Consider the following 45286-nt stretch of genomic DNA (forward strand, 5'->3'; position numbering starts at 1 on the left):
ACCTGGGCGGCTCCCGCTTCGCTTCGCTCGCAAGGAGGGCCTCCGCGGAGGCGCGCCTGCGCGCCAGCTCGGTTGCGTACCGCTTCGACGTTACGGATCAACCACTTTCTGTCATGACCGGTTCTGGCGTACTCCACCTGGGCGGCTCCCGCTTCGCTTCGCTCGCAAGGAGGGCCTCCGCGGAGGCGCGCCTGCGCGCCAGCTCGGTTGCGCGCCACTTTGGCGTTACGGATCAACTACTTTCTGTCATGACTGGTTCTGGTGTGCTCCGCCCGGGCGGCGCGTCCTCTTGGTTGCTGGATCCTGAGTTTCCGGGCAGGTGACGCGCCCGCCGGAGCCTGGGCCTCATGAGTCGGGCTGCTCAACCACGCCCGGCCCACCCATGGTCGCGAGCGCGCGCAGCGCGAGCAGGTATCCCTGGATACCGAGTCCCGTGATGGTGCCCGTCGCCACCGGTCCGATGACGCTGACGTGCCGGAACGGCTCTCGCGCGGCCACCTGGGACAGATGTACCTCGATCAGCGGTCCGGCCAGCGCCGCGGCGGCGTCCCGCAGCGCGTACGAGTAGTGCGTCCAGGCACCCGGATTGAGGATCACCGCCGCGCCGGTGTCGGCGGCCTCGTGCAGCCAGCCGATCATCGTTGCCTCGTCGTCGGTCTGCCGGCAGGCGACGGCGACCCCGAGCTCCGCCGCGGTCTTCTCGACCTCGGCGACCAGGTCGGCGTAGGTCGCCCGCCCGTAGACCGCCGGCTCCCGCTTGCCAAGCCTGCCCAGGTTCACCCCGGACAGCACCAGGATCGGTGTCATCGGCGCGCTCCCTCCCTCGCGGTGCCACGAACCCTCACGGAGCCACGATCACCCATCACGCGGCTTTTCCACGCCGAGGGTCCCCCACCAAGCCGTTCTCACGGGGTCACCGCTCCTCACGCCTCGCTGTCCCCCACGGCCACCGCGTCGAACGCGGCCCGCACGAGGGCGGGGTCCGGGTCGGCGAGGATACGGGCCGACCCGAGCCCGTCGAGGACGACGAAGCGCAGCACCCGCCCACGCGACTTCTTGTCCACCCGCATCGCGGCCAGCAGTTCCGGCCAGGCCGCCGCGGGATAGCTGACCGGGAGCCCGACCCGGGTGAGCAGTTCGCGGTGGCGCTCGGCGACGGCGGCGTCGAGGCCCGCGGCGAGCCGGGACAGCTCGGCGGCGAACACCATCCCGACGGAGATCGCCGCGCCGTGCCGCCAGGAGTAGTGCTCGACCTTCTCGATCGCGTGCCCCAGCGTGTGCCCGTAGTTGAGGATCTCGCGCCGGCCGGCCTCCTTCGGGTCCCCGGACACCACGTCCGCCTTCACCCGGATCGCGCGTTCGATCAGCTCGGGCAGGTGGGCCGCGCCGGTCGGGTCGGCGTCGAGCAGGTCGAGGATCGCCGGGTCGGCGATGAAGCCGGCCTTGACCACCTCGGCGAGCCCCGCCCGGGTCTCCACGGCCGGCAGGGTCGCCAGCAGCGCGGTGTCGCAGAGCACCGCCAGCGGCTGGTGGAACGCGCCGACCAGGTTCTTGCCGGCGGCGGTGTCGATGCCGGTCTTGCCGCCCACCGCCGCGTCGACCATCGCCAGGACGGTCGTCGGCACCTGAACGACGTCCACCCCCCGCAGCCAGCAGGCGGCGACGAAGCCCGCGAGGTCGGTGACGGTGCCACCGCCGAGGCCGACGACCACGTCGTCGCGGGTGAAGCCAAGCCGGCCCAGCTCATCCCAGCAGCGCCCGGCGACCGCCAGCTCCTTGGCCGACTCGCCGTCGGGCACCTCGAGCGGGTGCGCCTCGACACCCGCGGCCCGCAGCGCGGCGACCGCGGCGCGGGCGGCCTCGGCCGTCGCCGCCGAGTGGATGACGGCGGCCCTGGTCCGCCCGGCGACGACACCGGGCAGCTCGCCGACCAGCCCGTCTCCGACGAGCACCTCGTAGGCCCGGTCCCCGGCCGGCCGCACCGGTACCCGCACCAGCCCGGACGTGGCGCCCCGCGTTCCCGTCACCTGGCATCCCCCTCTCGTCGTCCGGCCGCGCCGGACCGGTTCTGCTGCCCGCCCTGTGCTCTTGCCATGGCCACGCGCCGCCTTCCGGCCTCCGCCGACGCGACGGCAGGGATCGATATCCCTGGGACGATCAGCCGCCGGCCGACGACCGGTCGCGAAGACCGATGACGGGCGGCAGCGCGGCGAGCACGTCGTCCGCGACCTCCTGTGGGCCACGGCCGGCCGTGTCGACCACCACCGTCGCGACCTCGGCGTAGAGCGGGCGGCGCTCGCGCAGCAGCGCGGCCAGCCGGGCCCGGGGGGCCTCGATGAGCAACGGGCGGTCGCGGGCGAGTCCGACCCGGTGGGCCGCGTCGGAGACGTCGACCTCCAGGTAGACGACGGTGTGCCCGGCGAGCGCGGCCCTGGTCTCGTCGGCGAGCACCGCGCCGCCGCCGAGGGCGAGGATCCCCGGGTGCTCGGCGAGCGCGGCGGCGACCGCCGCCCGCTCGGCGGCCCGGAACGCCTCCTCGCCCTTCTCGATGAAGATGTCGGAGACGCTCATCCCGAACGTCGCCTCGACGTCGGTGTCGGTGTCGCGCAGCGTCACCCCGAGCCGGTCGGCGACCAGCTGGCCGATGGTCGTCTTGCCCGCCCCCGGCGCCCCGACCAGCACCGCCACCGGCCGGACGGCGACGACGGGCGCCGCCGCTGCCGCCGGTGCCGCCGGGTCGTTCGCCGTCACGACCGCACCGCCAGCGACTTCAGGTACGCCTCGTAGTTGCGCCGGGTCTCCTCGACCGAGTCGCCGCCGAACTTCTCCAGCGCGGCGTCGGCGAGCACCAATGCGACCATGGCCTCGGCGACCACCCCGGCCGCCGGCACCGCGCACACGTCGGAGCGCTGCGCGATCGCCACCGCGGTCTCGCCGGTCGCGACGTCGACGGTCGACAGCGGCCGCGACAGCGTCGAGATCGGCTTCATCGCGGCCCGGACCCGCAGGACCTCACCGTTGGTCATGCCGCCCTCGACGCCCCCGGCCCGGTCGGTCGCCCGCCGGACCCGCTGGACGCCGCCGTCCGGCGCGAGGACCTCGATCTCGTCGTGCGCCGCGGAGCCGCGGCGTCGAGCCGTTTCGAACCCGTCGCCGAACTCGACCCCCTTGACCGCCTGGATCCCCATCAGCTCGCCCGCCAGGCGGGCGTCGAGCCGACGGTCGCCGTGCACGTAGCTGCCGAGCCCCGGCGGGCAGCCGAAGACGAGCACCTCCACGACGCCACCGAGGGTGTCGGCGTCCTTGTGCGCCGCGTCGATCTCGGCGACCATCCGGGCGCTCGTGGCCGGGTCCGCGCAGCGGCACGGGTCCGCGTCGATCCCGGCCAGCGCGCCCGGCCCGGGCAGCGGCGTGTCCGCCGGGACCGCGACCGCGCCGATCGACAGCACGTGGGAGATGACCTCGATCCCATATGCCTGCCGCAGGAACGCCCTGGCGACCGTGCCGAGGGCGACCCGGGCGGCCGTCTCCCGGGCACTCGCCCGCTCCAGCACCGGCCGGGCATCGTCGAAGCCGTACTTCTGCATTCCGGACAGGTCGGCGTGCCCTGGCCGCGGCCGGGTCAGCGGCGCGTTCCTGCTCAGCCCCGCCAGCTCCTCCGGATCCACCGGGTCCGGCGACATCACCTTCCGCCACTTCGGCCACTCGGTGTTGCGCACCACGATGCTCACCGGCCCGCCGAGGCTGGAGCCATGCCGCAGCCCGCCGAGCAGCTCGACCTCGTCGCGCTCGAACTTCATCCGGGCACCCCGGCCGTAGCCGAGCCGCCGACGCGCCAGATCGTCCCCGATGTCCGAGCTGGTCACCCGGATCCCCGCCGGCAGGCCCTCCACGGTCGCCACCAGCGCGGGCCCGTGCGACTCCCCTGCCGTCAACCAACGCACCATGCCGCCCAGTCTTTCACGCGCGGAGCAGTGCACGTCGAGGCATGATCAATACCTCGACCTGCCAGCCGGACAGTCGAACCGGTCCCTAATCCCGCGGCACCCCACGACACACCGAAATCGACCGCCCGCCTCGTTCAACCAGACCTGACGTCGATCCGCGAGAGTCGTTGGCCGATGGCCGTCATCGCCGACGGCCGTGGGAGGCGGCCGGTGCGGAAAGTACGGATGGGTGGTGCCACCAGCGCGCGGATGGGCGTCGCCGTCAGCGCCCTGGCGCTGGCGGCTGGGCCCTGCCAGGCGATGGCACCGGGTGCCGAGGCTCCCGCCGGTGCCGGCAGCATGGCGGCGCGGGCACCGGCGCTGACGGTCCTGGATGCCCTGCCAGTGCGGGGCGAGACGGCACCGGGGTACCACCGAGACCTGTTCGAGGACCCGCGCGACCGCTGGCCGGACGTCGACCGCAACGGCTGCGACACCCGCAACGACGTTCTGTTCCGTGATCTGCGCTCCGTCACGCGCCACGACGACGGTTGCCGCGTCACCGCCGGCGAGTTGTCCGACCCCTACACCGGCAACACCAAGCGGTTCGCCAGCGGCCGGGACACCTCGGGCGAGGTCGAGATCGACCATGTCGTGTCGCTCGCGAACGCCTGGCGGACCGGCGCGTTCGCGTGGCCCCACGAGCGCCGGGTCGGCTTCGCGAACGACCCGGCGAACCTGCTCGCCGTCGAGCGCGCGACGAACCGTGAGAAGAGCGATCAGGACGCGGCCTCGTGGCTGCCGCCGGCCCCCGGGCTTCGCTGCCCGTTCGTCGCTCGCCAGGTCGGCGTCAAGGAGCGTTACGGGCTGTGGGTGACGCCGACGGAGGCCTCCTCGATGCGCGCGGTGCTGGCGACCTGTCCTGGGCAGCCCGCCCTTGGCCGCCCGCCGGCCGAGGGCGGATAGTCGATCAGGCCGTCGACCCGTTCCTCGCCGGACCGCCCCCGGCGGGGTTCGGGCACGGTCGGCCGGCACGCTGGCTCATGGGTCGGCGCGGTGGGACCCGGGCCGGGCTGGTGCCGGTGCTGGAGCAGGACGTAGAGCGAGTCGTCCCAGCTGAGCCGGCCGCCGCCGCGGGTGTGGATCGCGTCGGCCGTCACGTGGCCGGCGGCCCGGGCGAGGCTCTCGGCGGGCCGTTCGCCGGCGTCGATGCCGGGTGCCGCGCCCAGGACGGATCCGTCAGCCAGGACCGCCTCGATTCCACGGCCATCGCCACGGCGCAGCGTGATGCCCTCGTCATGGATCAGACCGTGGTGGCGGCTGCACACCAACGCCAGATTCTCCAGGTCAGTCTCGCCCTCACCAGCGAGCCACTCGCGCAGATGGTGAACCTGCAGCCAGCGGGTGCGGGCGCAACCCGGGTACTGACAGGCCCCCTGGTCACGGGAGTAGACCGCCTCCCGCAACCGCCGCGTCGGGACCCGCCGGCGCCGCCCCAGCGCAAGTGGGTTGCCCGCCTCGTCGGACAGCAACGCGCGGACCAGCGCGTCGCAGCCCAACCGCCTCAGCACCGCCCGCGGCAGCCCGATCCCCGGCTCCGCGTCGCACCGCGCCGACCCATGAGCCAGCCTGCTGACCGGGTCGGTCCCGACCGCCGCCGCGCGGGCCCCCGCCACGTCCTCGGGCTCCACGCCCGTCGCGGAGGTCCCCGCCGACGGCACCCCGGTGTCCCGGCCGTCGTCGTCACGGTCGCTGGCCGTGCCGCCCCTGGCCGCTTCGCGCGTCGAGTCCGCGTCGCCACGCGGCCCGGCCGGCCGGGTTCGGCCCAGCAGGGTCTCGGCGTCGATGTGCACGGTCAGCGTGTGCGCGGACGGCGACAACCCAGGTGCCGGCCGGCTCAGGAACCCCTCCGCCAGGGTGACCAGCGCGTCCGCGTCCGCCCGCCGGTCCCGCGGCGCGGCCGCGATCTCCCCGTCGGCCGGCGCCGCGCCTGGCTCCTCGGCCGTCGGCGGCGGGCTCGAGTCGTCCAGGCTGGCCCGGGCGGCGTCGATCGCCGCCGCCAGTCGCGCGCCCTCCTCGGCCGTCAGCACCGCGGACAGCCGGAACAGGCCGTCCGAGCGGGTACTCCAGGACACTCTCCGTGCCGCGCGCTGCTGGCTCGGGTCGGCGGTCAGCTGGTGGTAACGCGACGCCAGCCGCTCCAACTGTCCTGCCGTGCAGTGCAACGCGTGCTTCAGCCAGGTCTGTTCGGTCTCGGGGCCGGCCACCCGCGCGACGGCCCGGACCTTGGAGTACGACAGCCGCCCCGCCGCGAACGCCGCGCGCACGCCGGACAGTTCCTCCAACGCGCGCGCCACCGCCATGTGCTCCTGGGCGGTACGGACCGACAGACCGCAGCGCCACGACAGCCAGTGCGCGCAGGTTGCCATCCCCAGCCCCGACCAGCCCTTCCGGCGGTCGAACGCCGCCAGCGCCAGCAGCATCCGGCAGGTCGCGGCGGCGATGCGACCCGCCCAACCGCAGATCTCGCGCTCCAGATCCGCCAACTCGGCGGTCTCCAGGTCCAGCGCGGAACCGGTCATCCCGTCAGGCATCACGATCTCCCAGGTCAGGGGACAGATCGACAACGCCACAATGCTCCCACCCTCCTCCGACAATTTTCGCGCCCGGGCTCCTGGTCGGCCGCCCACCCGCTCGCCCCGCTCGGCCATGGGACCCGACCTGGGCCCTGGAACCCGACCTGGCGAGGTCACCGCGCCGACGGACCGCCTGCCTACTGGGCTCCTCCCGCCAAGGCCCGCTCCGGCTCCGCGCCACCAGTGCGCGGCGGAGACGATCTCCGCGTTCCGCTGGACGCACGGGTCAGCTCTCCGCCTCCGGGCTGACGACGAGGCGACCGGAGCCCCGTCCATCCCGCCCTGGGAGCGCGGGCCGGTTCGGTCGGCGCGGGCGCCGTTCCGGCAGCCGCCGGTGAGTTGCCAGTGAGTGAGCACCGGCATCGGCCGGCCCTCGCCGGGCCCTCGCACCGTCAGGCCATGCCCCTGCCGGCGACCGGGAGGCCTGACCCGACGAGGGGAAGGGCAGGACTCGTCGCGAGCGACGGCGGGCGGTTCCGTTCCGTTCCGCGGCCGGCGTGGAACGCGCGTCGGCTGGAAGGCGGGCGGCGGGGCAAACACGCTTGTCAGCGACACACGGTGGCCACGCGCCCGGTCGGACCTGGCCCGCCGTGGGAGATGGCGAGCCGATCTCCGCGTTCCGCGGCGCGCCGGGCCAGGCCGGACGCGCGGTGCAGGCAGGCCGCCGTCAACCGGCCAGCGAACCAACGCCGACCGGCCAATGCGCTGGCGTCGACCGGCCAGCGAACCAGCGTTCATCGGTCAACGAATCCGCGGAGCGCCTGGGGTCCTTCCCGGGACGGATCCTGCCGGGGCGGCTCGACCGCCGAACAGCGCACACATCCGAGGATCACTAGCCGGTGGGGAGCCCACCGGCCTCCTCGATCGCCAGATGTGTGCGTCATTCGGCGCTTTCTGTCCGTTTTATCCCTTAATCGCGCACAGATCTGGTGATCTACCAAGGAGACCGGGCCGGGACGGGGTGACGATCGCTGCTTGCGTACGCGGATCGGCGGTCCGGGACCGCCGGCCAACATCCACGGGAAGCGCCCTGGAGGGCCGGCGGAGTGTTCTCCGGAACGGCGACGCCGAGAGGCGCGTCAGACGCCGACAGCGCCGACGAGGATCGCGAGGAAGGCGCCCAAGAGGAGATGGGGGCCGTACGCGATGGGATCGCTTCGACCAGCCCGCCGCGTGGCGAGTAGGAAGCCGGCGTAGGCGCCGGCGGACAGCAGACCGGCGAGCAGGCCGAGCAGAACGAGTTCCAGCGAGCCGAGCCAGCCAAGAGAGGCGCCGAGCAGGCCGACCAGCTTCACGTCGCCCAGGCCCAGGCCGCCACCAGGAATCAGGTACAGCAGGCCAAAGGCGGCCAGGAGAAGGCCGGCGCCCATGGCGGCGCCGGCCGCGTGCCCACCGTCCCAGGTGTCGGCGGTGAGGCCGTCGAGGACGGCCGCCAGGCCGAACAACGCGGCGAGGATCGGATAGGACGGGAGCACGAGCGCGTCCGGTAGGCGGTGGACCCGCAGGTCGACGGCGGCCAGCACCACGCCGACCACGGTCAGGTACAGGTAGGCGGGCAGCCAGCTAGGACGGTGGTGCAGGGCCAGCGCGACCGCGCCGACGGCGAGGACCGTCACCGCCGCGAACGTCCTCGTGGACGGGACGGGCCGGCGCGCCGCCTCGCCCTCGAAGGGGGCGAACGCCCCGACGAGCCGTGGCATCACCCGCACCGACGCGAGGGCGGCCACCGCGAGGACCATGCTGGCCGTCAGCGCCAGCGGGCTCACCTGGACGTCGACGGCCATCCGCTTCCCCGCTTCCGTCCGAAGGCCCGGCGAACCATGACATCACGCCAGGGACGGGCACGACATCACGCCAGGAACGGACGCCGGCGGCACGCCAGGAACGGGTGTCCGCCGCCGTGGGTGGGGATGGTCAGCGGGCGTGGGTGGGGATGGTCAGGGAGGCCGCGGTGGCGCGGCGGGTGAGGGTCTGGGTACCGGCGGTGAGCAGGGTGGCGACGTCAACGGTTCGACCGGTGAAAAGCCGGACCTGCTCGACCGCCTGGGCCGCGAGGACCACCAATCCGCCGGACACCCGGGCACCGGAGCGGTAGGCCGTCACGGCGAGCGCGGTCGGCCAGGGGTGGTAGAGCAGCTCGACCAGGGGGCAGCCCGCGGGCCAGGTCCACTCGGCGATCTGGTCGGTGACGCCCTCGGGGGTCGTCGCGATCACCAGGTCCGGGCCGGAGCGCAGGCCGCCGGCGACGATCTCCCAGGGCAGCGCGGTGACGGCGAGGCCGACGCGCTCGCCGATCTGGGCGAGCGGGGCGACGGCCGCCGCGCGGCGGGCGACCACACCGACGCGGCGGACCCCGACGCTGGCGAGCGCGGCGACGGCGGCGCGGGCCGTTCCCCCGGCGCCGAGCACCAGCGCGCGCACCGGCGGCGAGGCCAGCGCCGGCCACGTCGACGACCCGTCCCAATGGCTCGGCTGCCAGCCGGCCCCCGACGAGCCGGCCGCCGACAAGCCGGCCGCCGACGACGAACCGGGGGCGAGCGGCGCCGCCTCGGGGTGGGCGAGCGCCGGGATGGCGCCGAGGGCCTGGAGGACGGCGTACCGGATGCCGGCGATGTCCGTGTTGTGGCCGGCGAGCGTCCCATCCGGCTCGACGACGACCGTGTTGACCGCCCCGACCAGCGCGGCGGTGTCGTCAAGGCGGTCGACGAGACCGACGGCGGCCGTCTTCAACGGCATCGTCAGCGAGAGGCCGGCCCAGCTCGGCTCCGACCGGAGCCAGGTCAGCAGGCTCGGCAGGGCCGCCTCGTCGGTGTTGATGGCCGTGTACGTCCAGTCGCTCAGGCCGAGCGCCTGATACGCGGCGCGGTGCAGGACGGGCGAGAGCGAGTGCCCGATCGGCGAGCCGAGCACGGCTGCCTGCCGGGGACCATTCATCTCAGCCACCGGTGCTCCCTCCCTCGGCCAGGTACCGGGCATACAGCGTGTCCCACTCCGCCTGGGTGGTGGCGAACTCCGTCCGCTTCGACTGCGGGAGGTAGGCGAAGTAGAACCAGGTTCCGTCCGCGCCCTGGTAGGGGTTCAGCGCCGACTCCAAAGCCCATCGCCCGGGGTTCGCGATCGCGCCCGGCGGCAGTCCCCTCACCTTACGGGTGTTGTAGGGATGGGACGTATTGATGACGTCGTCGATGGCCCCCGTGGGCCGGTCGAAGGCGTACCTCGTCGTCGAGTCCATGTCGAGCCTCGTGAACGCGCCAGTCTGGTCGCTCAGCCGGTTGTAGATCACCCGGGCGACCTTCGCGCCCTCGTCATGGCCGTTGACTTCCATCTCGATGATCGACGCGATGGTCACGATCTCGCTCGGGGTCTTGCCGAGCTGCGCCGCCTTGCTCTCCAACTGGAGCTCGGTGGTCTGGCGGTTGAACTCGTCGATCATCATCTGCAGCGTCTGCTCGGGCGTCGCCTTCGGGTCCAGGTTGTAGGTCGTCGGGAAGAGGTACCCCTCGACCTGGTTCTTCGCGCTGTCGCCAGGGTTGGTCGCAAAGCTCGGCAGGGTCAGCTTGCCGGCCGGGTTCTTCACGATCGCCTCGTATGCCTCCTTTGGCACACCGAGGCGCTTGGACAGCTCGGTGATGATCCAGTCGACGGTCCTGCCCTCAGGAATCGTGAGCCGGTACTTCGACGCCGCCGGGTCGAGCAGCGCGCCGAGCGCGCCCGAGGCGCTCATCTCCTTCTGCAGGACATAGGTCCCGGGCTGGATCTTCACCGAGTTCGGATCGTTGGCCGCGGCCGTGATGAACGCCTTCTGGCTCTTGACCACCCCGGCGTCGAAGAGCACCTTCGCGATGTCGGTCGCGGTCGCGCCACCGGCCACCGTGACCGTTACCTCGCCGCTGCCGGGTCCTGGGAAGTCCGGGATCTCGTCGTCACCGGTGATCTTGCCCAGCATCTTGCCGCCCACGAGGATGACACCGCCGAGCAGCACCGCGACCACCACCAGCATGGCGACGAGCTTCGGCAGCGCCCGGCGGCGGCGGCCGGCATCCGTGCCGTGTACGCGGCTCATCGTGCCCAACGGATGGGCGCCGTCACGCGCGCGACCACGGATGGGTGGCTCATCGTCGAGGTCCTCGTCCACGTCGTCATGCTCGTACTCATCGTCAGGCTCGAAGTCGTCCTCGTGGTCCGGATAGCCGCCCGCGCCGGCCCGGTCACGCCGCTCGTCCGGGTAGCCCTGGTCGCCGGAGCCGTACAGGTCCTCGGGCGGGGCGATCCGGAAGCGCAGCGCCTCGGTACGCCGCTCCGTCCCGCCGTGGCCGCCGCCCGTCCGGCGCGCGCCACCGCGCGTCCCGCCTTCCCCTGGCGGAGGCGGCGGCGGTGGCGGTGGCGGCGGGGGCGGGGGCGGGGCGGGGAGCGCCCCGGTGCCGGGCTGGGACGGGCCGCCCGGGTAGTCGAAGGGCTCGCCGTGCTCGGGGCCGGTCGGCGGGCCCCCGTAGCCGCCGTGACCACCGGCGGGCGGGTAGCCGACGCCCGCCTCCTGGTACCCGCCGGGCCCGGTACCGCCGAGAGGTCCGGGATCGCCGGGATAGCCGGGGGCGCTGGGATAGCCGGGGTCACCGGAACGTCCGGGGTCGCCGGAACGCCGGGGCTGGTCGCCGGTCCTGGGGTACGGATCGGCGAGGAACGGGGCCTGCTCGTGGCCGGTCACGGACGGACCGGTTCCCCCCGCGAGGCCCCCGTAGCCATATCCGTCGGCCGGCGCGGCCTGCTGGTAACCGGAATCTTCCTGATAACCGGCGGCCGGCGGATAGCCCGTGTCGCCGTAGGCGCCCGCGCCGGCGGGGTAGCCGGCGGCCTGGTAGGCCGCCCGCTGGTAGGCGGCGTCGGCCTGACCCGTGTCGACCTGGGAGGCGTCCTGGTAACCGGCCGGGTACCCCGACGGCTGCTGGCCACCGGTAGACGCGCCGGCGGCCGGGTAGCCGCCGCTCTGGTAGCCGAACGCCTCGTGGACGGACGCCGCGATGCCGTAACCGGGTTCGCCGTACGCGGGTTCGGCGTACGCGGGTTCGGCGTACCCGGGTTCGGCGTAGCCGGGATCGCCGTGGCCCGGCGCGCCGGAGCCGCCGGCCGAGCCGGCGACGGTGCCCGAGACCAGCGGTCCTGGGGTAAGCGGGCCCGGGACGAGCGGGCCGGTGACTGTCGGCCCGGCCGCGTAGGGGTCGGGGACGCCAGGGCCGGCGACCTCCGGCGGCCCGTAGACCGAGGCGGCCGACGGCCCGGCGACCGCCTGGCCCGACACCGTCGGCGTCTGGTAGTTGGTGTCGTAGCCCGCCGAGCGAGCAGGCTCGTGACCGACAGTGAATCCGTCGGCGCCATAGCCGGAATCGGAATACCCAGGAGCATCGCCCCCGGACGTGCCGTAATTAGAATTACCGTAGCCGGACGCACCGTAATCAGGTGAACCGTAATTGGACGCGTCGTAAGTGGATGCGCCGTAACTGGGTGCGCCGTAGTCAGACGTGCCGTAATCAGAGCCGTGGTAATCCGGCGAGGCGGCCGGATATCCGCCGGTGGGGCCAGCCGCGGGTCCGCCGCCGATGATGATGTCAGCCGCGTCGTCGCGGGGGCCACCCACCGCGAATGGGTCTACTGGCCGGGTGCTGTCCGATGGCGGGTTCGACCAGGGATCCTGTCCGTACCCGCCCCCGACGCCGTTGTCGAGGTCCCAGCGCTCGTTCACCGATCTTCCGGCGAGCAGCCAGCGGGGGGCGCGCCCTGCGCGCCGCCGCGGGCGTCCAGGGCGTGTTGCAGAATCTGCACGGCTGCCTCCTGGTCGACGAGATCGCGGCGGGCGCGCTCACTGAGCCCACTCTCGGCCATTCTGCGGTGCGCCACCGCCGTAGTCAGCCGCTCGTCGACGAGCCGGACGGGCACGGGCGCGACGCGAGCGGCCAGCTGCCGCGCGTACTGCCGCGCCTGCTGAGCCGCTGGACCCTCCTCACCGGAGAGGGTCCTTGGCAGACCGACCACCACCGCCACAGCATGCCGTTCCGTGACAAGCTCGGCTAGCTGGGCGAGATCTCTGTTGTCAGACACGTCGCGACGAAGAGTACCGACCGGTAGCGCGAGCACCCCATCCGGGTCGCTCGCGGCCACCCCCACCCGCACCGTGCCGACGTCGACGCCGAGCCACACGCCGCGCGGAAGCGGCCGGCGGGCGGCCCGGTGACGCGGCTTGCGCATCGCTACGAGGAGGCGGTCGCCGCGACGAGCTCGCGGACCTTGCCAAGCGCGCGCCCGACGCCGCTCGCGTCGCCGCCGCCGCCCTGGGCGACGTCCGGCTTGCCGCCGCCGCGGCCACCGAGCTCGGCGGTGGCCACCTTGACCAGGTCGCCCGCCTTCAGGCCGCGGCCGCGCGCGCCCTCGGTGGTGACGACGACGAGGAACGCCCGGTCGCCGGCCGCGGCCGCGGCCGCCACCACCGCGGGACGGTCCATGAGCCGGCCGCGCACGTCGAGCGCCAGCTTGCGCAGGTCGTCCGCGGAGGTGCCGTTCGGCGCCTCGGCGGCGACGAGCGCGATCCCGTTCACGTCGACCGCGCCGCCCGCGAGCCCCGCCGCCCCCGCGAGCACGGCCTCGCCGCGCAGCCGCTCCAGCTCCTTCTCCGCGTCACGGAGCCGGCTGACCACGTCGGACACCCGGTCGGGCAGCTCGTCGGCGCGGACCTTGAGAAGCCCGGACAGCCGCGAGACCAGCAGGTGCTCGCGGGCCAGGTAACGGAACGCGTCCAGCCCGACCAGGCCCTCGACCCGGCGGGTGCCGGCGGAGATCGACGACTCGGAGAGCAGCTTGACCGCGCCGAGCTGGGCGGAGCGGGCCACGTGCGTGCCGCCGCACAGCTCGCGCGCGTAGTCGCCGACGTCGACGACGCGCACCCGCTCGCCGTACTTCTCGCCGAACAGCGCCATCGCGCCGAGCCGGCGGGCCTCGTCCTGGGTGGTCACGAACGCGGTCACCTCGAGGTCGCGCAGCGCGACCTCGTTGACCTCGTCCTCGACGTCGGCGAGCACCGACGCCGGCACGGCGCCCATCGCGTGGAAGTCGAACCGCAGGCGGCCGGGCGAGTTCAGCGAGCCGGCCTGGGTGGCGGACTCGCCGAGCGCGCGGCGGAACGCCGTGTGCACCAGGTGGGTGGCGGTGTGCGAGCGCGAGACCGCCCGGCGCCGGTCGGCGTCGACCGTCACCTCGACCTCGGCGCCGAGCCGCAGCTCGCCGCGCAGCACCCTGCCGCGGTGCAGCACCAGGTCCGGGATCGGCTTCTGCACGTCGAGGATCTCCACCTCGCCGCCGTCGAAGACGAACCTGCCGAGGTCGGCCTCCTGGCCGCCGGACTCCGCGTAGAACGGCGTGGTGTCGATGACGATGCCGACGTCCTCGCCCTCGCCGGCCGCCGGCACGCCCTGCCCGGTGGCCGCCGAGATGAGGCCGACGACGGACGCCGTGCGGGCCAGCTCGGCGTAGCCGGTGAAGGTCGTCGGCCCGGAGCGGGACAGGATCGGCCGGAACACCGACAGGTCGACGTTGCCGATCCGCCGCGCCGCGCGGTCGGCCTTGGCCAGCTCCCGCTGGCGGTCCATGAGCCGGCGGAAACCCGTCTCGTCGACCGTCAGGCCCGCCTCGGCCGCCATCTCCAGCGTCAGGTCGATCGGGAAGCCGTAGGTGTCGTGCAGCTGGAACGCCTCGTCGCCGCCGAGCTCGGTGGCGCCGGCGGCGCGCGCCCTGCCGACCGCGGTGTCGAAGATCGTGGTACCGGTGCGCAGGGTCTCCAGGAACGCCTGCTCCTCGGCGACGGCGACGCTGGTGATCGCCGCGCCCCGGTCGACCAGGTCCGGGTAGATCGAGCCCATCGCGGCGCGGACGACACCGAACAGGTCCTCCATCACCGGCGCGCGCCCGCCGAGCAGGCGCACGTTGCGCACCGCGCGGCGCAGCATCCGGCGCAGCACGTAGCCGCGGCCCTCGTTGGAGGGGACGACGCCGTCGGCGATCAGCATGGCGGCGGTGCGGGTGTGGTCCGCGATGACCCGCAGCCGGACGTCGTCGGCCGCCTCGGCGCCGTAGCGGTGGCCGGTCAGCTCGCCGGCGCGGTCGAGCACCGGGCGGGAGATGTCGATCTCGTAGAGGTTCTCGACGCCCTGCAGCAGGGTCGCCATCCGCTCGAGGCCCATGCCGGTGTCGATGCTCTTCGCCGGCAGGTCGCCCAGGATCGGGTAGTCGTAGCCGGCGCCCTCGCCCCGCTCGTACTGCATGAAGACGAGGTTCCAGACCTCGAGGTAGCGGTTCTCGTCGGCGACGGGGCCGCCGTCGCGGCCGTAGGCCGGGCCGCGGTCGAAGTAGATCTCACTGCACGGGCCGCACGGGCCCGGGACGCCCATCGACCAGTAGTTGTCCTCCTTGCCCCGGCGCTGGATGCGCTCCGCGGGAAGGAGTCCCTTCCAGATCTCCTCGGCCTCGTCGTCGTCGAGGTAGACCGTCGCCCACAGGTCGTCGGGCTTGAAGCCGAAACCCTCCGTGAGCAGCTCGAAGGCCCACGGGATCACTTCGGCCTTGAAGTAGTCGCCGAACGAGAAGTTCCCGCACATCTGGAAGAACGACGCGTGCCGGGCGGTCTGGCCGACGTTGTCGATGTCGACCGTGCGGACGCATTTCTGCACGCTGGTCGCCCGGGGAGCGGGCGGGGTGAGGTCACCGAGGAAGTACGGCTTGAACGGCACCATGCCGGCGTTGACCAGCAGCAGCGTCGGGTCCTCAGCGATCAGCGACGCGCTGGGGACAACAAGGTGGCCGCGCTGCTCGAAGTGGGAGAGAAAGCGTCGGCGGATCTCGGCCGTTTCCATCGGATTCACGTCGTCCAGAGTCGAGGCGGTAGCGGGTCGGTCCAGGTCCAGGGTGGGGCTGGGACTGGGTACGTTGTCCGGCTTGGGCTGTTGGGCCGAGCGCCGTCGTTCACTTCCGTATGGCCGACGCCGCGTGCCCAGGCCACCGTACCGCTGGCCGTCCCGGCGTCTCCACGACGTTTCGGATCGAGTGGGCGCGTCGAGGTCTACGGGCGGCGCACCCGCGGCAGGTGGACGGTGGCGTCGGGGTCGGCCGGGGGCAGTTCGTCCTCGTCCGGGTCGTCGTAGAGACCGAGCGCGTCGCGCAGCTCGTCCTCGCGCTCGGCCATGAACTCGCGGACGTCGGCCATGAAGTCCGACAACGACGCCACCAGCGAGCCCGCCACGCTTCCCGGCGAAAGCGCCGCCGCGGCCTTGGCCGCCTGACGGACCACCAGCACCCCGGCGACCGCGCCGAAGGTGACATAGAACAACCGGCGCGGCATCTAACGGCCCCGCACCGGCTCGTCGAAATCGGCCGCCGTGGGCTGGGCCGGCGCGGCGCGCCGCCCCGGCCGTTCGGCCTTCTTCTCCGCCTTTATCTCGGCGGCGACCCGGGAACTGACCTCGGCGCGGGCCCGCTTGGCCGCGGCCTGGCGCACCCCGTAGGAGAACGCGGCGACCCGCACGATCGGGCCACCGACGGTCGCCGCGAACAGCGAGGTCATCGATGACACGTTGGTGCTGATCGTCTGCACGTTGGCCGTGATCGCGTCGATCCGGTCCAGCTCCTTGTTCACATGCGCGAGCGCGACGTTCACCTCGTCGACGGTCGCGCCCGCCTGGCGGACCCGCGCCGTGCCCTCGTCGATCGCGATACCGGTCTGGCGCACCCGCGCCGCGGTCTCGTCGAAGATCTTCCCGAGCTTGTACAGCGCGTAGCAGCCGAAGAGGACGAGCACGGCGAAGGCGCCCGAGGCGATCAGGCCCGCCATCGCGCCACCGGACATCTTCGCGCCTCCAATGCGGTCGGCCGGCACCCCGTCACCGGCCCGAGCTGGCCGGAACGCAACACCGGTCGTGAGAGGACCTTACCGACCGGATGGGGCGATCGTCCGGAAGGGCGCTAGCGCGCCCGCCGGACGCACCGCCGCCGGGCGCCGGCGCGCCCGGCCACACCCGACACGAGGTCGATGTGAAATCCCTGGCCAGCACCGGCCACGGGTCAGTCTGCTGGCCGCGCTCCGTCCGACAGACGCTCGGGCGCCTCGCGCCGCTGGTCGCGCAGGGCCGCGCGCAGCTCGTCGACCCGCGCAGCCGCGCGCCGCTCGAACCCGGCGTCGCCGGGGCGGTAGTAGTCGACGCCGGCCAGTTCGTCCGGCGCGTACTGCTGGCGGACGACCCCGCCCGGGTGGTCGTGCGGGTAGCGGTAGCCGTCGCCGTGCCCGAGCCGGCGCGCGCCCTGGTAATGCGCGTCACGCAGGTGAGCCGGCACCGGGCCGCCCCTGCCCGCCCGCACGTCGGCGGTCGCCGCGTCGATCGCGCGGATCACCGCGTTCGACTTGGGGGCGAGCGCCAGGTGGATGACCGCCTGCGCGAGCGCGAGCCGGGCCTCGGGCAGCCCGACCAGGTCCAGGGCCTGCGCGGCGGACACCGCGACACCGAGCGCGCCCGGGTCGGCCATCCCGACGTCCTCGCTGGCCAGGATGATGATCCGGCGGGCGATGAAGCGCGGGTCCTCGCCGGCCTCGATCATCCGGGCCAGGTAGTGCAGCGCCGCGTCGGCGTCGCCGCCGCGCATCGACTTGATGAACGCGCTGACCACGTCGTAGTGCTGGTCGCCGTCCCGGTCATAGCGCACCGCCGCGCGGTCGACGGCCCGCTCCAGCAGCTCCAGGTCCACGGCGGCCGCCGGCGCCGCCTCCTCGGCGGGCTCCCCGGCCGTCGCCCCGGCCGTCGTCCCGGCCGCGGCCCCGGACGAGGCGCCGCCCGCCGGCCGGTCGCCGGAACCGCCCGCGGCGGTGGCGTCGGCGCGGGCCGCCTCGGCGCCCGGGGCCGCCGGCACGCCGGGGGCCGCCGGCGGGGGTTCGGCCCTCGTCGCGGCCAGGGCCGCCTCGGCGCTGGCCTCGAGCGCGGTGAGCGCCCGGCGGGCGTCGCCGCCGGCGAGCCGGACGAGGTGCTCGAGCGCGTCGTCCGCGATGCGCACCCGGCCGCCGTAGCCGCGCGGGTCGACCAGCGCCCGGCGCACCAGGAAACGGATGTCGTCGTCGGTCAGCGGGGTGAGCGTGAACAGCAGCGAGCGGGACAGCAGCGGCGCCACGACCGAGAACGACGGGTTCTCGGTCGTCGCGGCGACCAGGGTGATCCAGCCGCGTTCCACCGCGGGCAGCAGGGCGTCCTGCTGGGTCTTGGTGAAGCGGTGCACCTCGTCGATGAACAGCACCGTGCGCAGGTCGGCGGCGAGCGCGCCACCCGGCGCGCGTTCACCCTCGGCCGGCCCGAACAGGCCGGCCTCACGCACCAGCCGCCGGGACTGGCTGGACCGGCTGCTCGACAGCGCCTCGCGCGCCTCGTCGATCACCGCCCGGACGTCCTTCACCCCCGCCGTGACGGCGGACAGCTCGCGAAAGCGCCGGCCGGTCGCGCGCGACACGATGTGCGCGAGCGTCGTCTTGCCGGTGCCGGGAGGGCCCCACAGGACGACGGACGTCGTCCCACCGCCCTCGACGAGACGGCGCAGCGGGCTGCCCGGCCCGAGCAGGTGGCGCTGCCCGACGAGCTCGTCGAGGCCGCGGGGACGCAGCCGCTCCGCCAGCGGCCCCGTCGGCGCGCCGGGCCCGCCGGCGGGAGACGGGGCGTCGGCGGTGGGAGCGGCGTCAGCGGTGGGAGCAACCGTGTCGAACAGGCTCACCCACCAACCGTACGGCGATCGTCACCGCGGGGCGGGACCGGCCGTCGTTCCGGAGGAGCCGTCGGCGCGCTGGTAGCTGGCCAGCGGGGCGAGGTCGGGGGCGGTCTGGGCGAGGCGTGCCCGGAAGTGCTCGGCGGCGGGCGGGCCGAGGCTGCCGTAGGTCTCGGCGAACAGCTCGCGGGCCCCCCGGCGCGGCCAGCGCTCGGGCAGCAGCTCCAGCGGCAGGTCGGGGTCCGAGCTCGGGAAACGCCACCAGGCGTTGAGCAGGCCGACCCGGGCGACCATCGCCTCGGCGCCGCTGATCTCACCGGCCAGGGCCCGGTCACGCAGCCCGGCGTTGGTGGCGATGAACTCCTCGTAGTCGGCGCGCAGCTCGGTGAGGTCCCAGGCGGCCATCGGCGGGCGCGGGTCGCTGCGGCGGGCGTCGACGGTCGTGGTCAGCACGGTGGAGGCGAGCACGCCGAGCTCGGCGAACACCCGCCGGGCCGGCTCGGCGACCGGGCGCGGGCTCACCCACATGCCGTCGTAGAGGGGGGCGAAGCCCAGCCAGCGCAGCCGGCTGCGCACGCTGTGCCGCACGTCGCGCTGGTCCTCGGGCAGCGAGAACGCGGCGACGGTCCAGCGGCCGTCCCACGGGTCGTGCCGCGCGCCGAACGCGCGCAGCCGGTGCACGTTCTCCAGCACGACGACGGCGGCCTGCGCGGTCAGCCCGTAGTAGGTGTTGCGCCCGACCCGGCTGGACTCCAGCACCCCGCGCCGGGACAGCCGGGACAGCGCGGCCCGCGCCCCGACCGTCGTCACGTCGAAGTCGGCGAGCAGCGCGACCAGGGCCGCCGACGGCAGGTGCTCGCGCCGGCCGTGCCAGAAGTCACCGAGCAGGACGGTCAGCAGCCGCTGCGGCTGCTGCCCCTCCTGGGACCGTGGCAGGTCGACCTCGGGATTGCCGGGCACGGCGCGCAGGACCGGCCGCCCCATGGAGGGGTGCGCGGGCAGCTGGTCCGACCCGGTCGTCCGGCGCGGCGACGTCACAACCGGGCATTTTACGAGCGACCGGGGCGACCCGGATCGATCATGCGGTCATCTCGCCTTCGACGATCATCGGTAGGCTGCTGTCGACAGCGACAGTGGAGGTACCCGCCATGCTCGACCGGGACGAGATCGACGCCCTGTTCCCGTCCGATCTGCCGGAGCCGGCGTCCTGGGAGGGGCAGTACCCGCCCCGGGACCTGCCCGCCGGCGCGATGGTGACCCGCCTCGGCCCGAGCCCGACCGGCTTCGCCCACCTCGGCGGGGTGTACGTCGCGATGCTGGACAAGGACCTCGCCCGGCAGACCGGAGGCGTCTACTTCGTCCGGGTCGAGGACACCGACACCGCCAGGACCGTCGAGGGCGCCACCGCCCAGTTCGACGCGGCCTTCAGCTATTTCGGGGTGACGGCGGACGAGACCGAGCAGAACGGGGCCTACGGCCCGTACACCCAGTCGGCGCGGGAGCGGATCTACCTGAGCTACGCCCGGGAGTTCCTCCGTGACGGCCGGGCCTACCTGTGCTTCGCGACGAAGGAGGAGCTCGCGGCCGCCGCCGACGAGCAGCGCGCGGCGAAGGTGCCCACCGGCTACCACGGCCGGTGGGCGCTGTGGCGCGACGCGCCGGCCGAGCGGGTCCGCGCGGCGCTGGCGGCGGGCCGGCCGTACGTGGTCCGGTTCCGCTCCCCCGGTGAGGAGGCCGGCCGGGTCACCTTCACCGACCTGGTGCGCGGCGAGCTGTCAGCGGACGCGAACCGCAACGACGTCGTCATCCTGAAGAGCTCCGACAACCCGACGCGGCTGCCGACCTACCACTTCGCGCACGTGGTGGACGACCACCTGATGCGGGTCACCCACGTGATCCGCGGCGACGAGTGGCTGTCCTCGGTCCCGGTGCATCTGCAGCTGTTCGCCGCGGCGGGCTTCGAGCCCGTGGCGTACGCGCACATCGCGCCGCTGCTCAAGCAGGACGGCTCGGCGAAGCGGAAGCTGTCCAAGCGCAAGGATCCCGAGGCGTCGGTCGAGTTCTTCATCGCGGCGGGCTACCCGGCGCCGGCGATGCTGTACTACCTACGCGGGCTGATCAACGGGCGGCTCGCGGAGCTGCCGCTCGAGCAGGCGCTGCGCGAGCCGCTGCGGCTGTCCGAGGCGGGCGTGTCCGGCGCGCTGGTCGACCTGGTCAAGCTGGAGGACATCTCCGCCGACCACATCGCGACCATGGCGAGCCCCGCCGTGCTCGACGAGGTGCTGGCCTGGGCCGACACGCACGACACGGAGCTGGCGGCCGCGGCGCGCGCCGAGCCGGAGCTGGCCGTGCGGGCGCTCGACATCGAGCGGGCCGGAGTGGACAACCCGCGCAAGGACCTGCGCAAGTGGTCGGACTTCCGCCCGGTCTACGGCTACTTCTTCACGGCGCTGTTCGAGGCCGTCACCGACCCCGCGGACGGCCGGCTCGGCGGGCTCGCGCCGGAGGTGACGCGCGCGCTGTGCGCCGACTTCCTGGCCGGCTACCAGGATCTGACCGACGGCGACGCCTGGTTCGGCCAGATCCGCGCGGCGGCGGCCGCGAACGGCTTCGCGTCGAGCCCGAAGGAGTACAAGGCCAACAAGGACGCGTACCCCGGCTCGATCCGCGAGGCGTCCCAGGTCATCCGGGTACTGCTCACCGGATCCACCCGCAGCCCGGGCCTGCATCTCGTCGCGAACGCGCTCGGCGAGGCCGAGACGCGCCGCCGGGTCGGGGCCGTCCTCGACGGCGCCTGACCGGCGGCGCGCGCCCGGCCTCGCTACCCGGCCCCGCTACCCGCCGGCGATCGACGGGATCACCTGGATCTCGGCGCCGTCGCGCAGCGGGGTGTCGGCTCCCGCGAGGCGGCGGCACTCCTCGCCGTCGACGAACAGGTTGACGTAGCGGCGCAGCGCGCCGCGCTCGTCGCGCAGCCGCCGTTCCAGCCCGGGATGGCGGCCGGCGACGACGTCGAGGGCGGCGGCGAGCGTCGCCGCCTGGCCCGGCAGGTCCAGCTCCAGTTGGCCGGCGCCGGCGGCGTGCTCGCGCAGCACGCCCGGCAGCAGCATCGTGACCCGCATCGCCGCCCGCCTCAGACCACGGCCGCGCGCACGCAGGTCACGTCCGGCAGGTGCGCGGCGACGAGGGCCCAGCTGTCCCCCTCGTCGCGGCTGGCGTAGACCTCCCCGGTGCGGGAGCCGAAGTAGACCCCGGCCGGGTCGGCGTCGTCGGCGCACATCGAGTCGCGCAGCACCGCGGTCCAGAAGCCCTCCGTGGGCAGGCCGGCGGCGCACGCCTCCCAGGAGGCGCCGGCGTCCTCGCTGCGGTACACGCGGCAGGCGCCGTCCGGCGGGAACCGCTCGGCGTCGGCCTTCAGCGGGAAGTTGTAGATGACGTCCGGCCGGCGGGGGTGGGCGACCATCGCGAAGCCGAAGTCACTGGGCAGGCCGTCCGCGATCGAGACCCAGCTGTCGGCGCCGTCGTCGCTGCGGTAGACGCCGCCGTGGTTCTGCGCGTACAGCCGCCCGGGCCGCGCCGGGCAGGGGGCGACCTTGTGCACGCACTGGCCGAACTCCGGGTACGGGTCGGGCAGGTAGCCCGCCTTGATCCCCCTGTTCGCCGCGGCCCAGCTCTCGCCGCCGTCAAGGGTGCGGTAGACGCCGCCGGACGACATCGCGACGGTGATCCGCTTGTGGTCGACCCGGTCGGGCAGCACGGTGTGGATCGCCTGCCCGCCGTAGCCGGGGGCCCAGTCCGGCCGGTGCGGATGGTCCCACAGCGCGCGGACCAGCTCGAAGCTCTGCCCGCCGTCGGTCGACCGGAACAGCGCGGACGGCTCCACGCCCGCGTACACGACGTCGGGCTCGTCGGCGGGCCCCGGGGTGATCTGCCAGACGCGCCGCAGCGCCGCGTCGGTGCCCTCGGGGAACGCGATGGGCGCCGTCGCCGGCTCCCGCCAGCTCGCCCCCAGGTCGTCGCTGGTCACGACGGTGGGCCCGAACCACTCGCTCGACAGCCCCACGAACACCCGCGGCACCGGGCCGCGGGTGTCGATCGCCGCCGAGTACACCTCGACCATCGGGTGGTGCGGGCCGGTGACCTCCCAGGTCGCCCGCCCATCCCGGCTGCGTGCCAGCCACAGCCCCTTGCGCGTGCCGATCACCAGCAGCACCGTCGCCGCCATCAGACCTCCCGGAGCTCCACGATCAGACCGAGCCCCGGCACCCCGTGCCGGCGCCCCGACAATGCAGACCGCCGCGCGGCGGCGAACTCATCGCAGAAATTGAATGTCGGATTCGCCCGTGACTACCGTCGTGCCGACCCAGCGCCGTCGGCCCGCGAGGAGACGCCCGTGTCCGAATCCGTGTTGCTGTCACGTCGGGACCTGGACTTCCTGCTGTACAAGTGGCTGGACGTGGTGGCGCTGACGGCGCGCGAGCGGTTCGCCGAGCACGGCCGGGAGACGTTCGACGCGGTGCTCGACCTCGCCGAGCAGGTCGCGACCGAGCATTTCTACCCGCACCTGCGGGCGACGGACACGCATGAGCCCACGTTCGACGGCGAGCGGGTCCACCTGATCCCGCAGGTCGGCGCGGCGCTGGAGGTGCTCGCGAAGACCGGGCTGACCGCGGCCGCGTTCGACACGGACCTCGGCGGGGCGCAGCTGCCCGAGGTGGTCGCGGGCGCCTGCTTCGCCTGGTTCCAGGCGGCGAACATCTCCGCGTTCGCCTACCCGTTCCTGTCGATGGGCAACGCGAACCTGCTGGTTCAGCACGGCACGCCCGAGCAGATCGACCGCTACGTCCGCCCCGAGCTCGCGGGGCGCTTCTTCGGCACGATGTGCCTGTCCGAGCCGCAGGCCGGCTCGTCGCTGTCGGACATCACCACCCGGGCCGAGCCGCGGGCCGACGGCACCTACCGGCTGTTCGGCAACAAGATGTGGATCTCGGGCGGCGAGCACGAGCTGTCCGAGAACATCGTCCACCTGGTGCTGGCGAGGATTCCCGGCGGCCCGGCCGGGGTGAAGGGCATCAGCCTGTTCATCGTCCCGAAGTTCCTGGTGAACGACGACGGCTCGCTCGGCGAGCGCAACGACGTCACGCTCGCCGGGCTCAACCACAAGATGGGCTACCGCGGCACCACGAACACCCTGCTGAACTTCGGCGAGGGCCGTCACCTTCCGGGAGGCGAGCCGGGCGCCATCGGCTTTCTCGTCGGCGAGGCCCACAAAGGCCTTTCCTACATGTTCACGATGATGAACTCGGCCCGGGTCCATGTCGGCGCGGGCGCGATGGCGCTCGGCTACACCGGTTACCTGAAGTCGCTGAAATACGCGAAGGAGCGCCCGCAGGGCCGCCCGCCGGCCGGCAAGGACCCGCGCGCCCCGCAGGTCCCGATCATCGAGCACTCGGACGTCCGGCGGATGCTGCTCGCGCAGAAGTCCTACGTCGAGGGCGCCCTCGCGCTGGTCCTCTACGCCGGCAGGCTGCTCGACGAGGAGCGCACCGCGCCGACGCCGGCGGAGCGCGAGCGCGCGCACCTGCTGCTCGACACGCTCACCCCGATCGTGAAGAGCTGGCCGTCGCAGTGGTGCCTGGAGGCGAACGACCTCGCCATCCAGGTCCACGGCGGCTACGGCTACACCCGCGAGTACGACGTCGAGCTGCATTTCCGCGACAACCGGCTGAACCCGATCCACGAGGGCACGCACGGGATCCAGGCCATGGACCTGCTCGGCCGCAAGGTCGCGATCCACGGGGGCGCGGGTCTCGCCGCGCTCGGCGAGGTCATGCGGGCGACGGTCGCGGCGGCCACGGCGGCGGGCGGCGAGCTGGCGGCGCTCGGCGGCCAGCTCGCGGCCACCGTCGACCGGATCATCGAGGTCACCGCCGTCCTGCACGGCGCCGGCGACCCGGACGTCACGCTCGCGAACGCCACCGTCTACCTGGAGGCCGTCGGGCACGCGGTGGTCGCCTGGCTGTGGCTGGAGCAGGCGCTGGCCGCCGCTGGCGGGCAGGGCGCCTTCTACGAGGGCAAGCGGGCAGCCACGCGATACTTCTACCGCTTCGAGCTCCCGAAGACCGGCCCAGCGCTCGACCTGCTGGCCAGCCTCGACCGCACCACTCTCGACACCGACCCGGCCTGGCTGTGAACCCGTCGCGGCGGTGACGCGGGACAATCAGCGCACGATCTACCGATTGGCGCACATTCTCGACGAACAACGTCCTTCATTCCTGGCCGCGCGCGGCCCGGATTAGGTTGGCGCCATGGGGTGGCTGGCCGGGCCGCGCGCGCGGGCGCGCGGGGGCGTGGGCTCGCCGAGGCGCGCCGTGGGCGAGGAACCCGACTACCGGTTCAGCCTGGCGAACGAGCGCACCTTCCTGGCCTGGATCAGGACCGCGCTCGCGCTGCTCGCGGGTGGCATCGCGGTGGTGCAGTTCGTCCCGAGCTTCGGCATCGGCTGGGCCCGCCACCTGCTCGGGATATCCCTGGTCGCGGTGGCGACCATGATCTCGGCGACCAGCTACAGCCGCTGGCAGCGCCGGGAACGCGCGATCCGGCTCGGCGCGCCGCTGCCCGCCTCGCTGTTCCCCCGGCTCCTCACCGTCGGGATCGCCGTCATCATGGTCTTCGCGCTGGCGTTCATCCTGATCGACGTGGCGACCGGCCGGGCATGACGGACGACCGCCGTGCGCGGGCCCCCGAGCCCTGCGCCGACGCCGTCGACCCTGGCCTGCAGAGCGAGCGCACCTACCTGTCCTGGCAGCGCACCGGCCTCAGCCTCGCCGGCATCGGCGCGCTCCTCGCGCATGACGCGCTCGGCCGTCACCGGCCGCTGCTCGCCGGCGGCCTGCTGACCGCGCTCGCCGGCCTCCTGCTGACGGCCCGGGCCCAGCGGCGCTACCGCGCGACGGTGGCCGCCGTCCGCGCGGGCCGCTCCCCGACCGACCAGCGCGCCGTCGCCGTCACGGCCGCCCTGACGACCGTTCTCTGCCTCGTCGGCCTCGCCGCGATCCTGTTCTCCTGACGCCTTCGTCGCCTCTCCTGACGCCTTCGTCGCTGGCACCCGCGCCGGGCCCGGCATGGACGGCTCGTGCCGGCTCCATGACTTCTGCCGAAATTCGCGGTCTTGGTCGAACAGCGCGCTAGCTAGCTATACGCTAGCTAGCGACATACGCCGGCGGTGGGCAGGTCGCTCAGCGCCATGCAGAGGAGGCCCGATGACACCCTCCGAGCCGACCAGGGCGGTCTACGTCCGGATGCCAGACAAGATCGCGCAGAAGCTCGACCGCGCCGCCGAACGCCTCGGCGTGAGCAAGCGCGACCTGATCGCCACCCTCGTCTCCGATCATCTCGACATCGAGGGCGACGAGTTCGTCATCCGCCCGCAAGGCCGTGCCGCGGGCGGGCACAGGCGCGGCGAGCACGGCGCGGGCGAGCGCCCGGCCGACTTCTGGCGCAAGCGCCCCACCACCGACACCCCGGGCACGGGAACACGCCAGGCCAAGGCCGACGCCCCGGTCAGCGAGGTCCTGACGCTGGCCGAGGCCGCCGAGCTGCTGCGCGTTCCCGAGGACGACGTCCGCGCCCTCGTCGAGTCCGGCGAGATCCCCGCCCGCAGGATCGGCGAGACCTGGCGCCTCACCCGCGCCGCGGTCCTGGCCTGGCTGGGCGGCGAGAGCCCGGCCGCCGGCCAGCCCGCGTAGCGCGCACGACCGACGTTCCGCGGAACGCGCCCGGCGCCGTGACGCCGACCGGGACGGCCGCGACCACTCCACAGATCCGGAGGAGCAATGGACACGGCAACCCCCGCGCCGGCGCCCCGCGCCGGGCGGTCCCGCAACCCGCTGGGCCGGCTGCTGCGCCGGGCCGAGGTCGTCGGGGTCGAGCAGCTGGCCGCCCGCACCCGGCGGGTCACGCTCGCCGGTGAGGCCCTCGCCGGGCTGGCCTGGACACCGGGCCAGCACGTCAGCGTCGTGCTCGCGGACCCGTCCGCTCCCGGCACGTGGCTGCGTGACCCGCGGGATCTCAAACGCACCTACTCCGTGTGGGACTACCAGCCCGACGGCCGGCTCGACCTGGCCGTCTACGACCACGGCGGCGACGCGCCCGGCGCCCGCTGGGCGCGCGCCGCCGCGGCGGGGCGCGGCGTGCTGGTCAAGGGGCCAGAGGGCCACCTCGTGGCCCAGCCGGACGCCCCCTACCACGTGTTCGCCGGCGACGACACCGCCGCGGTCGCGTTCGGCGCGATCCTGCGCTCCCTGCCGGCGACGGCGCCGGTGTTCGGCGCGATCGAGCACGACCGTCCCGACGACGCGCTCCCGCTCGCCCGCCGCGACGAGCTGACCCTCGTCTACCGCCAGGGCGCGCCGGCCGCCGACTCGCCCCGGCTGCCCGCCACCCTCGCCGCGCTCACGCTGCCCGCCGAGCCCGGGGTCGCCTACGTCGCCGGCGAGGCGCGGGCCATCCAGGCCATCCGCCGTCACCTCGTCGACGACCGTGGCTGGCCGCGTCGCGCCGTCGTCACCCACCCGTTCTGGACCCCGGGCCGCCGCGGCATGGACTGACGGGCCGCGCTCGCCGCCCGGCGCCGCCCACGAGACCGGCGGCGCCCACGAGACCGGCGGCGCCTACGAGACCAGCAGCACGGTCTTGCCCGGGCGACGGGGCAGGCGTCCGCTCTCGAAGGCCGCCCGGCCCTCGGCGAGCGGGAACGCGCGGGCCACCACGGGGCGCAGCCCGCCCTCGTCGACGAGCCGCGCCAGGTAGGCGAGCTGGTCGCGGTCGGGGCGGGCGACGAAGAAGATGGCGACGATGCCGTACCGGTCGGTGACCTCGGCCGGCGGCTGGGCGGACAGCGTCACCAGCCGGCCGCCGGGGCGGACGAGCGGGTAGGCCCGCTCGAGGGCCGCGCCGCCGACCGTGTCGAGCACGACGTCGAACGCGGCGCCGGAGCGCTCCAGGTCGGCGGTGGTGTGGTCGAAGAAGTCCTCGGCGCCCAGGGAGCGCACGAGCGCGGCGTGCCCCGCCGCGTCCGTCGCGGTCACGCGCGCCCCGAGGCAGGCGGCGATCTGCACGCCGTACACGCCGACGCCGCCCGCGCCGCCGAGCACGAGCACCCGCTCCCCCGGCGCGAGCACCGCGTGCTCGACGAGCGCCTGGAACGCGGTCAGCGCGGCGAGCGGCAGGGCGGCGGCCCGCGCGTCGTCGACGGTGCGCGGCCTGGGCGCGAGGTCGCCCGCCCAGACGGTCGCGTACTCGGCGGCGGCGCCGTCCCGGTCGAAGTCGATCAGCCCGTAGACCTGGTCACCGGCCGCGAGGCCGCGCACCCCCGGGCCCAGCTCGGCGACGACACCGGACACCTCGCGCGCGGGGATGACCGGGGTGCGGTCGGAGCCGTCGAGCCGCGTCCAGGACAGGTCCCAGCCCAGCTCGGCGAACGTGATCGCGGCGGCGCGCACCTCGACGAGCACCTCCCCCGCCGCCGGGACGGGCCGCGGCGCCCGCTCGTAGACCAGCTTCTCCGGCCCGCCGCGGCTGTGCGCGCGCAGGGCCATCATCGTCCCGGTATCCCGGGCCAACGGGGCGGCCGACGCCGACGGGAGTGCCGCCCGGGCGACCTTGGCCGCCGGCGCCCTGGCCGCCTTCGCCGGCGGCGCCGGCCGCGCGGGTGCCGCCGGGGTCGCCGCGGCCGGTTCCGTCGCCCTCGTCGGCGTCGTGTCCATCGGTCCTGCCGCCCTTCTCCCGCCCAGGCGACCCGCCCGCCACCCGGCGGCCCATCGGCCGGCGCCACCGCGTCGAACCGCTCTCGCTCATCCCCAGACCTGACATAACTCACCTATCAGCCTGGGCGGAACAAACGGTTGGACCTACCGTCCTCGGACGTGAAGACCGCGCCAAAACTCGTGGATGCCTCCATGAGCGCGCCGGTCCAGGAGCCCGCCGGGCTCGTGGCGAGCCCGGGCGCGCCGAGGGCCGGCCCGGCCGGACGAGCCAGACGGGCCAGACGAGCCGGGTGGGCCAGACGAGCCGGGTGGGCCGGGGGCCGGGGGCCGGACGAGCCAGACGGGCCGGGCGGACGCCGGCTCAGCGGAGCAGGCGGCGCAGGATCTTGCCGCTGGGAGATCTGGGGATCTCGTCGGTGAACTCGACGGCGCGGATCTTCTTGTAGGGCGCGACCCGCTCACGGACCCAGGCCGCCACGGCATCGGCCGTGGGCGCCGCGGCGGCGTCCTCGGGGACGACGAAGGCCTTGGGCGCCTCGCCGCCCTCGGGGTCGGGAACGCCGACGACGGCGGCGTCCCGGACCTGGGGGTGGGTGAGCAGCAGCGCCTCCAGCTCCGCGGGTGCCACCTGGTAGCCCTTGTACTTGATCATCTCCTTGAGCCGGTCGACGACCCAGAAGCAGCCGGACTCGTCGACACGGACGAGGTCGCCGGTGCGCAGCCAGCCGTCGTCGAGCAGGACCGCGGCGGTCGCCGCCGGGTCGCCGAGATAGCCGGCCATGATCTGCGGCCCGCGCACCCACAGCTCGCCTCGTTCGCCCGCCGGCACGTCCTGGAGGGTCTCCGGGTCGACGACCCGGGCCTGCGTGTTCGCCAGGAGGCGGCCGACGGAGCCGGCCGGGGTCGTCGCGAACTCGGCGTCCGGCGTCTGGTGGGTGCCAGGACCGGCCTCGGTCAGGCCGAAGCCCTGCCGGATCGAGCACCCGAGCCGGGCCTCGGCGCGGCGGACCACGTCGAGGTCGAGCGGGGCGGCGCCGCAGATCCCGACGCGCAGCGCGGAGAGGTCGTGGCGCTCGACCGCGCCGGGCGGGGCGGTGGCGATCGCGAGCACCATCGGCGGGGCGAAGAAGGCGCGGGTGATCCTGTGGTCGGCCGCCATCCGCAGGAAGCCGTCGAAGGTGTACGGGGCGAGCGTGACGATCGTGGCCCCCGCGCGCAGCCCGGCGTTGAGCACCAGCGTGAACGCGTAGCAGTGCGTGAACGGCAGCGTGGCCGGCAGCACGTCGTCCTCGCCGAGCGGCCAGCCGACGGCGTTCTGCTCGACGTTCGCCACCTGGTTTCGGTGGGTGAGCATGACGCCCTTGGCGGCACCGGTCGTCCCGCTGGAGTACGGCAGCATCGACACCGCCGCGCGGGGGTCGACGTCCGGCCGCGGCACGCCCGCGCCCGCGGCGGCGGCGCCGCGGGCCACCAGCTCGGCGAAGGGACGAAATCCCGGCGCCTCGCCGAGCACGAACCGCAGGGACGGTTCCAGGCCCGCCGCGTCCGCCGCCTCGGCGACCTTCGCCGCGGCGGCCTCGGAGGCGACGACCACCGTCGCGCGGGAGGCGACCAGCTGCCCGGTCAGCTCCCCCGCCGTCAGCAGCGCGCCCGCCGGGGTGACCGCGGCGCCGGCGGCGATCGCGCCGTGCAGCGCGAGCGCGAACCGCGGCTGGTTGTGGCTCACCAGCGCGACCACCCCGCCGGGCCCCACCCCCAGCTCGGTGAGGGCCGCCGCGACGGCCGCGACGCCGTCGGCGAGCTCGGCATAGGTGAGCACCTCGCCCGAGGTCGCGTCGACGAGGGCCGGCTTCGCGCCCCGCGCGCGGGCGCCCGCGAACAGGTGCTCGGTGAGCGTGACGTCCGGGATCTCGACGTCCGCCGCCGGGCTACGGTAGATCATGACGCCGTCTCCAGCGACTCCAGGTCACGGCCGGACGGCGGCGCGGCCCGGGACGGCGTCACGTCGGGCACGAGCGGCTCCTCCCCGGGTGTGCGCTGCGCCACAGCGACGTTGACGCTACGAAGGGCCACAACGCCCGTCAATGGCGCATTTCACGGGACGGGCGGCGTGACCCGTGCGCCGCCGGCGAGCCGTGTGGCCGCGTGTCACGCCGAAACGCCCTGTGGGCCGGGAGGATCGCTCCCGGGCCCGCAGGGCGCCCATGTCACGGAAAAGCGGGTCAGGAGGTCATCAGCTGGCGGGGTCAGACGCCGGGGAGGCGGCGGGGGGACGGACGCAGGTAGACGGCCCAGGTGACGACGAAGCAGAGCGCGTAGAAGGCCAGGAAGGCGACATAAGCGCCGTTGCCGGTGTGGTAGGTCAGGAACGACTGACGGAAGGCCAGGTTGACCAGCACACCACCGAAGGCGCCGATGGCGCCGGCCAAGCCGATGAGCGCGCCCGACAGGCGGCGCGCCTCCCGGTCCGCGGCCGCGGTGTCCGAGTCCGCGGCCAGGACGGCCTTCGCCCGGAAGATCGCCGGGATCATCTTGTAGGTGGAGCCGTTGCCGATGCCGGCGAAGGTGAACAGCAGCAGGAACCCGGTGATGAACAGGGGCAGCGACTTCTCCAGCGACGCCACCAGCACCAGCGTCGCGCTGAGGGCCATCGCCACGAAGTTGACGAAGGTGATCTTCGCGCCGCCGTATCGGTCCGCGAGCATGCCACCGACCGGACGGATCAGCGACCCGATCAGCGGGCCGAGGAACGTCAGGTAGGCGGCCTTGATCGGGGTGGAGAAGTCGGCCTTGAACTGCACCTGCAGCACCTGGCCGAAGGCGAAGCCGAAGCCGATGAACGAGCCGAAGGTGCCGATGTAGAGCAGCGACATCACCCACGTGTGGCCGTCGCGGGCAACGTCGCGCATCGCGTGGGTGTCGTTGCGGGCCGAGGTGATGTTGTCCATGAACAGCGCCGCGCCGAGCGCCGAGACCACGATCAGCGGCAGGTAGATCGCCAGGATCAGTCGCGGGTGCTCCTTGCCGGCGGTCGCGAGCACCAGCAGCCCGATGAGCTGCACCGCGGCGACGCCGAGGTTGCCGCCGCCGGCGTTCAGGCCGAGGGCGCGGCCCTTGAGCCGGTCCGGGTAGAACGTGTTGATGTTGGCCATGGACGAGGCGAAGTTGCCACCGCCGACGCCAGCCAGCGTGGCCGTGACCAGCAGGGTCGTGTAGCTCACGCCCGGTTCGAGGATGACGGCGGTGACCACCAGCGGCACCAGCAGCATCACCGCGGAGAAGATCGTCCAGTTCCGGCCGCCGAACTTCGCGACGGCGAACGTGTACGGCAGCCGCAGCACCGCGCCGACCAGGGTCGGGACGGTGGTGAGCAGGAACTTCCCGGCCGCGTCGATCCCGTACTGGGGGCCGAGGAACAGCACCATGACCGACCACAGGCTCCAGATCGAGAAGCCGATGTGCTCGGAGAAAATCGAGAAAACCAGGTTGCGGCGGGCGACGCGCGCCCCGCCGTTCTCCCAAAACACCGGGTCCTCGGGTCGCCAGTCGTCGATCCACCGGCCGCCGCTGGCCGGCGCGCCGACCCGGCCGACCGGCCGTACGCCTTCCGCCGTCGTACTCATGTCATTCCCTCCACTGCGCCTGGGGCCGCGAGGGTACGCGGGAAGAGATTTTCCACGCCGCCGCCAGCCCGACGTCGGTACCGGGTCTCGACACGAACATAGGAAGCCGCCGTTACGGCAGCAGCCTCCGGCGGTGACGATTCTTGATCCTTTCGCTCACGACGTCCGCGCGGCCGACGTGAGGAACCAGCCGATGCGAAATCAGGCATGGGTGAGCAAATACGTGAGCAGAGTCACTCTTTGTTTGTGTATCCTGCTCGACCTGGGAGCGTGAGGTCCGAATGCGCCGCACAGGACGATCTTGATGCTTGCAACGGGGAGTCCGGCCACTTCGGCGATCTCGGGGACGGTGTGTCCTCCGGCTGCCCGTAGTTCTCGGATGGCGTCGTCTCGCTCGCGGCGCGCGGCGCCCGGGTCAAGAGGCGGCGGGTCGCGGCCAGGTCCCGATGCTCGCGGGCAAGCACGTCGATGACCTGGCGGAACTGGTCGACCGCTCCGTAGCGACAGGCCCACCGGCCAGCGACCTTGAGGTACGTCTCATCGGCGAACCCTCGATCCAGGCAGGTGGCGACACGGCCGGGCGGCGTTCGTCAGGAGCGGGATGAACCGCCGCACCCATCGGAACAGCGTTACTACATGGCCGACGATGACGCCGCGTTCGGCGAGCAGTTCCTCACCGCCCGGTAGGACAGTGGACAGCGCAAGTACCAGCGCACCGCCAGCACGATCACTTCGGCGGGAACGGAACTCCCGCGGGCTCGGAGGCCGCAGCCGCGGGACGGACACGACGACACCCCACTCGATCATGCCTGACCGGGCCGGCACCGTACCCAGCCAACGCAACTGCGCCCACCGCCATCCCCCGCCGCTCGACCGGGAGCCTCGACCACACCCGCTGGGGCTTCCCGCGTTCGTCGAACACACGGCACCACGTCCGGCGCGCCTGTCACCGACCGCAACCAGTCAACCAAAGCCGCCAGCCACGGCAACGCATACCCGCTGATGATCGGTCCGCCCGCCGCAGAGCGGCCACTTTCAGATGCACTGCGCGTGGTCGACTTCGACGGTCAGCGCTGACCGGCGACACGGGCCAGCGCCCGCCGGGGACGGGGCCGGGAGCGAGGGTGCGGTAGAGCGAGGGTGCGGTAGAGCGAGGGTGCGGTAGAAGGCGTACTCGCCGGTGGCCTGGTTGCGGCGGACGAGCAGCCAGCGCCGGCCGGGCAGGTCGCCGTCGATGATGTCGATCAGGGCACAGTCGTGGTAGCGGTGGCCCGCGGAGCCGACCCGGCGGGCAGGGACTGCCAGCTGCTGGCGGGCAGGCGGACAGCGAGTTCGACGGCCCGGCGGGCCCCGACGCCGGTGACAATCCGGTGGTCCTTGGCGTCATGCCCCCGTCCCGGCTGGCCAACGGCGCCCGCGTTAACGGAGTATGACGACGTTTCCAATATATGTCGGGAGGGTCACGGTGCACCAGGCGAGGCAAGTTAGCGCGACGTGACTGAAGTTTGACGGGCATGAAACTCCTCGATCCTCCCGTCGCGGGACGCTTCCAGGGTGGACAGACGAACCTTCTTCAAATCGGCCGGCGTAGCCGCCCTCGGTGCCACCGCCCTGGCGGCCTGCGGCTCGGACAGCAGTTCATCCTCGACGTCGGGAACGAGCGGCAACCGGAAGGTTCGCCTCGGGTTTATCGCGCTGACGGACTGTGCGCCCATCCTGATGGCGAGCGAGCTCGGCTACTTCGCTGAGCGAGGCCTCGACGTGTCGGTCGTTAAGCAGGCCTCGTGGCCGGCTACCCGGGACGCGCTGCTCAACAACCAGATCGACGGCGCGCACTGCCTCTACAGCATGCCGCTCTCGGTCGCCACGAAAATCGGCGGCAGCGGGTCGACCGCGCTGAAAGTCGCGATGATATTGAACAACAACGGCCAGGCGATCACGCTGGCCAAGGAGTTCTCCAGTGTCGGCTATGCCGACCTGGACAAGGCGAAGGCCGCGCTCGAGTCCAAGCAGCCGACGTTGGCGATGACCTTCCCCGGCGGTACGCATGACCTCTGGATACGGTACTGGCTGCGCGCCGCCAAGGTGGACATGTCGGCGGTCAAGGTAATCCCGATCCCGCCGCCCCAGATGGTTGCGAACATGAAGGTCGGCACGATGACGGGCTACTGTGTGGGTGAGCCCTGGAACGCCGTCGCCGTGAGCCAGAACGTCGGTTTCACCCACCTCACCACACAGGATCTCTGGACCGGGCACCCGGAGAAGGCGCTGGTGGTGGGAGAGAAGTTCGCCACCGAGCAGGAGGACGCCCTGCGCGACACCATGGGCGCGATCCTGAAGGCCGCCCGGTGGCTTGACGATCCGGCCAACCGAGCGAAGGCCGTGGACGTGCTCGCCCAACAGAAGTACCTGAACACACCCGCCGCCGGGATCAGAGGTCGGCTGCTGGGCGAGTACGACTTCGGCGCTGGCATCCCGGGACGTACCTATCCCGCCGCGGAGAACATGCGCTTCTTCGGTGATGGCTTCGTCAGCGCACCGCGTCGGGGGCACGCGCTGTGGGCGCTGGCCCAGTACCAGCGCCTCGGCCTCGTCGACAGCGTCGCCGACCCGGAGGGCCTCGTCAACAAGATCGTGCTCAGGGGCCTCTATGAAGAGGTCGCCGCCGCGGAGAAGATCGACGTCCCCGATGACGACCTTGCCTCGTTCACGGTGAAGCTCGACGGTGCCAGCTTCGACCCGAAGGAGTTCGCTAAGGAGGTGGCCAGGGTATGAGCGTCACCGGCCACGTGACGAAGGTGGAGAATACCGCCGTCGCCATGCCGCCCCAGCCAGCGCCCGAGTCGCCGGTCGCACCCGAATCGGAAGCCGCCGTGGAATCGGCCGCCGCCCCGGAGCCGGGGGCGGCGGCCGCGCCGAGTCCCGACGCGGCGAGGCCGACGTGGCTGGCTCCGGTCCAGCGGACCGCCGCCGCCGTCGGTTGGGGCCTCCTTGGCGGCTTGCTGTTCGTCGGGCTGTGGGCTGTCGTGGCGTACCGCTCAGGTGATCTGCCGTCTCCGTCAAGCGCGTTTTCTACCCTTATCGACCTGCTGGCCGATCCGTTCCGCGACGGTGGCGAGACCGACAAGGGCATCGGCCTGCAGCTCGCGATCTCGCTGGGGCGGGTGTTCAGCGGGTTTGCCCTGGCCGCTTTGGTCGGGGTGCCGCTGGGACTGCTCATCGGCGGCAGCCGGCGGGCCTGGCAGGCGGTGAACCCCGTCGTCCAAATTCTGCGTCCGGTCTCCCCGCTCGCCTGGTTCCCGCTCGGCCTCGTAGTGTTTAAGGACGCCCCCAACGCGGCTGTCTTTGTCATCTTCGTCACCGCGCTCTGGCCGACCGTACTGAACACGGCAGCCGGGGCGGCCTCGGTGCCGGAGGACCAGCACAACGTGGCCCGAGTATTCCGTTTCTCCCGGTTCTCCTACGTCCGGAACATCGTGATCCCGCACGCGCTGCCATCGGTCGTCACCGGCCTGCGGCTGTCCATGGGTATCGCCTGGATGGTTATCGTCGCGGTTGAGATGCTCTCTGGCGGCACCGGGATCGGATTCTTTGTATGGGATTCGTACAATGCGTCCAACCTGTCCGCGGTCATCAGTGCGATCTTGCTGATCGGTTGTATCGGTGTCGTCCTGGACTGCCTTTTCCTGTGGCTTTCCCGGCTGGTTGGCGCGAAGGAGTCGGGACAGTGAGCCAGCTGGAGATCGACGGACTGCACATGTCCTTCCCTGGTCGCCGTGGCATCGCCCCGCAGCACGTCCTGCGAGGCGTCGATCTGCAGGTCGGTCAGGGTGAGTTCGTCTCGCTCATCGGACATTCGGGTTGTGGCAAGTCAACGCTGCTGAACGTCGTGGCGGGTCTGCTTCGGCCGAACTCCGGGCGGGTGCTCGTGGGGGGTCAGCCGGTCACCGCGCCGGGGCCCGACCGGGCGATGGTGTTCCAGAACTACTCCCTGCTGCCTCGGCTGAGCCTGCTGGCAAACGTGCGGGAGGCGGCTCGTTCGGCGAACCCGCAGGCACCCCGGGAGCGGATCGACGAGACGGTCGAGCGCTACCTCTCGGCGGTTGGGTTGTGGGAGCACCGCAACAAGCGGCCCCGTCAGGTGTCCGGTGGCATGCAGCAACGGACCGCGGTGGCTCGCGCGTTCGCGGTCGGACCCCGGATCCTTCTGTTGGACGAGCCGTTCGGCGCCCTTGACGCGCTTACCCGGGCGCGGCTGCAGGAGCAGTTGCTCGAGCTGTGGGCGAACGAGTCCACGACTGAGACCGTTCTGATGGTCACCCACGGCATCGACGAGGCGATTCTGCTCGCGGACCGGATCGTGGTGATGGGCAATCCGCCTCAGCCGTCCATCGTCGACATCATCCCGGTCGAACTTCCCCGCCCGCGGGACCGGGTAACGGTCATCGACGACCCTGCCTACCGGCAGGTCCAACAGCGCCTCCTCGACCTGCTCCATGCTGACCAGCAAGCGGTGGCCTAGGGCCGAATGCTTCCCGCGGATCGCTACGACGATGATCTGTTCGTCAAGCGCAAACCCCACCCGGGCACCCCATCGCCCGGTGCGCGGGTAGCGATCCGCGGGGACCTGAAGCGGGCCGCCACCGTAGCCAACGGGCGAGACGTCCGGCGGCGGGCAGCGTCAGCTGGCGGCCAGGCGGTAGCCGCGCTTGAGGACGGTCTCGATCGCGCGGCCGGCGGGGCCGAGCGCGGTGCGCAGGCGGGCGACCGTCATCTCCATCGCGTGCTCGTCGGCGCCCGCGCCCGCGCCGGTGCGGGTCAGCAGCTCGGCGCGGGAGAGCACCCGGCCGGGCCGCTCGGCGAGCGCGACCAGCACCGCCGCCGCCTTCGGCGCGAGCATCACCGTGCGCCCGCCGTCCACGACGACCGCGCAGCCCTGCACCCGCAGCCGGTGCCCGCCGGCGTCGACCTCGCGGGCGCGCCGCGCGGGCAGCTCGTCGCAGATCGTGCGGACCAGCGCGCCCAGCCGGAACCGCTCCGGGTTCACGATCGGGATGTCGAGCCGCCGCAGCGGCGCGGCGCACACCGGGCCGACGCAGGCGGCCAGCACGGGGCCGCGCAGCGCCTCGACCAGCGCCTCGCGCTGGCCCAGGTCGGCCGCGGTGGACAGCAGGCTCAGCACCGCCGGGGCGCTGGTGAACGCGAGCGCGTCGACGCCGCCGGCAACCGTCTGCTCGACGAGCCGGCGCACCGGCCGGACGTCCTCCGGCTGCTCCCAGCGGTAGACCGGGACCTCCACGACGTCGGCGCCGGCCGCGCGCAGCCCGTCGACCATCCCGGGCAGCGGCTCGCCGTGCAGCTGCACCGCGATCCGCTTCCCGCGCAGGTCCTGGCCGAGCAGGTGGTCGAGAAGCTCCGCGCCGGACTCGGAGACCGGCGACCAGCACTCGGACAGGCCTGCGGCCCGCACCGCGCCGGTGACCTTCGGGCCGCGGGTGAACAGCCGGGCGGCGGCCAGCGCGTCGGCCAGGTCGTCGCCCAGCCCCCAGCCGTGCGCGGCCTCCATCCAGCCGCGAAAGCCGATCCCGGTGGTGGCGACGACGGCGTCCAGCGGCGCCGCGAGGCAGGCCTTCGTCGCGTCGAGCAGCCGGCCGTCGTCCTCCAGCGGCACGATCCGCAGCGCCGGAGCCTGCACGACCCGGGCGCCGCGCCGCTCCAGCAGGCTCGCCAGCTCGTCGCGCCGGCGCGCGGCGGTCAGACCGATGGTGAACCCGAGCAGCGGGGGCACCGGGCCGACGTCCGCTTCCGGCATGCCGCCTCCCTCGCTGGCTAGGTCGCCGATGGCTCGGCCGGTCGAGGATCCGACCGGGGTCTGTCGTCGTGATCTGTCAGCGCGCCCCGCGGGGCCTGCCCGCGTGCTCTGGTGGACGGTCGATTCCGGGCTGGTGCCGCCTGGAGACGACGTCATGGAGCCGATGTCTTCGTGGAGCTGGTGCGGTGGAGCTGATGTCGTCGTGATACTGGCCGGCCAGGCGCGCCGCCTGCCCGACCTTACTCGGCCAGCATGGCCGAACGCCGTGTCCTGTCAATTTCGTCACGACGTCGCGTGCGTAACAACACTCACCGCCGAAAACGATCTCAGAAGCGCCTCACATCACGTTGGGATGCCGTGTGAACTGGCCGACCCGGGGCCGTTCCAGGAGGCAACAATGCCGAAATACAAGCAGGCCGGAGGACGGCGCGATCATTGTTCGGCGCGATATCGCCACGGCCGCGGAAATGGGCCGGGCGCCCGGCCGCCGGTGCCTGGCCGCCGGCGCGGGGCTACTGGTGGCCGGGCGGCTCGGGGTCGTGCAGCCGGTCGGTGAGCTCGGTGACGGCCGGGAGCGTCGGCCACTGCTGGGCGACCCGGTTGTGCAGCCTGCGCACCTGCCCCATCACCCGGCGTGAGCCGGTCGCCTGGGCGATCGCGGCCGCGGTCAACGTGTCCGCGCAGGCCGCCTCCGGCTCGGCGGTGTGGATGTGGGCGACCGCCAGGTGGTAGACGTACTCGGCCGCCCACTCGGCGCGGCGCATCGGTTCGGGCAGGCCGGCGAGCCCCGCCGAGAGGTCCTCCGCCGCCCTGCGAGCCCGGCGCGCGTTCTGGCGAGCCAGGTAGCGGTGGGCGAGCCCCTCCTGGAGCTGGGCGAACGCGGGTGAGAAGTAGTAGCTCCACGGCGGCGGCCCGTCGGGATGGTCACGGGCCAGCTGCCACAGCTCGCGCGCCCGGGCGAGCCCGCGGTCGGTCGCCTCGGCGTCGCCGGTCATCGCGTGGCCGCGGGCCTCCTGACCGGCGTCGTAGGCCCGCTGCCCCGGGTAGACGCCCGCGACCCGCTGCGCCGCCTGGGACAGTCCGATCAGCGGCCCGACGGCGCCCGACTCCCAGGCGAGGTGGCCCTTGTAGCTCAGGATGTTCGCCGTGAGGCTCGGGTTGCCGGACTCGGCGGCCCACTCGGCCCCCCGGTCGAGCCACACCCGGGCCTGGGCGGTCGAGCCGGTGTTGGCGTACAGCCAGCCGGCGAACTGGGCCCACTGGGCCGCGACGTCGACCATCGCGCGCCGCGCCGCGCCGCGCGCCTCGAACACCAGCGGCATCAGCGCGGCCAACTGCGCGGTGACCGGGCCGAGCAGCGGCGCCGAGCCGACCGTGTCCTCGACGTCCCGCTGCGCGGCGAGGATCACCGCCAGCGCCTCGGCGAGCGGGACGTCCGCCGTCCGCGCGGACCGGCTGGCCGCGGCCCGCAGCCGGTCGGAGGCCAGTGCCCGCGCCGCCGCCTCCTGGGCGCCCATCGGCCGGCCCGCGTCGGCATCGACGTCCGCGGCCGCCTCCGCCGCCGCCAGCGCGCCGTACGGGTCGGACCAGTCGTCCGCGCCAGGCCGGTCGCGCTCCTGGTCCGGGGCGTGCCCGTGCGGCGCCGGGCGGAGCACCGCCGGCCTCGCCATGCGGGCCGTCACCGTCAGGTCGGCGCCGCCGCGCGCCGTCTGGTCCGAGACCGCCTGGGCCGAGATGACCTGGGTGGAGACGGCCTGGGTGGAGACGGCCCGCGCGAACGCGGCCCGCCCGCGCGCGGCCGCCTCTAGCCGCGCGAGCCCGGCCGGGTCCGTCGCGGGGTCGATCGTGGCCAGCTCGGCCAGGCCCGCCAGCTCCGCGAGCTCGGCCGGGTCCGAGAGCCCTCCCGGCCGGCGCGGCCGCTGGCCGGGGGCGCCGGAGCGGCCGGCCCGCGTGGCGGCCACCTCCGCGGGCAGCGGAGCGCGAAAGCCCAGCTCGACGTCGGAGACGCCGAACAGTTCGCGGTAGGCGCGCTGGTAACGCGGTCCGGGATACGACTCCCCGCGTTCATGCCGGCCAACTGTCTGAAACGTCGCGTTTGGCGGAGTGAAACCATCCAGGGCCAGATTGCGCACCGCGTCGGCCACCTGGTCCAGGGTCAGGCCGTGCCGTTCCCGGTGCCGACGGAGCCGATCCGGATCCCAGCCTTGTCGCACGCTCGATGGCATCGGCTCCAGCACTCCTTCCATCCCCGACCAGAGCATAACGGCACCCATGGACGGGACGATTGGCACGGACACCTATGGGCCAGAAGTCGGCTAGCAAAACGACTAATTCGAGGTCCGCCTTGGCGCTATCCCCTAGTTAGGTCGACTGCTTCCGCCGCCCCAGGTGATTAGCTCAACGTGCTGGAGATACTGCCCTGCGGAGTCGAAGCTAGGTGCGCCGGCCCCGCTCGGTCCCGGCCCCGGGACCGAGCGGGGCACGGTGGCGGCGCGCCGACGAGGTCGTCGGGCGCCGCGGGGCACGGACCGTGCTTCGCCAGGTCCTCGCGCCGCATCCACCCTGATCCCGGCGGCCTTCCCCCAAGGAGGCCGGGGTGCCGGTCGCCCCTCCCGGCCGGCCCGCGGGTCCGGCGGGGCCCACGTGGCCCCGCCGGCTCCGGGCCGGTCGGCGACCGCGCCGACGGGTGACGACACGCGCGCCAGCGCGCGAGCGGGCGACCAACGCGGAGAACAGCCCGCGCCGCTCGCGACGCTCAACCGTGAGGGGGCACCTCCTGTGGACGTTCCGGCGCGTTGCGCGGACCGGGATGGCCGTGGCAATCCGGCCAGAATCGGATCGCCGGCTTCTTGGCGCGGCCCATGGGCCGCGCCCACAAACATGTTCGACTGCTTGTCGAAACTCCGGCCGACCGGATTTCGAAACACGGCCCGGGTGGCTCGGCCGAGACCGGGGCCTTTCTGGATCGAGCCCTCGAGACCCGCTTCATCGCGTCTGGTGGCGACGCGCCTCGCCTCGTCCCGGCTGAGCCGGCCATGGTCGTGACCGACGGCCTGCCCGGCCTGCATGCCCAGCTGAGGACACGGAGCGGCTGGGCGGACTTCGCTCTGCTGCCCGAGGGCTTCGACGTCCCGGACGAGGACGGCCTGATCGTGCTGCGGGCGCGCAGCCGGCCGGCGCGGCTCGGCGGCGCCCAGCTGCTCTGGGGCGACGGCGAGTTCATCGGGGTGTACGAGCGGGCCCTGGTACGGGTGGCCCTCCGCTTCGCGGAGGCGAACGACGTCGCGGTGGTGCTGCACTGGCGCGACGTACCAGCCCGCGCCACGGCGCTCGCGGTGGCGGTCGCCGGCTGGCTGCGCGACACCCGGGCCGGGACCGGCCAGCGCCGCGCCGTCGTGACCAGCGCCGTCCGCCCACGGCCAGAGGGCGGCTTCGTCGCGTTCCCGCACGCGGTCCGCCTCGTCGGCGAGCCCTCGGCGAACGTGTGGGAGCTGCGCCACGGCCACGCGCCGGACCCGGATCCGGACCGCGGTGCCCCGCCCCGGCCCAGCCCGGCCCCGGCCACCGGCCCGCGACCGGTCCACTCCGCCGACTCGGCCCGGGCCTCCGCCTGGCTCGCCCGTTCCCATCCGAGCCCGGGCACCGCCCGCGTCGTCCGCCCCGGCCGGCCGCCGCGGTGACCCAGACGGATCCCCGTCAGGTCACGGCGGGTGGCTGGCCGTCCGTGTGGCCCAGGCCGCGGCCGGGGGCGACGAGGTCACGGACGGCGCGCTTCACGGCGGTGGGCTCGGGGAACCCCTGGGCGCGCCGGTCCCAGACGACGGCGTCGTCGACCCGCACGGTGAAGACCCCGCCGGTGCCGGGGACGAGGGCCACGGCGCCGACGTCGGACTCGAAGGTGACGAGCAGCTCCTGGGCCAGCCAGGCCGCGCGCGGCAGCCAGCGGCAGCGGGTGCAGTACTCGATCTCCAGGCGTGGCTTGTCCCCGGCGGCGGCCGGGGCGGCGCCCGCGCCGGGCTCCGGCCGGGCCGTCGGGGTGTCGTCACTCGCGGCGGGCACGCTCGCACGCTACCCGGCGACAGCCCGCCGGTTTGGCCGACGCGACAAAGGCGTCCCCCCGGTGGGCGCGATCTCACCGGAGCCGGGACGCCGGCCAGTTGTCTGACTAAAGTCAGCTACTTCTGACTAAAGTCAGCGGCTATGGACGAGATCACCGCCACCACCGTCGTGCGGCGCTTCAACCGGGCCTACACCCAGCGGATCGGCGCGCTGGAGGACTCGTTCCTCGGCGTGGGCCTGCCTCTGGGCACGGCGCGGCTGCTGTTCGAGATCGGCGCCGAACCGGCGACCGTCCAGGCGTTGCGGGCGCGGCTCGGCCTGGACTCCGGCTATCTCAGCCGGCTGTTGCGGCGGCTGGAGGACGACGGCCTGGTGGCGCTCGAGCCGGACGCGGACGACCGGCGTCGCCGGCGGGTCGACCTGACCGGCGCGGGCCGCGGGCGGTGGGCCGAGCTGGAGGAACGGGCGGGCGCGCGGGCGCGCCAGCTGCTCGAGCCCCTCTCCGAACGGCACCGGGAGCGGCTCGTCGCGGCCCTGGCCGAGGCCGACCTCCTCGTGCGGGCCGCGACCGTGACGTTCGAGCCGGTGGACCCGGGCTCGCCGCCCGCCCGCGAGGCCGTCGACCGCTACTTCGCCGACATCGCCCGGAGGTTCGACTTCGACCCCGCGGGCGAACCGGAGAAGGACGCCGTCCTGCTGGCCCCGCCGCGCGGCGTCTTCCTGGTCGCGGTCAGCGACGGCGAGCCGGTCGCCGGTGGCGGGGTGCGGACCATCGACGACGGCGTCGGCGAGGTGAAACGCATGTGGGTCCACGAGGCCTGGCGGGGAGCCGGCCTCGGCTCCCGCCTGCTGCGGCTCCTCGAGGACGCCGCCCGCGCCCTCGGGCACCACACCGCGCGCCTGGACACCAACGAGACCCTCACCGAGGCGATCGCGCTGTACGAACGCTTCGGCTACCGGCCCATCGCCCGCTACGGTGACAACCCGTTCGCCACCCACTTCTTCGAGAAGCCGCTGACGGCGCCGGCCTGACGTCAGCAGGACGGCGCGGTGCCGGGCGTCGCGGCGCCGGCCTCGGCCGCGGCCGGATAGGACCGTTTCCTGATCTCGTCGAGGCCGGTGAGGATGGTGCCCAGCGCCGCGGGGTTGGCGACGAACTCCAGGACCGCCCGGTAGAAGGCGGTGCGCATCGGCGCGGGCATGGTGTCGGAGGCGTCGAAGACCACGCCCGCGCAGTCCGCCTCCTGGACGGAACGGACGAGCTGCCGGGTGGCCTCGTCCGGGTAGTCCGTCACGGCGCTGTTCGGCGCGATCGTGCCGCCCGCCCGCGCCCAGGCCGTCTGGGCCTCGGCGCCGGTCAGGTACTCCGCGAGCTCCGCCGCGGCGGACGTGTGGTCGAACATCGCCAGGATGTCCCCCGCGATGATGATCCGCCGCTCGCCGCCGGCCGACGGGAACTCGACGTGGGCGGCCGTCGCGGGCGACCCGGCCGAGTCCTGGTAGGAGGCGAAGGAGCCGGACAGGTTCAGGTAGCAGCCGGGCCGCTCGTCGAACATGGGCGTGGCGGCGTCCCCGAAACGGGTGAGCAGGGCGCCGGTCGCGTCGCCGCGCACCATGCCCGGGGCGAGCAGCCGGCCCCAGGTCGTCCACGCGGTCCGGACGGTGTCGCTGGTCCAGGGCAGCCGGCCCTGCGCCCACGCCCGGTAGGCCTCGGCGCCCGACTGGTGGAGCAGGATGTCCTCGACCCAGTCGGTGCCGGGCCAGCCCGAGTCGGAGCTGGACCGCAGCCCCAGGCACCAGGGCGGGGTGCCGGTCGCGGCGATGGTCTCGCCGGTGGCGACCAGCTCGTCCAGGGTGGCCGGCAGCGGCCAGGAGAACGCGTCGGCCGAGTACCAGAGCAGGCTCTTGCGGGCGCCCTTCACGAGGAGGCCGTACTGCCGCGCGCGGCCGTCCGGGCCGGCCGTCACGCCGGCCTGCAGCCACGTCGGCTGGTACTCGCGCCGGACGCGGCCGAGGTCGACGGACGGGGAAGGGCCGTCGAGGGCGACCAGCTCGCCGTCGCGCGCGTACTGCTCCAGGTCGCCGAGGCTCGGCATCAGCGCCAGGTCCGGCGGGTCGCCGCCGTCGATCCGGCCGGCGAGCACCGCCTCGAAGTCCCGGGTGCCCTCGTACTCGACGCGCGTTCCGGTGCGTTCCTCGAACGCCGCCAGGACGTTCTCGAAACGTTCCTGCTCCTCGCCGGTCCAGGTGCCGAGCACGGTGACGGTCGCGCGCGGCGTGACCGCGCCGCACCCGCAGAGCCCGACGCCGGCGGCGAGCACGGTGAGAGCCGCCAGGAACGCGGCCAGCCGGGGGCCCCCACGCATCGTCATGTCCGCTACCCGCCCACTTCCGGTGCTCGGCCGCCCGTCCGTCTCCGGTACTCGCTACTTCCGGTACTCGACCAGGCGCGGTGAGACGCCGCTGGCGGTGAGGGCGAGGAGCGCGACGGTTCCCACCGCCAGCACCCCGAACCACCCGGCCGCGGGAACCGTCGCGGCGCGGGCGTCCTCCAGCCTCGCCGCCTGGTCGTCGAGGAGCCGGTCGAGCTCCGGCACCGACGCGGCGGACGCGGCAGCCGGCGCGGGGCAGTCGGCCCTGGTTCCGCCGTCCTGGGCGCCTGTCCCGCCGCGCTGGGCGCCGTCCGCCGGCGGGCGCGCGGTGTCCTGGCCGGCGCCGGCGTACTCACCCACGACCCGTTCCCGCTCGAGGGTCACCGCGGTGGCGCGCGCCTGCCACAGGCACTCGGTCACGGTGGTCTCCCGCCCGGTCGTGTCGACGTCGTGGGAGGTCCGCGCGGCCAGCAGCGTCGTCCCGGCGGCCAGGAGGACCAGCAGCACGGCCGCGCCCAGCGGCCCGAGGCTGAGCCGGCGGCGGAACCGGCGGCGCAGGTACACCTGGGCGACGACGAGCAGGCCCAGCAGGACGAGGGCGAGGCCCAGGTGCAGGCCGAGCGGGAGCCAGGGCCAGGACCCGCGGTCCGGCAGCGCCGCGCTGTTGGCCGCCTCGAACGCGGCCACCGTCGGCAGGATGTTGGTCCCCTCGCGCATCAGGTCCGCGGCGTAGATGAGGTAGACCAGCTCGAGGTCGGCGACCGGGCCCGCGGGGGGCACACCCGCGGCGCCGGTGCCGGTCGCGCCGGTGTCGGTCGCGCCGTACCGGTATGCCTGGGCGACGTTGTCCTGGTAGGCGACGAGCAGGCTGGTGACGGCCAGGAGCTGGGCCCGCGCGGCCGTGCCCGTGGTGCCGTTCTCGGCCGCGCTCTCCAGCGCCTGGATCGCCGTCTTGATGTCCTTCAGGTACTGGTCGCCGGGCCCGCCCCAGGAGTTCGGCGGGAGCAGGCTGCGCGCGGCGACCAGGTCGGCGTCGGCCAGCAGCGCCCCGGCCCTGGCCGCGTCGACCACGGCGGGCGAGGTCCGCTCGGCCACGGTGCGCGCCGTGTCCCGCGTCGAGACGAGCGTCGCGGCGGCGGTCGCCGCCACGGCGAGGGTGAGCGTGGTCACCAGCGCGGCGAGCACCCACAGCCGCCCCGGGGTGGTCGCCGTGGCCACGGCGGCCCGGCGGCGCAGCGCGCCGTGCGGCGGGGGGAGCCCCGCGAGCGTCGGGGTCACGAGCAGGTCGTGGTCGGCGAAGAAGCGGCCGACGGCCT

Annotated in this window: 36 protein-coding genes and 1 pseudogene; 12 read left to right on the plus strand and 25 right to left on the minus strand. The window is 73.7% G+C overall.

Going from position 1 to position 45286, the window contains the following annotated elements; genetic code table 11:
• Positions 1-345 precede the first annotated feature (345 nt).
• The 4 genes from aroQ to aroC form a co-directional block, all read right to left on the minus strand.
• Entirely contained in the window at positions 346-807 is a 462-nt protein-coding gene (gene aroQ, locus I6A81_RS39410) for a type II 3-dehydroquinate dehydratase (protein WP_203005140.1), read from the minus strand.
• A gap of 116 nt (positions 808-923) precedes the next feature.
• Positions 924-2027: a 3-dehydroquinate synthase gene (aroB, locus tag I6A81_RS39415; protein WP_203005141.1), complete on the minus strand. Its 1104-nt coding sequence runs from the start codon at positions 2025-2027 to the stop codon at positions 924-926.
• Between the two features lie 130 nt (positions 2028-2157).
• Entirely contained in the window at positions 2158-2751 is a 594-nt protein-coding gene (locus I6A81_RS39420) for a shikimate kinase (RefSeq protein WP_203005142.1), read from the minus strand.
• Entirely contained in the window at positions 2748-3947 is a 1200-nt protein-coding gene (gene aroC, locus I6A81_RS39425) for a chorismate synthase (protein ID WP_203005143.1), read from the minus strand. The genes I6A81_RS39420 and aroC overlap by 4 nt, the downstream gene beginning before the upstream one ends.
• 210 nt (positions 3948-4157) lie before the next feature.
• Between aroC and I6A81_RS39430 the strand changes: the two genes are divergently transcribed.
• Complete coding sequence (locus I6A81_RS39430) at positions 4158-4892, plus strand: HNH endonuclease family protein (protein WP_307875214.1); 735 nt, start codon at positions 4158-4160, stop codon at positions 4890-4892.
• Here the strand turns inward: I6A81_RS39430 and I6A81_RS39435 are convergent.
• The 10 genes from I6A81_RS39435 to I6A81_RS39480 form a co-directional block, all read right to left on the minus strand.
• Positions 4787-6520 carry an HNH endonuclease signature motif containing protein gene (locus tag I6A81_RS39435; protein ID WP_203005157.1) on the minus strand — a complete coding sequence of 578 codons (1734 nt, stop codon included), beginning with the start codon at positions 6518-6520 and terminating at the stop codon, positions 4787-4789. The two genes, I6A81_RS39430 and I6A81_RS39435, sit on opposite strands and share 106 nt — an antisense overlap.
• Before the next feature lie 1121 nt (positions 6521-7641).
• The gene (locus tag I6A81_RS39440) at positions 7642-8346 is read right to left on the minus strand and encodes a prepilin peptidase (RefSeq protein WP_203005144.1); all 705 of its coding nucleotides are present in this window, start codon (positions 8344-8346) and stop codon (positions 7642-7644) included.
• A 130-nt stretch (positions 8347-8476) separates the two neighbouring features.
• Positions 8477-9496 (minus strand): shikimate dehydrogenase family protein, encoded by a 1020-nt coding sequence (locus I6A81_RS39445; protein WP_203005158.1) that lies wholly within the window; start codon positions 9494-9496, stop codon positions 8477-8479.
• A gap of 1 nt (position 9497) precedes the next feature.
• Positions 9498-11858 (minus strand): endolytic transglycosylase MltG, encoded by a 2361-nt coding sequence (gene mltG / locus I6A81_RS45940; protein ID WP_203005145.1) that lies wholly within the window; start codon positions 11856-11858, stop codon positions 9498-9500.
• A 437-nt stretch (positions 11859-12295) separates the two neighbouring features.
• Positions 12296-12802: a Holliday junction resolvase RuvX gene (ruvX, locus tag I6A81_RS39455; RefSeq protein ID WP_203005147.1), complete on the minus strand. Its 507-nt coding sequence runs from the start codon at positions 12800-12802 to the stop codon at positions 12296-12298.
• 2 nt (positions 12803-12804) lie between these two features.
• Positions 12805-15456 (minus strand): alanine--tRNA ligase, encoded by a 2652-nt coding sequence (alaS, locus tag I6A81_RS39460; RefSeq protein ID WP_203005159.1) that lies wholly within the window; start codon positions 15454-15456, stop codon positions 12805-12807.
• A 206-nt stretch (positions 15457-15662) separates the two neighbouring features.
• Positions 15663-15929, minus strand: coding sequence for a hypothetical protein (locus tag I6A81_RS39465; protein WP_307875215.1), 267 nt, complete (start codon positions 15927-15929; stop codon positions 15663-15665).
• Between the two features lie 12 nt (positions 15930-15941).
• Positions 15942-16445 carry a DUF948 domain-containing protein gene (locus I6A81_RS39470; protein WP_203005149.1) on the minus strand — a complete coding sequence of 168 codons (504 nt, stop codon included), beginning with the start codon at positions 16443-16445 and terminating at the stop codon, positions 15942-15944.
• 215 nt (positions 16446-16660) lie between these two features.
• Complete coding sequence (locus tag I6A81_RS39475; protein ID WP_203010474.1) at positions 16661-18346, minus strand: replication-associated recombination protein A; 1686 nt, start codon at positions 18344-18346, stop codon at positions 16661-16663.
• Between the two features lie 21 nt (positions 18347-18367).
• Complete coding sequence (locus tag I6A81_RS39480; RefSeq protein WP_203004727.1) at positions 18368-19375, minus strand: PaaX family transcriptional regulator; 1008 nt, start codon at positions 19373-19375, stop codon at positions 18368-18370.
• Positions 19376-19485: 110 nt separating this feature from the next.
• Between I6A81_RS39480 and I6A81_RS39485 the strand changes: the two genes are divergently transcribed.
• Positions 19486-21135, plus strand: coding sequence for a glutamate--tRNA ligase (locus I6A81_RS39485; RefSeq protein ID WP_203004726.1), 1650 nt, complete (start codon positions 19486-19488; stop codon positions 21133-21135).
• Positions 21136-21171: 36 nt separating this feature from the next.
• On the opposite strand, the gene I6A81_RS39490 is transcribed toward I6A81_RS39485, so the two are convergent.
• A complete protein-coding gene (locus I6A81_RS39490) occupies positions 21172-21459 on the minus strand; it encodes a MoaD/ThiS family protein (RefSeq protein WP_203004725.1) in 288 nt (95 codons plus the stop codon).
• An 11-nt stretch (positions 21460-21470) separates the two neighbouring features.
• Positions 21471-22562, minus strand: coding sequence for a WD40/YVTN/BNR-like repeat-containing protein (locus I6A81_RS39495; protein ID WP_203004724.1), 1092 nt, complete (start codon positions 22560-22562; stop codon positions 21471-21473).
• 168 nt (positions 22563-22730) lie between these two features.
• Here I6A81_RS39495 and I6A81_RS39500 point away from each other — a divergent pair, with 168 nt between their 5' ends.
• From I6A81_RS39500 to I6A81_RS39520, 5 genes are all read left to right on the plus strand, one after another.
• Positions 22731-24530 carry an acyl-CoA dehydrogenase gene (locus I6A81_RS39500; RefSeq protein ID WP_203004723.1) on the plus strand — a complete coding sequence of 600 codons (1800 nt, stop codon included), beginning with the start codon at positions 22731-22733 and terminating at the stop codon, positions 24528-24530.
• 178 nt (positions 24531-24708) lie between these two features.
• Entirely contained in the window at positions 24709-25056 is a 348-nt protein-coding gene (locus tag I6A81_RS39505) for a YidH family protein (protein WP_307875216.1), read from the plus strand.
• Positions 25053-25406, plus strand: coding sequence for a DUF202 domain-containing protein (locus I6A81_RS39510; protein WP_203004721.1), 354 nt, complete (start codon positions 25053-25055; stop codon positions 25404-25406). Before I6A81_RS39505 ends, I6A81_RS39510 begins: the two co-directional genes overlap by 4 nt.
• A 193-nt stretch (positions 25407-25599) precedes the next feature.
• Positions 25600-26085 carry a helix-turn-helix domain-containing protein gene (locus tag I6A81_RS39515; RefSeq protein ID WP_203004720.1) on the plus strand — a complete coding sequence of 162 codons (486 nt, stop codon included), beginning with the start codon at positions 25600-25602 and terminating at the stop codon, positions 26083-26085.
• A gap of 87 nt (positions 26086-26172) precedes the next feature.
• On the plus strand, positions 26173-26946 hold the full coding sequence (locus I6A81_RS39520) for a siderophore-interacting protein (RefSeq protein ID WP_203004719.1): 774 nt from the start codon (positions 26173-26175) through the stop codon (positions 26944-26946).
• A gap of 63 nt (positions 26947-27009) precedes the next feature.
• Here I6A81_RS39520 and I6A81_RS39525 read toward each other — a convergent pair whose 3' ends face one another.
• The 4 genes and pseudogenes from I6A81_RS39525 to I6A81_RS39540 form a co-directional block, all read right to left on the minus strand.
• Positions 27010-27939 carry an NADP-dependent oxidoreductase gene (locus I6A81_RS39525; protein WP_407661452.1) on the minus strand — a complete coding sequence of 310 codons (930 nt, stop codon included), beginning with the start codon at positions 27937-27939 and terminating at the stop codon, positions 27010-27012.
• Positions 27940-28465: 526 nt separating this feature from the next.
• The gene (locus I6A81_RS39530) at positions 28466-30046 is read right to left on the minus strand and encodes an AMP-binding protein (RefSeq protein WP_203004717.1); all 1581 of its coding nucleotides are present in this window, start codon (positions 30044-30046) and stop codon (positions 28466-28468) included.
• Between the two features lie 304 nt (positions 30047-30350).
• Positions 30351-31727 (minus strand): nitrate/nitrite transporter, encoded by a 1377-nt coding sequence (locus I6A81_RS39535; RefSeq protein ID WP_203004716.1) that lies wholly within the window; start codon positions 31725-31727, stop codon positions 30351-30353.
• A gap of 407 nt (positions 31728-32134) precedes the next feature.
• Positions 32135-32521: pseudogene (locus tag I6A81_RS39540) on the minus strand (DDE-type integrase/transposase/recombinase); the annotation flags it as partial.
• Between the two features lie 760 nt (positions 32522-33281).
• Here I6A81_RS39540 and I6A81_RS39545 point away from each other — a divergent pair.
• Genes I6A81_RS39545 through I6A81_RS39555 form a run of 3 tightly spaced genes read left to right on the plus strand, consistent with a single transcriptional unit; the run spans position 33282 to position 36249 of the window.
• The gene (locus I6A81_RS39545) at positions 33282-34502 is read left to right on the plus strand and encodes a CmpA/NrtA family ABC transporter substrate-binding protein (protein WP_203004715.1); all 1221 of its coding nucleotides are present in this window, start codon (positions 33282-33284) and stop codon (positions 34500-34502) included.
• Positions 34499-35458 carry a nitrate ABC transporter permease gene (ntrB, locus tag I6A81_RS39550; protein ID WP_203004714.1) on the plus strand — a complete coding sequence of 320 codons (960 nt, stop codon included), beginning with the start codon at positions 34499-34501 and terminating at the stop codon, positions 35456-35458. The genes I6A81_RS39545 and ntrB overlap by 4 nt, the downstream gene beginning before the upstream one ends.
• Before the next feature lie 26 nt (positions 35459-35484).
• Positions 35485-36249, plus strand: a complete 765-nt coding sequence (locus I6A81_RS39555) for an ABC transporter ATP-binding protein (protein WP_407661453.1) — start codon at positions 35485-35487, stop codon at positions 36247-36249.
• Between the two features lie 159 nt (positions 36250-36408).
• Here the strand turns inward: I6A81_RS39555 and I6A81_RS39560 are convergent, their stop codons facing one another.
• On the minus strand, positions 36409-37539 hold the full coding sequence (locus tag I6A81_RS39560) for a uroporphyrinogen-III synthase (protein WP_203004712.1): 1131 nt from the start codon (positions 37537-37539) through the stop codon (positions 36409-36411).
• A 512-nt stretch (positions 37540-38051) separates the two neighbouring features.
• Entirely contained in the window at positions 38052-39764 is a 1713-nt protein-coding gene (locus I6A81_RS39565; RefSeq protein ID WP_203004711.1) for a helix-turn-helix domain-containing protein, read from the minus strand.
• Between the two features lie 810 nt (positions 39765-40574).
• On the opposite strand from I6A81_RS39565, the gene I6A81_RS39570 reads away from it, so the two are divergent.
• On the plus strand, positions 40575-41219 hold the full coding sequence (locus tag I6A81_RS39570) for a hypothetical protein (RefSeq protein ID WP_203004710.1): 645 nt from the start codon (positions 40575-40577) through the stop codon (positions 41217-41219).
• Positions 41220-41235: 16 nt separating this feature from the next.
• On the opposite strand, the gene I6A81_RS39575 is transcribed toward I6A81_RS39570, so the two are convergent.
• Positions 41236-41598: a SelT/SelW/SelH family protein gene (locus I6A81_RS39575; RefSeq protein WP_407661451.1), complete on the minus strand. Its 363-nt coding sequence runs from the start codon at positions 41596-41598 to the stop codon at positions 41236-41238.
• A 141-nt stretch (positions 41599-41739) separates the two neighbouring features.
• On the opposite strand from I6A81_RS39575, the gene I6A81_RS39580 reads away from it, so the two are divergent.
• Complete coding sequence (locus I6A81_RS39580) at positions 41740-42630, plus strand: bifunctional helix-turn-helix transcriptional regulator/GNAT family N-acetyltransferase (protein ID WP_203004709.1); 891 nt, start codon at positions 41740-41742, stop codon at positions 42628-42630.
• Positions 42631-42632: 2 nt separating this feature from the next.
• Here the strand turns inward: I6A81_RS39580 and I6A81_RS39585 are convergent, their stop codons facing one another.
• Both I6A81_RS39585 and I6A81_RS39590 read right to left on the minus strand, forming a co-directional pair.
• Positions 42633-43970, minus strand: a complete 1338-nt coding sequence (locus I6A81_RS39585; RefSeq protein ID WP_203004708.1) for an ABC transporter substrate-binding protein — start codon at positions 43968-43970, stop codon at positions 42633-42635.
• 54 nt (positions 43971-44024) lie between these two features.
• Positions 44025-45286, minus strand: a 1262-nt coding sequence (locus tag I6A81_RS39590) for a hypothetical protein (RefSeq protein ID WP_203010475.1), incomplete at its 5' end; no start/stop codon positions are given.

Source organism: Frankia nepalensis, from assembly GCF_016786325.1.
In the GTDB taxonomy this organism is placed as follows: domain Bacteria; phylum Actinomycetota; class Actinomycetes; order Frankiales; family Frankiaceae; genus Pseudofrankia; species Pseudofrankia nepalensis.

Bases quoted from the DNA above. Each gene is read 5' to 3' on its own strand.
- aroQ (WP_203005140.1), bottom strand. From the start codon at position 807: ATGACACCGATCCTGGTGCTGTCCGGGGTGAACCTGGGCAGGCTTGGC.
- aroC (WP_203005143.1), bottom strand. From the start codon at position 3,947: ATGGTGCGTTGGTTGACGGCAGGGGAGTCGCACGGGCCCGCGCTGGTG.
- I6A81_RS39435 (WP_203005157.1), bottom strand. From the start codon at position 6,520: ATGCCTGACGGGATGACCGGTTCCGCGCTGGACCTGGAGACCGCCGAG.
- I6A81_RS39440 (WP_203005144.1), bottom strand. From the start codon at position 8,346: ATGGCCGTCGACGTCCAGGTGAGCCCGCTGGCGCTGACGGCCAGCATG.
- I6A81_RS39445 (WP_203005158.1), bottom strand. From the start codon at position 9,496: ATGAATGGTCCCCGGCAGGCAGCCGTGCTCGGCTCGCCGATCGGGCAC.
- ruvX (WP_203005147.1), bottom strand. From the start codon at position 12,802: ATGCGCAAGCCGCGTCACCGGGCCGCCCGCCGGCCGCTTCCGCGCGGC.
- alaS (WP_203005159.1), bottom strand. From the start codon at position 15,456: ATGGAAACGGCCGAGATCCGCCGACGCTTTCTCTCCCACTTCGAGCAG.
- I6A81_RS39470 (WP_203005149.1), bottom strand. From the start codon at position 16,445: ATGTCCGGTGGCGCGATGGCGGGCCTGATCGCCTCGGGCGCCTTCGCC.
- I6A81_RS39485 (WP_203004726.1), top strand. From the start codon at position 19,486: ATGCTCGACCGGGACGAGATCGACGCCCTGTTCCCGTCCGATCTGCCG.
- I6A81_RS39490 (WP_203004725.1), bottom strand. From the start codon at position 21,459: ATGCGGGTCACGATGCTGCTGCCGGGCGTGCTGCGCGAGCACGCCGCC.
- I6A81_RS39495 (WP_203004724.1), bottom strand. From the start codon at position 22,562: ATGGCGGCGACGGTGCTGCTGGTGATCGGCACGCGCAAGGGGCTGTGG.
- I6A81_RS39510 (WP_203004721.1), top strand. From the start codon at position 25,053: ATGACGGACGACCGCCGTGCGCGGGCCCCCGAGCCCTGCGCCGACGCC.
- I6A81_RS39515 (WP_203004720.1), top strand. From the start codon at position 25,600: ATGACACCCTCCGAGCCGACCAGGGCGGTCTACGTCCGGATGCCAGAC.
- I6A81_RS39520 (WP_203004719.1), top strand. From the start codon at position 26,173: ATGGACACGGCAACCCCCGCGCCGGCGCCCCGCGCCGGGCGGTCCCGC.
- I6A81_RS39525 (WP_407661452.1), bottom strand. From the start codon at position 27,939: ATGATGGCCCTGCGCGCGCACAGCCGCGGCGGGCCGGAGAAGCTGGTC.
- I6A81_RS39530 (WP_203004717.1), bottom strand. From the start codon at position 30,046: ATGATCTACCGTAGCCCGGCGGCGGACGTCGAGATCCCGGACGTCACG.
- I6A81_RS39535 (WP_203004716.1), bottom strand. From the start codon at position 31,727: ATGAGTACGACGGCGGAAGGCGTACGGCCGGTCGGCCGGGTCGGCGCG.
- ntrB (WP_203004714.1), top strand. From the start codon at position 34,499: ATGAGCGTCACCGGCCACGTGACGAAGGTGGAGAATACCGCCGTCGCC.
- I6A81_RS39555 (WP_407661453.1), top strand. From the start codon at position 35,485: ATGTCCTTCCCTGGTCGCCGTGGCATCGCCCCGCAGCACGTCCTGCGA.
- I6A81_RS39560 (WP_203004712.1), bottom strand. From the start codon at position 37,539: ATGCCGGAAGCGGACGTCGGCCCGGTGCCCCCGCTGCTCGGGTTCACC.
- I6A81_RS39565 (WP_203004711.1), bottom strand. From the start codon at position 39,764: ATGCCATCGAGCGTGCGACAAGGCTGGGATCCGGATCGGCTCCGTCGG.
- I6A81_RS39570 (WP_203004710.1), top strand. From the start codon at position 40,575: ATGGTCGTGACCGACGGCCTGCCCGGCCTGCATGCCCAGCTGAGGACA.
- I6A81_RS39580 (WP_203004709.1), top strand. From the start codon at position 41,740: ATGGACGAGATCACCGCCACCACCGTCGTGCGGCGCTTCAACCGGGCC.
- I6A81_RS39585 (WP_203004708.1), bottom strand. From the start codon at position 43,970: ATGACGATGCGTGGGGGCCCCCGGCTGGCCGCGTTCCTGGCGGCTCTC.